This window comes from Leptolyngbya sp. UWPOB_LEPTO1 (assembly GCF_017302695.1).
Lineage (GTDB): Bacteria > Cyanobacteriota > Cyanobacteriia > Leptolyngbyales > Leptolyngbyaceae > Leptolyngbya > Leptolyngbya boryana.
In genome coordinates this window covers 115,343-173,013 of the sequence record NZ_JAFLCJ010000007.1, presented here as the reverse complement: position 1 = coordinate 173,013, position 57,671 = coordinate 115,343, and the positions used below count along the sequence as shown (strand labels likewise).

Annotated in this window: 53 protein-coding genes (1 of these 53 cut by a window edge); 28 read left to right on the top strand and 25 right to left on the bottom strand. The window is 47.0% G+C overall.

The features are described 5' to 3' along the window. Positions 1 to 117 precede the first annotated feature (117 nt). Together J0L70_RS13215 and J0L70_RS13210 are read left to right on the top strand one after the other, a co-directional pair. Complete coding sequence (locus J0L70_RS13215) at positions 118 to 1,440, top strand: hemolysin family protein (protein WP_017287328.1); 1,323 nt, start codon at positions 118 to 120, stop codon at positions 1,438 to 1,440. Positions 1,441 to 1,490: 50 nt separating this feature from the next. Continuing rightward, on the top strand, positions 1,491 to 1,709 hold the full coding sequence (locus tag J0L70_RS13210; protein ID WP_017287329.1) for an addiction module protein: 219 nt from the start codon (positions 1,491 to 1,493) through the stop codon (positions 1,707 to 1,709). Between the two features lie 87 nt (positions 1,710 to 1,796). Here J0L70_RS13210 and J0L70_RS13205 read toward each other — a convergent pair whose 3' ends face one another. Both J0L70_RS13205 and J0L70_RS13200 read right to left on the bottom strand, forming a co-directional pair. Continuing rightward, positions 1,797 to 3,053 (bottom strand): glutamate-5-semialdehyde dehydrogenase, encoded by a 1,257-nt coding sequence (locus J0L70_RS13205; protein ID WP_190651640.1) that lies wholly within the window; start codon positions 3,051 to 3,053, stop codon positions 1,797 to 1,799. Positions 3,054 to 3,058: 5 nt separating this feature from the next. After that, positions 3,059 to 3,466, bottom strand: a complete 408-nt coding sequence (locus J0L70_RS13200) for a hypothetical protein (RefSeq protein WP_026148526.1) — start codon at positions 3,464 to 3,466, stop codon at positions 3,059 to 3,061. Between the two features lie 201 nt (positions 3,467 to 3,667). On the opposite strand from J0L70_RS13200, the gene J0L70_RS13195 reads away from it, so the two are divergent. Next, entirely contained in the window at positions 3,668 to 4,030 is a 363-nt protein-coding gene (locus J0L70_RS13195; protein WP_287454922.1) for a translation initiation factor, read from the top strand. Position 4,031: 1 nt separating this feature from the next. On the opposite strand, the gene J0L70_RS13190 is transcribed toward J0L70_RS13195, so the two are convergent. Next, positions 4,032 to 4,391, bottom strand: coding sequence for a tetratricopeptide repeat protein (locus tag J0L70_RS13190; RefSeq protein ID WP_144056177.1), 360 nt, complete (start codon positions 4,389 to 4,391; stop codon positions 4,032 to 4,034). A 26-nt stretch (positions 4,392 to 4,417) separates the two neighbouring features. Here J0L70_RS13190 and J0L70_RS13185 point away from each other — a divergent pair, with 26 nt between their 5' ends. Next, entirely contained in the window at positions 4,418 to 5,143 is a 726-nt protein-coding gene (locus J0L70_RS13185) for a DUF4126 domain-containing protein (RefSeq protein WP_287454921.1), read from the top strand. 211 nt (positions 5,144 to 5,354) lie between these two features. Further along, positions 5,355 to 6,407 (top strand): hypothetical protein, encoded by a 1,053-nt coding sequence (locus tag J0L70_RS13180; RefSeq protein ID WP_287454920.1) that lies wholly within the window; start codon positions 5,355 to 5,357, stop codon positions 6,405 to 6,407. A 92-nt stretch (positions 6,408 to 6,499) separates the two neighbouring features. Here J0L70_RS13180 and J0L70_RS13175 read toward each other — a convergent pair whose 3' ends face one another. Next, the gene (locus tag J0L70_RS13175; protein ID WP_268242023.1) at positions 6,500 to 7,258 is read right to left on the bottom strand and encodes a lipase family protein; all 759 of its coding nucleotides are present in this window, start codon (positions 7,256 to 7,258) and stop codon (positions 6,500 to 6,502) included. 145 nt (positions 7,259 to 7,403) lie between these two features. Beyond that, complete coding sequence (locus J0L70_RS13170) at positions 7,404 to 8,729, bottom strand: aromatic ring-hydroxylating dioxygenase subunit alpha (RefSeq protein ID WP_287454919.1); 1,326 nt, start codon at positions 8,727 to 8,729, stop codon at positions 7,404 to 7,406. 274 nt (positions 8,730 to 9,003) lie between these two features. Here J0L70_RS13170 and J0L70_RS13165 point away from each other — a divergent pair, with 274 nt between their 5' ends. The 5 genes from J0L70_RS13165 (at position 9,004) to J0L70_RS13145 (ending at position 13,476) form a co-directional block, all read left to right on the top strand. Next, entirely contained in the window at positions 9,004 to 10,152 is a 1,149-nt protein-coding gene (locus J0L70_RS13165) for a hypothetical protein (protein ID WP_287454918.1), read from the top strand. A 214-nt stretch (positions 10,153 to 10,366) separates the two neighbouring features. Then, positions 10,367 to 10,741, top strand: coding sequence for a cupin domain-containing protein (locus J0L70_RS13160; RefSeq protein ID WP_287454917.1), 375 nt, complete (start codon positions 10,367 to 10,369; stop codon positions 10,739 to 10,741). Between the two features lie 22 nt (positions 10,742 to 10,763). After that, positions 10,764 to 11,960 (top strand): chromate efflux transporter, encoded by a 1,197-nt coding sequence (gene chrA / locus J0L70_RS13155; RefSeq protein ID WP_287454915.1) that lies wholly within the window; start codon positions 10,764 to 10,766, stop codon positions 11,958 to 11,960. 38 nt (positions 11,961 to 11,998) lie between these two features. Next, a complete protein-coding gene (gene msrA, locus J0L70_RS13150; RefSeq protein WP_287454913.1) occupies positions 11,999 to 12,472 on the top strand; it encodes a peptide-methionine (S)-S-oxide reductase MsrA in 474 nt (157 codons plus the stop codon). After that, positions 12,469 to 13,476, top strand: coding sequence for a VOC family protein (locus J0L70_RS13145; RefSeq protein ID WP_287454911.1), 1,008 nt, complete (start codon positions 12,469 to 12,471; stop codon positions 13,474 to 13,476). The genes msrA and J0L70_RS13145 overlap by 4 nt, the downstream gene beginning before the upstream one ends. Positions 13,477 to 13,604: 128 nt before the next feature. Here J0L70_RS13145 and J0L70_RS13140 read toward each other — a convergent pair whose 3' ends face one another. Further along, a complete protein-coding gene (locus J0L70_RS13140) occupies positions 13,605 to 14,408 on the bottom strand; it encodes a DUF1838 domain-containing protein (RefSeq protein ID WP_287454910.1) in 804 nt (267 codons plus the stop codon). Here J0L70_RS13140 and J0L70_RS13135 point away from each other — a divergent pair. The 7 genes from J0L70_RS13135 to J0L70_RS13105 all read left to right on the top strand — a co-directional run bounded on the left by J0L70_RS13135 (position 14,407) and on the right by J0L70_RS13105 (position 20,336). Beyond that, positions 14,407 to 14,544, top strand: a complete 138-nt coding sequence (locus J0L70_RS13135; protein WP_190651661.1) for a hypothetical protein — start codon at positions 14,407 to 14,409, stop codon at positions 14,542 to 14,544. The two genes, J0L70_RS13140 and J0L70_RS13135, sit on opposite strands and share 2 nt — an antisense overlap. Then, on the top strand, positions 14,534 to 15,571 hold the full coding sequence (locus tag J0L70_RS13130; protein ID WP_287454909.1) for a nitrilase-related carbon-nitrogen hydrolase: 1,038 nt from the start codon (positions 14,534 to 14,536) through the stop codon (positions 15,569 to 15,571). The genes J0L70_RS13135 and J0L70_RS13130 overlap by 11 nt, the downstream gene beginning before the upstream one ends. Before the next feature lie 3 nt (positions 15,572 to 15,574). After that, positions 15,575 to 16,975 (top strand): aldehyde dehydrogenase family protein, encoded by a 1,401-nt coding sequence (locus J0L70_RS13125; RefSeq protein ID WP_287454907.1) that lies wholly within the window; start codon positions 15,575 to 15,577, stop codon positions 16,973 to 16,975. Positions 16,976 to 16,988: 13 nt separating this feature from the next. Beyond that, entirely contained in the window at positions 16,989 to 17,444 is a 456-nt protein-coding gene (locus J0L70_RS13120) for a DUF3598 family protein (RefSeq protein ID WP_287454905.1), read from the top strand. Between the two features lie 16 nt (positions 17,445 to 17,460). Continuing rightward, positions 17,461 to 18,279, top strand: coding sequence for an alpha/beta fold hydrolase (locus tag J0L70_RS13115; protein WP_287454904.1), 819 nt, complete (start codon positions 17,461 to 17,463; stop codon positions 18,277 to 18,279). A 46-nt stretch (positions 18,280 to 18,325) separates the two neighbouring features. Then, entirely contained in the window at positions 18,326 to 19,249 is a 924-nt protein-coding gene (locus tag J0L70_RS13110) for a beta-keto acid cleavage family enzyme (protein ID WP_287454903.1), read from the top strand. A gap of 79 nt (positions 19,250 to 19,328) precedes the next feature. Beyond that, a complete protein-coding gene (locus tag J0L70_RS13105) occupies positions 19,329 to 20,336 on the top strand; it encodes a zinc-binding dehydrogenase (RefSeq protein ID WP_287454901.1) in 1,008 nt (335 codons plus the stop codon). Here J0L70_RS13105 and J0L70_RS13100 read toward each other — a convergent pair. Further along, entirely contained in the window at positions 20,333 to 20,767 is a 435-nt protein-coding gene (locus J0L70_RS13100) for a RidA family protein (protein ID WP_017287352.1), read from the bottom strand. The two genes, J0L70_RS13105 and J0L70_RS13100, sit on opposite strands and share 4 nt — an antisense overlap. A gap of 36 nt (positions 20,768 to 20,803) precedes the next feature. On the opposite strand from J0L70_RS13100, the gene J0L70_RS13095 reads away from it, so the two are divergent. Then, positions 20,804 to 21,199 carry a nuclear transport factor 2 family protein gene (locus tag J0L70_RS13095; RefSeq protein WP_017287353.1) on the top strand — a complete coding sequence of 132 codons (396 nt, stop codon included), beginning with the start codon at positions 20,804 to 20,806 and terminating at the stop codon, positions 21,197 to 21,199. On the opposite strand, the gene J0L70_RS13090 is transcribed toward J0L70_RS13095, so the two are convergent. Further along, positions 21,196 to 21,996, bottom strand: coding sequence for an aspartyl/asparaginyl beta-hydroxylase domain-containing protein (locus tag J0L70_RS13090; RefSeq protein ID WP_287454900.1), 801 nt, complete (start codon positions 21,994 to 21,996; stop codon positions 21,196 to 21,198). The two genes, J0L70_RS13095 and J0L70_RS13090, sit on opposite strands and share 4 nt — an antisense overlap. Positions 21,997 to 22,050: 54 nt before the next feature. On the opposite strand from J0L70_RS13090, the gene J0L70_RS13085 reads away from it, so the two are divergent. Next, entirely contained in the window at positions 22,051 to 23,514 is a 1,464-nt protein-coding gene (locus tag J0L70_RS13085; protein ID WP_287454899.1) for a dihydroorotase, read from the top strand. Positions 23,515 to 23,669: 155 nt separating this feature from the next. Then, positions 23,670 to 24,476 carry a class II glutamine amidotransferase gene (locus tag J0L70_RS13080; RefSeq protein ID WP_268242010.1) on the top strand — a complete coding sequence of 269 codons (807 nt, stop codon included), beginning with the start codon at positions 23,670 to 23,672 and terminating at the stop codon, positions 24,474 to 24,476. Here J0L70_RS13080 and J0L70_RS13075 read toward each other — a convergent pair. The 6 genes from J0L70_RS13075 to J0L70_RS13050 all read right to left on the bottom strand — a co-directional run bounded on the left by J0L70_RS13075 (position 24,459) and on the right by J0L70_RS13050 (position 29,884). Then, positions 24,459 to 25,088 (bottom strand): nitroreductase family protein, encoded by a 630-nt coding sequence (locus J0L70_RS13075; protein WP_017287357.1) that lies wholly within the window; start codon positions 25,086 to 25,088, stop codon positions 24,459 to 24,461. The genes J0L70_RS13080 and J0L70_RS13075 overlap by 18 nt on opposite strands. A 78-nt stretch (positions 25,089 to 25,166) precedes the next feature. Beyond that, positions 25,167 to 26,723 carry a bifunctional metallophosphatase/5'-nucleotidase gene (locus tag J0L70_RS13070; protein WP_287454896.1) on the bottom strand — a complete coding sequence of 519 codons (1,557 nt, stop codon included), beginning with the start codon at positions 26,721 to 26,723 and terminating at the stop codon, positions 25,167 to 25,169. A 322-nt stretch (positions 26,724 to 27,045) separates the two neighbouring features. Then, positions 27,046 to 27,468: a thiol-activated cytolysin C-terminal domain-containing protein gene (locus tag J0L70_RS13065; RefSeq protein ID WP_287454894.1), complete on the bottom strand. Its 423-nt coding sequence runs from the start codon at positions 27,466 to 27,468 to the stop codon at positions 27,046 to 27,048. 248 nt (positions 27,469 to 27,716) lie between these two features. Then, the gene (locus J0L70_RS13060; protein ID WP_017287250.1) at positions 27,717 to 28,172 is read right to left on the bottom strand and encodes a hypothetical protein; all 456 of its coding nucleotides are present in this window, start codon (positions 28,170 to 28,172) and stop codon (positions 27,717 to 27,719) included. Between the two features lie 117 nt (positions 28,173 to 28,289). Continuing rightward, positions 28,290 to 28,721: an EamA family transporter gene (locus tag J0L70_RS13055; protein ID WP_287454891.1), complete on the bottom strand. Its 432-nt coding sequence runs from the start codon at positions 28,719 to 28,721 to the stop codon at positions 28,290 to 28,292. Positions 28,722 to 28,768: 47 nt separating this feature from the next. After that, a complete protein-coding gene (locus J0L70_RS13050) occupies positions 28,769 to 29,884 on the bottom strand; it encodes an alpha/beta fold hydrolase (RefSeq protein ID WP_287454889.1) in 1,116 nt (371 codons plus the stop codon). A 365-nt stretch (positions 29,885 to 30,249) separates the two neighbouring features. Here J0L70_RS13050 and J0L70_RS13045 point away from each other — a divergent pair, with 365 nt between their 5' ends. Next, complete coding sequence (locus J0L70_RS13045) at positions 30,250 to 31,674, top strand: mechanosensitive ion channel domain-containing protein (protein ID WP_287454888.1); 1,425 nt, start codon at positions 30,250 to 30,252, stop codon at positions 31,672 to 31,674. 97 nt (positions 31,675 to 31,771) lie between these two features. Here the strand turns inward: J0L70_RS13045 and J0L70_RS13040 are convergent, their stop codons facing one another. Then, positions 31,772 to 33,832, bottom strand: a complete 2,061-nt coding sequence (locus J0L70_RS13040) for a sensor histidine kinase (protein WP_287454886.1) — start codon at positions 33,830 to 33,832, stop codon at positions 31,772 to 31,774. Positions 33,833 to 33,968: 136 nt separating this feature from the next. Continuing rightward, entirely contained in the window at positions 33,969 to 34,781 is an 813-nt protein-coding gene (locus J0L70_RS13035; RefSeq protein ID WP_287454884.1) for a YwiC-like family protein, read from the bottom strand. A 74-nt stretch (positions 34,782 to 34,855) separates the two neighbouring features. On the opposite strand from J0L70_RS13035, the gene J0L70_RS13030 reads away from it, so the two are divergent. Continuing rightward, a complete protein-coding gene (locus J0L70_RS13030; RefSeq protein WP_287454882.1) occupies positions 34,856 to 35,551 on the top strand; it encodes a Crp/Fnr family transcriptional regulator in 696 nt (231 codons plus the stop codon). On the opposite strand, the gene J0L70_RS13025 is transcribed toward J0L70_RS13030, so the two are convergent. The 4 genes from J0L70_RS13025 to J0L70_RS13010 form a co-directional block, all read right to left on the bottom strand. After that, positions 35,546 to 35,866, bottom strand: a complete 321-nt coding sequence (locus J0L70_RS13025) for a cupin domain-containing protein (RefSeq protein WP_017287243.1) — start codon at positions 35,864 to 35,866, stop codon at positions 35,546 to 35,548. The two genes, J0L70_RS13030 and J0L70_RS13025, sit on opposite strands and share 6 nt — an antisense overlap. Positions 35,867 to 36,068: 202 nt before the next feature. Then, positions 36,069 to 40,289, bottom strand: coding sequence for a PAS domain-containing protein (locus tag J0L70_RS13020; protein WP_287454879.1), 4,221 nt, complete (start codon positions 40,287 to 40,289; stop codon positions 36,069 to 36,071). Between the two features lie 529 nt (positions 40,290 to 40,818). Next, on the bottom strand, positions 40,819 to 41,529 hold the full coding sequence (locus tag J0L70_RS13015; protein WP_017287241.1) for a response regulator: 711 nt from the start codon (positions 41,527 to 41,529) through the stop codon (positions 40,819 to 40,821). Positions 41,530 to 41,967: 438 nt separating this feature from the next. After that, the gene (locus J0L70_RS13010; RefSeq protein WP_017287240.1) at positions 41,968 to 42,180 is read right to left on the bottom strand and encodes a hypothetical protein; all 213 of its coding nucleotides are present in this window, start codon (positions 42,178 to 42,180) and stop codon (positions 41,968 to 41,970) included. A 403-nt stretch (positions 42,181 to 42,583) separates the two neighbouring features. Here J0L70_RS13010 and J0L70_RS13005 point away from each other — a divergent pair, with 403 nt between their 5' ends. Then, positions 42,584 to 44,140 (top strand): iron uptake porin, encoded by a 1,557-nt coding sequence (locus tag J0L70_RS13005; RefSeq protein WP_287454877.1) that lies wholly within the window; start codon positions 42,584 to 42,586, stop codon positions 44,138 to 44,140. 182 nt (positions 44,141 to 44,322) lie between these two features. On the opposite strand, the gene J0L70_RS13000 is transcribed toward J0L70_RS13005, so the two are convergent. The 3 genes from J0L70_RS13000 to J0L70_RS12990 are packed head-to-tail and all read right to left on the bottom strand — an operon-like array spanning position 44,323 to position 48,869. After that, a complete protein-coding gene (locus J0L70_RS13000; RefSeq protein WP_190647754.1) occupies positions 44,323 to 45,591 on the bottom strand; it encodes a sensor histidine kinase in 1,269 nt (422 codons plus the stop codon). Positions 45,592 to 45,650: 59 nt separating this feature from the next. After that, a complete protein-coding gene (locus J0L70_RS12995) occupies positions 45,651 to 47,882 on the bottom strand; it encodes an ATP-binding protein (protein WP_287454876.1) in 2,232 nt (743 codons plus the stop codon). A gap of 3 nt (positions 47,883 to 47,885) precedes the next feature. Next, entirely contained in the window at positions 47,886 to 48,869 is a 984-nt protein-coding gene (locus J0L70_RS12990) for a phosphate/phosphite/phosphonate ABC transporter substrate-binding protein (RefSeq protein ID WP_287454874.1), read from the bottom strand. Positions 48,870 to 49,231: 362 nt separating this feature from the next. Between J0L70_RS12990 and J0L70_RS12985 the strand changes: the two genes are divergently transcribed. The 3 genes from J0L70_RS12985 (at position 49,232) to J0L70_RS12975 (ending at position 53,793) form a co-directional block, all read left to right on the top strand. Then, positions 49,232 to 50,437 (top strand): glycosyltransferase family 4 protein, encoded by a 1,206-nt coding sequence (locus tag J0L70_RS12985; protein WP_190647750.1) that lies wholly within the window; start codon positions 49,232 to 49,234, stop codon positions 50,435 to 50,437. A 151-nt stretch (positions 50,438 to 50,588) separates the two neighbouring features. Further along, a complete protein-coding gene (locus J0L70_RS12980; RefSeq protein ID WP_287454872.1) occupies positions 50,589 to 51,995 on the top strand; it encodes a hypothetical protein in 1,407 nt (468 codons plus the stop codon). Between the two features lie 154 nt (positions 51,996 to 52,149). Continuing rightward, a complete protein-coding gene (locus J0L70_RS12975) occupies positions 52,150 to 53,793 on the top strand; it encodes an iron uptake porin (RefSeq protein WP_287454871.1) in 1,644 nt (547 codons plus the stop codon). Positions 53,794 to 54,134: 341 nt separating this feature from the next. Here J0L70_RS12975 and J0L70_RS12970 read toward each other — a convergent pair whose 3' ends face one another. Next, positions 54,135 to 55,157: an NAD(P)/FAD-dependent oxidoreductase gene (locus tag J0L70_RS12970; RefSeq protein ID WP_287454870.1), complete on the bottom strand. Its 1,023-nt coding sequence runs from the start codon at positions 55,155 to 55,157 to the stop codon at positions 54,135 to 54,137. An 81-nt stretch (positions 55,158 to 55,238) separates the two neighbouring features. Between J0L70_RS12970 and J0L70_RS12965 the strand changes: the two genes are divergently transcribed. Continuing rightward, positions 55,239 to 56,081, top strand: a complete 843-nt coding sequence (locus J0L70_RS12965) for a YaaW family protein (protein WP_017287234.1) — start codon at positions 55,239 to 55,241, stop codon at positions 56,079 to 56,081. Next, positions 56,068 to 57,342 (top strand): O-antigen ligase family protein, encoded by a 1,275-nt coding sequence (locus J0L70_RS12960; RefSeq protein ID WP_287454868.1) that lies wholly within the window; start codon positions 56,068 to 56,070, stop codon positions 57,340 to 57,342. The genes J0L70_RS12965 and J0L70_RS12960 overlap by 14 nt, the downstream gene beginning before the upstream one ends. A 36-nt stretch (positions 57,343 to 57,378) precedes the next feature. Here J0L70_RS12960 and J0L70_RS12955 read toward each other — a convergent pair whose 3' ends face one another. Beyond that, positions 57,379 to 57,671, bottom strand: the 3' portion of a protein-coding gene (locus tag J0L70_RS12955) for an HmpF-related protein (protein WP_017287232.1). It continues 163 nt past the right edge of the window; 293 of the gene's 456 nt are visible here — the last part of the coding sequence; the start codon falls outside the window, past its right edge; its stop codon occupies positions 57,379 to 57,381.

Sequence of the window (57,671 nt, the reverse complement as noted above, 5' to 3'; positions counted from 1 at the left end):
TCTTTACATTGTATCGAATCCCGTTTCTGCTGGTTGGCAGAAGATCTCTCGCCTCAATGAACTCACCATTCAGGGATACACTAATACGGTCGGATTTAAGCTTTTTCAAATTCCCCGATGAATTCGTTCACTACAGATTTACTAATTATTTTGTTACTGACGCTAGCAAATGGGCTATTTGTCATGTCCGAGTTAGCGATCGTCTCGGCTCGCAAAATCCGACTTCAGCAAAACGCCAATCAAGGTGATACCCGAGCCAGAGCCGCACTCCGCTTAGCTGAAGAACCGAACAATTTTTTAGCGATCGTTCAAGTCGGGATCACGTTGATTGGGATTGCATCGGGTGCATTTGGGGAACAGGCATTAACAAAACAATTAGAACCGTTTTTCAGTTCAATTCCATTTTTACGTGGGTATAGTCAGCCGCTTTCTTTCGGGATTGCAATTCTGACTTTGACGTATTTAACGCTGATTGTCGGGGAATTAGTTCCCAAACGAGTCGCGCTGAATTCACCGGAGCAGATTGCATCCTGGGCAGCCGTCCCCATGAGTCTGATGGCAAAAGCTGCGGCTCCGATCGTCTACCTGCTCAGTGCTTCAACGAATGTCGCAGTTCGATTTTTGGGAATTCGCCCCTCGGATGATCCGCCCGTCACTGAGGAAGAAATCCGCGTCATGATCGAGCAGGGAACCGAAGCGGGGATGTTTGAGCAGGCGGAAGAGGACATCATGAAACGGGTATTTCGATTGGGCGATCGTCGAGTCAGTTCGCTGATGACTCCTCGTTTAGAAATCACCTGGATTGATTTAGAAGATTCCGAAGACGAAATTCGCCGCCAAATGATGGAAAGCGCTCATTCGAGATTTCCGGTCTGTCAAGGTGGACTCGACAATCTTCTCGGCATTGTCCAGACCTATGATCTGCTCGTTAAAACAATGTATGGTCAATCTCTGGATGTTCGCACTTCGCTGCAGCCTCCCGTGTTTGTGCCAGAAAGTACTCGCGCGCTGAAAGTGTTGGAATTATTTAAGCAAACCGGAACTCAAATCGCATTTGTAGTCGATGAGTATGGCGTGATTCAGGGCTTAGTGACGTTGACGGATGTCCTACAAGCGATCGTCGGTGACATTCCCACCGTTGAAGAGTTGGCAGAACCTCAAGCGATTCAGCGCGAGGATGGAACTTGGTTACTTGATGGCATGTTACCGATTTACCAATTCAAGGAAATTCTCCATATTGAAGATCAGGAATTGCCGGGAGAGCAACGGGGGAGCTATCAGACTTTAGGCGGGTTTGTGGTGATGTATTTAGGAAAAATTCCCACTGCTGCTGATCATTTTGAGTGGGAAACCCTGCGCTTTGAAGTCATGGATATGGATGGAAATCGAGTAGATAAGGTGCTCGTTGGGGAAGTACATCCAGGAACTACGACATCTTGAGGTTTCGCAAGTTTTGCAGTACAACAAAGATATTGAATCGAGCGATCCCCATGATTAATACTGAACATGCAGACTTGCTCAAACTCAGTCCTTCTGAACGTCTCTTGTTAGTGCAAGATCTGTGGGACAGCATAGAAGCAGAAGATATTCCTCTCACAGATTGGCAGAAAGACGAACTGGATCGTAGAAAAGCAGCTTATCAAGCCGATCCTTCTACAGGTCGTTCGTGGGAGGACGTGAAACGGCGCATTATTGAGAAACATGGCTAAAAGGATTACGCTCACTCCTGAAGCGGAGGACGATATCGACCAAGGATATTTTTGGTACGAAAGTAGAAAGATTGGATTAGGCTTACACTAGCTTCCAACGCCTTGCACAATATGTTTCACGGTCGTTAAGGTTTCTAGTCCAATCAATCCGCGTCGATGTCCTTTCTGATTGGACATGCCGAGAAAGATTGCATCGCCTCGCTTCGGATTGCGATAAAACCGAGGCGACGTATTGATATAAGTCGAAGCACTATTCACCCCGAGGGCAAACTGCCGACTCTCCTGATAAGATTCGCTGACTAAACAATCGGCATGACCACTACTGTAGTGATTGATCAAATCGATCGCGCTAGTCAAGCCATCTACCATTCTAAAGCTGACAATACGATCGAGATAAGCCTGTCCCCATTCGACATCTTCTGTTAGTCGCAAGCCTGGAAATTGTTCGACTAAATTCACATCACCTCGAATCTCAAATCCTTTCTCGCGCAAGCTATCCCACAGCATCACGAGAGACGAAAAATTTTGCTGTCGATGAATTAAAACTTTCTCGATCGCATTGACCGGATCAGGCTCACTCAAATGGCTATCGACGATCATCGATCGCGCCAGATCCAAACTGCCCGACGGCGACCAATATAAATAACAATTGCCCATTGCCGATCGTAAAACTGGAGCCGTTGCCTGTCTTACGACTTGTTGCACTAAGCTCGGTCTTCCGTAAGGAATGATCAGATTGAGATAGCGATCTTGACTAATCAAATCCCGAATCGGCGTACTTTCGCCGGGAAGCAGTTGCACACTCTCGATCGGGAGTCCTTCATCTTCTAAAGCCTGTGCCAGCGTTTCAGCAATTACACTATTCGAGTGGCTCGCCTCATTTCCACCTCGCAGCACCAGACAATTTGCTGTTTTGATACACAATCCAGCCGCGATCGCACTGAGTTCTGGAAACGCTTCATAAATCAGGGCGACGACTCCAAGCGGCATCAACTGCGAATAGGTCTGAGCGCGATCGACTTGAAAATTGGCAGGCATCACCCGTCCGATCGGATCTGGCAACTCACTCAGGCGATTGAGAATTTGCACTGTATTTTGAATCCGCTCCGGAGTTAATTTCAGCCATTCCAGCAGCAAGTCTGAAATCGCCATCTCTCGACTAATTTCGAGATCGAGCGTATTCGCCTCCAAAATATCCATTTGGCGACGACACAACGCTTGCGCCATTGCCTGCACTGCCCGACTCCGGTTCACACCACTTGTCGCCGCTAAAGCCAGCGAAGTTGTATGAGCCGATCGCAGCGTTGAAATCGGGTCAAATGCTCCCAGAGAATCCGTTGTCATTGGGCTTACCGCCGATAGGCTAACCAAACCATTAAGGCGGGCAGCACGGCTAACACCAGCGCTACGATCGCCCACAACATAATACTGGCTCCGGACGGCGAATGAAGCGCAACGGGTAGCCAAATACTCAACAGCACTAGGAGAATACCGAGTGCTAGGGGTAAATAACTGTCTCCAAGTCCAGGCTGGACAATATTCCACTGGTGACCTGTCCAACGCCACGATCGCTTGTAAGGATAGCTGGTCGCGAGCTGTTCGATCACGTAGCCGTTTTCTTCGAGGACGAAGATCTGCTGGCAGCGATCACAGCCAAATGCGTCAGTTAGCGCGATCGGGACAAGGCGACCGCGACGGCGGCACGGACAGGGATAATCCGTACTGAGTTCGATCTTTTGGTGCTTCTGGGTCTGCACGAGTAATAGAAGTTTTTTTAAATTCAAGTTGATCGGTATCTTTGCGGCGGGATAATTTCCACTGCACCCAGTCACATCCTAAACTTGAGCAGTATACTCAACTTCTGAAGGTGACGATGATCGAAATTCTATCATTTTCACTCTAGAGACACAGACTCTTTAAGATTGACATTACGATTGCTCTGTAACATTTATTCATTTATGGCGAAGAAACCCACCGATCGCAACGGTTCCGGCGCAGGCAAGCAGGATCGCATTGTTTACTCTGAGTTTGGCAATTCAGAGGAGGTGTTCGAGCGGGCGGTTCCCGATTTGCCTCCGAATCAGCAAAATCTTCGGGTGCAGGTGTCACGCAAAGGTCGTGGGGGGAAAACGGTGACGGTGATCTCTGGGTTCCAAAGCAAGCCGGAAACGCTGAGCGATTTGGTGAAGAAATTAAAAGCGCAGTGTGGAACTGGGGGGTCAGTGAAAGAGAACACGATCGAGATTCAAGGGGATCATGCTCAGAAGTTAGTACAACTCTTAACAGGACTCGGATATAAGGCAAAAATTAGCGGCGGTTAGTTTACGTAAAGATCAGTTGCTGCTTGATGCCGATCGAGGCTCGTGCGTGGAGATAAACCGGATCGGGTTTGTGCTGAATGGCGCGATCGTAAGACGCGATCGCGTTGCCATAGGCTGCCATTTCAGTTAGCATGGCTCCCCGATTGAACCAGGCTGCATGATAGTCAGGCTTTAGAAAGACCGCTTGATCGTAATCTCTCAATGCCTCGGCGTAGCGCTTTAATCCGGAGAGTGCATTCCCTCGATAGTTCCAAGCCGTCGCACAGGTTGGATCGGCTTGAATCGCTTGATCGAAATGGGCGATCGCTGTTAGAAATTCACCCTGCTGACAACATTCGCATCCTTGCTCTAGGCGGTTCATTTTTTTACTCCATAGGCTCACTTGAATTGTCGAAGCAAACTGCGTTGCTGTCCGGGTGGGATTTCTCACCAGAATTGAGCCGGATTTACGACTGCAATATTGACGAGTGCGATCTACATTTAAGAGTTAAAGCCCTTGAGGAAAATGCTGTGGATTTGACTCTTCATACGGTGATTGAATTGCTTCTGGGCATCAGTTTGAGTGCAGCGGCAGGATTTCGCGTCTTTGTGCCACTGCTAGCGCTGAGTGCGTTCTCGGTTTTGGGACACTACGATTTGCCGAGCAGTTTTGATTGGATTGAGAATCAGCAGGCATTGACGTTATTCGCGATCGCAACCGTTCTCGAAATTATTGGTTACTCAATTCCTTGGTTTGACCATGCACTTGATGTTTTAGCCACTCCAGCCGCAATGATTGTCGGGACAATTGTGGCAGCATCGGTTTCACCGGATATGAATCCGTTGATTCAATGGACGTTAGCGATCGTTGCTGGAGGCGGAACAGCCGGAATTACGAAGCTATTCACAAATCTGCTGCGCGGGACTTCGACAGCAGCTTCAGGAGGTTTGACGAATCCGATTTTTGCAGCGATTGAACTTGTGATTGCGACTGCATTGTCGGTTTTGGCTTTTACAGTTCCAGCGCTAGCAGGACTATTGGTGATTGGATTATTCGGATTTGGAATTTCTCGGATTATACAGCTTGTCATGCGCTGGCGGACTCGCGATCGAGGAGCAAGTCCAGCGAAATAGAGTCTCCCACTCCCCACTCCCCACCAAATTTCTAGTAGCCCAACCATTTACGGAACCTACTCTTTTGCTCGTGTGTCTTTACTTATGCAATCTCCATCAGTTTAGGAAAAATTGAGATTCCTGTTTTTAGAGGATGCCGTTTGTCAGTAAATGACCCTTGACAGTTCGACAACGCCATCTCGCTAAACTCTAACGCTACAGACACCCGAAAATGACAAACTTAAAATTGTTTTCTTTGGTTGGCACTGCTCTGACTTTAGTAAGTTGTGCCGTTATAAATTCTTCGCCGCGCGCAGTCTCTCAACCTTCGGCACAACCTGTGCAAGATAATCTCATTGGGCTTTTCATGCTCAAACGTAACAATCTCAATCAACAGTATCGAGGAGAAATTTATCCGATCGCACAATACAGGAACGGACGCTACACCGATGCTAGCCTCGACGTAACTCCAGAAGTTCGAGAAGATTCAAAAGAAGCAGAGATCGTTCAGCGCAATGCGGCAAACAGTGTGCTCAATACGAATCCGACTTTCACGATCGCGAATCCAGGTTATGCCTTGGGCAAATTCAGCGTCGATCGACTGGGAGTAGGTCAATTTGCTTGTTCTGCGGTTTTAGTTGGACGAGGAAAGCTTGCGGGACAGTCAGATCTCAACCTCGCATTTAATCAGCTTCCTCGCGCTAGCCAAAGAACCTCAAGTGGGGTCTTCAATGGTCAAGAATTTGATGAAACTTGGCGTTCCGCGATCGCTGCAAAAGTAACGACCCCGGCTACAACAGTTCGCCCAACTCGTGCCCAACTCGATCAATATCGCAAAGATTTAATCCGGATTGGGACAAACGAAATCGCCAAGAACCCACAGGCAAAATCAGTTCAAGGAACAGTCACACTCGTTGAACTCCGAGTGTTTGATCTCAATGGCGATGGTCAGCCAGAAGTGTTTGGAAAGTTAAGGAAAGCTCCGGCACGAGCGGTTCAACCCAACCGAGATCGACCAACTGTTAGCTCAATCTATGCCAATGTTTGGTTAGGCTATGGCGCGTCTCAACCGCAACTTCTTTCATCTCAGGCTGTTCCTTACTTTGTGCCTGCTATCGAGGCTGGACGAATCTATGAAATTGTCGGCACGATCGATGCAAATGGAGATGGTCAACAAGAAGTACTGATTCAGAACAATGGGTATGAAGCCATTACTTTCAGCCTTTACGAATTACAAGGAAACCAGTTGAAATCGGTGTTCACGGGCGCAGGCTATGGTTGCTAAACCCTGCTTTAAACTTGCATTTTAATCTCAACCTTCTTCATCGAACTGAATTGAAAAGCCAGCTTATCACTGGCTTTTGCTGTTTCATCTCTCTATTTCACCAACTGTTTGAGCACGTTGATGTAGCAGTCGATCGCGTGATCTTTGAACCGTTGGCTAATAAAGTTTAGACTGAAGCGTTTGCCAATCCGAATTTCCTTATCGACTGATTTATAACCTTGCCACCATCGCGGTAGCTCTGGTACGAGATCCATTCCATGAACAATTCGATAGGTATTCGGAACCCGCTCATTGTAGGAATCTCGAAATCCACCATTTCCCACTGCGGGTGAACCGTAAGTATAAGATTCGACCGTAATCTTTGCTGAAAAATTGTATTGCAGATCGACGGCACACAATGTTGCCAATGCTCCCCCTAAACTATGCCCAGTCGTAACCACATTCGTGACTTCACTCGTCCTAATGTAATCATGAATTTGATTGCGAACGGCAAAGTAAGCCGCTACAAACCCGCTATGCATCTGCGCGTTTGAACTATTCTTCGTTGCATAAGGATAGGTTTTCTCTTTAGGTTCGACAATTAACTCCTGAATCACATTTTGATCAAACTGGGCGCGCTCTAATCGTGTAGTAAAATCAGTTTCCCAATCCTGAGACGAATCACTACCTCGAAAGACGATCGTGGCAGATGTTCCTTCGGTGAGAATGGCGCACTGCGTATCTGTTTTCGCTTCGCTGATCAAGACTGGAGTGAGAGTGATGCCGTCAAAACGAACTGTATCAAAGTTTTCGTAGACTTTTTTACAGAAGAGGGCATACTTTGCGGCTTTTGAGTAGTCGATCGACATCATGACCCCTGGAATTATGGATATTATTGGTCAATACTGACTACCATAAGCACTCAGCAATTTCCAAACGATCGACGTAAATCTATACGTCTTAATCTTTGACAATCCTCGATCGCTGATTGGAACTCAAGCCCAAAATCTTGCAAGCTCATTTCTGTGCATGAATGTAATCTACAAAGTAAAACTTCGGACGAAGCCAAAACTTTAGTCCACCATAAATGCCTAGCCCCAAAACTGCGATCGCAATGCCGGGTAGACCGAGTTTCAATCGGAGCGCATCTGGCAAAAGTGCAACGATCGCAACCGTGAGCGCAAAGTAAATTAAGAGTGCTATCTGTAAGCGATCGATCGTTAAGAGTGCTTTACGACAGCTACTACAATGCTGTGTGTGTTGTTGATAGCGATCGAGAACCTGCTCACGATGATCATTCCAGCGCGGTTGTGCTTCGAGTCCAACTTCGCGCCACGGCAGATGTCCTTGGCAATATTGATCGAACCAGTTGCGAAACTCAATGACTAAACGATCTGCGCTCGTCGGTAACTTATAGGCAGTTTTCCAACTTTCGGCGCGCGTTTTTTGATGCAAAAAATACTCTTGCTGCTGAAGTAAAATCATATCTCCATCTAGCACCTGATTGCGCGTCTGGATATGTTCCCACCAGCGCGGCGTAAATCGATGCAGGGCTTGTGCAAAGTTGCGCGGGAACTGAGCGACAATTCTCGATTTTCCTGGAGCCACAGGAATGCAATAGGTCACGAGTCCCACTTGCTTGCCGCTATCCCCAAACTGAATGGCATACTCTAAACGGCAAGGAGGCTCAAACGTAATTGTTGCAGGAAATCGCCCTGAAGCAGTTGCTTCAATCCGTTCGGGTGTCGATTGCACAATTTTAATGGGCATTGGGGCGGCTTTATTGCGATCGCCTTGGACTCCGTGATGTGCAAAAGGCACATGACTCGGATCAGTGACATTTTCGACTAAGGTCTGCCAGTCGTATTCTAGATCGCGCACGAAAGAAGACCAGACAAAGCCTTTACTTGCATCGATCTGAGGCGATAAAGGCAACGGAGTTTGTGCAGCTTGCTCAGGAGATGCTGGATCGAGCCAAACCCAAAGTAACTCTTGCTGCTGTTGCACCGGAAACGCGATCGCGCATAAATTATCTTGATTTTTACTGACTAATTCTGGATTGTCCGCTTGGGGAATCTGAGTACAAACGCCTTGCGAGTCAAATTGCCAGCCGTGGTAGCTACACATCAAATTTCCCGTTTTTTCGTCAATTCGCCCTTCGCTGAGTGGAGCAAGACGGTGAGGACACTGATCTAAGAATACTTGAAACGTCTCAGCAGACTTCGGTTTCCAGATGACTAGCCGTAATCCTAGTACGGTGACTGCGGTAGGTTGATTGATCTCTAGATCTTCAATAGGAGTAAGCGGATACCAGTGCTGAAAGAAGTTAAATTGAGGTTTCATATATTTTGATCTGAATCGTTGAACTGAAAGAGCGATCGCTCATTGTGAGATCTCATTGTGAGACATCATCGCTTTTGGCAACTATCCTACCTCTAACTCTACCTCTGATGTTCTGTGTTGTGCTTTAATGGTGGCTTGAATTGGGTGCTGGATTGTGAAGGTAGTAGTTCCAGACAAACTTTTTTAGAAACGCTTGAGTTTTGAACAAGTGAGTTCATTCTCTTTGGTTCCAAGGGTGTGATCCAAGTCGGAATGTCATTGATTTTTAAGCAATATGAAAACATCCACGATTTTTTTAAGCTCGCGGCTGAGTATTGTGCTTGCCGCTGGACTTGTGCTTGGTTTATCTACAGTGGCTAGAGCGCAGAAACAGCCAGCGATCGACGAATCCTTTGCCCGTGCTGCTCTGATTGTGAAAGTGTTTGATCAGTTGTCTACTCAATGTGCAGCAGGGCGGAGTTTTAATGCTAGTGAATCCGCATCTATCGCTGCTTGGGAAAAGGGACAAAATGTGACTGCGCTTCGGACTCAAATTCAGGGGCTATCCGCGGATATGCAGCGCCAACTGGACAAAGGAGCTTCAATTTTGCTCACTGCTCTGACTCAGAAACAGCCCAATGCTGATCCCTGTAATCTTGCTGTATCGGTTACACGGCTTGCTTCACCCACAGTCGCAACCGCAGGTTCACCATCGACGAACAATACCAAGCCACAGCAGGTCACAAATTCTGGGTCTAGAACGACGAATCGTTCAAGCAATCCAACAGCGATGTCGTCTAAATCTGACTCTGATGTTTCCAAGGTAGTTGCGACGATCGACTCTTTTGGTTTCAATATGCGAACCATGATGGGCGTTGGTGGATTCTTGACGCAGGATATCTATCCGGTTGTGCTGTTTCGGAATGGCGAAGCGCTCACCGATGTGAAAGGTTTGATGTATGCGGGTGGCCTGGATGCCTATCGACGCGCCCATCCTGAAGACTGGACGCAGTGGCAGCGCAGCGGCGGACGGGTGCAATTAAAAACTGCTAAGGGATGGAAGGCACTCCCTTTTCCCACAACTTATCAATCTTTACCGAGTCAGTTTCGCTTAAATGGAACCTATCGATCTCTTTCCGGGACGGGCAACGTCGCGATCGGCGGGAGTGCTTCTGTAGCGGCGTGGCGTGCTTACACGTTTTTTCCAGATGGTCGAATCGTACGAGGTAATGGTGCGGGTTCATCCGCATCAAGTGGGGGCAGTAGTGTGGTCACATCCTCGGTCGCACCGAACCAACGGGGACGGTACCAAATCGATGGGTTAGTCTTGCGGATTAACTATGACGATGGGACGACAGAAAACCGCATCATTATTACCGATCCCAAAGACCCCAAGAGTGCGATTTGGCTGAATGGCACGGGTTATGTTAGACGCGGTAAATAAGTCGTTCTCGTTTGCATCTCGCCCCGCATTGAAAATACGGGTCTAACTGTGCGAAGTAGGTTGAAACCCACTGAATTCGGGGCGAGATAGAACGGAGCGAGAGAACTTGCCGAACTGGTGTTGAATTATGCTCATCTACTTGGAGTGTCGATCGCGCAATCCACGTTTAGTTTAGATTAAGAAAACTAACGCTTGATTGAGAGGTGGGCAGATCATGTTGATCCGAAAATTGGATGAGTGTGAAGAATTTTTTGCAGGAGATCAAACGATCCTACGTGAGCTTTTACACCCCGATAAGCAACCGATCAATCTGCGCTATAGTCTCGCTCATGCAATTTTGCCTGTTGGTGCAACTTCACTTCCGCATTCACTCACGACTTCTGAGGTTTACTACATTCTGAGCGGCACAGGAGAAATGTCGATCGATAACGAATTGCAAATGATTGAGCCTGGAGATGCGGTCTATATTCCGCCGAATGCGGTTCAATTCCTTCGCAATACTGGAACCGAAGCGATCGTATTTATCTGTATCGTTGATCCCGCTTGGAGAAAAGAAGATGAAACTGTGTATGCAGAGACTATATCCTGAGTCTTATTACAGAATTTAGGCTATGTCTTCTTCATCACATCCTGCTCGACTGATCGAACTCGCGCACCTGTTTCTGAAACTTGGCACGATTGGCTTTGGCGGTCCAAATGCGCACATTGCCATGATGGAAGAAGAAGTCGTTGTGAAGCGACAATGGCTCAAGCGAGAAGAGTTCCTCGATCTGATTGGGGCGACTAACTTGATTCCAGGGCCTAATTCGACTGAGATAGCTATTCACATCGGGTATCTCTATGCAGGGTGGTTAGGGCTGATCGTAGCAGGGGTGTGTTTTATTCTGCCTGCGGTGCTGATTACGCTCGGATTTGCCTGGGCTTATGTTGCGTTTGGCACGCTGCCACAGCTCGCTTTTTTGCTCTATGGCATTAAGCCTGCGGTACTTGCGATCGTCGTTGATGCTCTGTGGCGATTGGGCAAGAAAGCAGTCAAGAATCGCATATTATTCGCGATCGCGCTGATCGTGATTTTGCTCGTCTGGTTCGCTCGTGTGAGTGAAATTGTCGCTTTGTTGCTCGGTGGCTTTCTGGGAATGCTCTGGCTGAAAACACCGCACGATCGATCAAACGAGCAGGCGAATTTATTGATCACAGGGTTGACGCTTACCTCGGCTCTGAAAGCAACAGCAGCAGTCGGGCTGACTACCGTTCCATTCTCACTCTGGCAATTAGGCTGGACATTTCTGAAGATTGGAAGTGTGTTGTTTGGGGGTGGATATGTCTTAATTGCCTTTATTCAAGGATCGTTTGTTGACAATTTGGGTTGGTTAACTCAACAGCAATTGTTCGATGCGATCGCAATTGGTCAATTTACACCAGGCCCAATTCTTTCGACAGCAACATTCATTGGCTATGTAATCGGGGGAATTCCTGGGGCGATTGTTTCGACGATCGGAATTTTCTTACCGTCGTTTGTGTTCGTCGTGGTGCTGAATCCTGTGATTCCGCTCTTACGTCGTTCTGAATGGGCTTCGGCATTCTTAGATGCAGTGAATGTCAGTGCGGTCGGATTAATGGTTGTCGTAACGGTGCAACTCGCGATCGCAACGCTTGGAAAATCGTCAGCTCCATTTATCGATGTTTTAGCAACTATGATCGCACTCATGAGTGCCTTGCTTGCGATTCGATTTCGAGTCAGTGCCGTCTGGTTGGTACTTGGTGGAGCCGCGATCGCTTGGGCTGCTTCTTGGTTAGGCTATCTATAGAATTCGAGTCTAGATGTAGAGCGTTTCAGAGAGATGATATGGAAAAATCAACGTTTGGAGCAGGATGTTTTTGGGGAGTAGAAGCCGCATTTCGTAAGATTTCGGGCGTGAAATCTACTTCTGTTGGGTATATGGGTGGACATTTCGAGAATCCTTGCTATCTGGATGTGCTCTCGCGAATTACTGGACATGCGGAAGTCTGCCAGGTTGAATATGATCCGGCACAGGTCAGTTATGAGGCTTTACTGGATGTGTTTTGGCGAATTCATGATCCAACGAGCTTAAATCGACAAGGTGCAGATCGAGGCGATCAGTATCGTTCTGTGATTTTTTATCACACCTCAGAACAAGCCGCGATCGCGCGCCAATCTAAGCTTGCTTTAGATCGTTCAAACCGCTATGACAAGCCAATTGTGACTGAAATTCAACCTGCTGCTGATTATTGGTTAGCGACAGAGGATCATCAACAGTATTTTGAGAAACAAGCCGCACAGAGAGAAGTAGCAACATGATTACAGGCATTTACGATGTGTGCATTGGAGTCTCTGATATCGATAGCGCGATCGCGTATTGGCAGCAGTTTGGCTACAGTGTGGATCAAACAGGTAGCCTTTCAGCCGAGAGCGCTCAACGGTTATATCAATCAAATTCTGCTTTGCATTCAGTGCGACTGACGCATCAAACGGCGGATCATGGTTTGATCCGACTCATGCAGTGGGAGCATCCCCGAAATGAAGGCTTAGGGCTAGCTTCAATGCGAGTCAGAGGTAATCGTTGGGCAACGACGATGACAGCAGATGTGCTAACGATTCTCAATCAGGCAGAAGAAGCCGATCGCGCAGGATTTCCAATTCGTTACACAATGCCGTATTGGGAGATCATTTACAACAAAGATCGCAAGATGCGCCCGTTTCTAGACGATACGATCGGGGTTCGTGAAGCCCTACTATTGCAGCCTTTGACGCGACAGGTTTTATTTCAACGCTTTGGGTATAGTGTGCCGAACTATGGGCAGATCAATGAACAATCTGCATTCAAAGCCAGCCAAGTCACTCACATGGGCATGATTGTTCAGGATGATAGCAAGGAAACCATCCAGTTTTACGAAGATGTTTTAGGCTTGTTGCGAGTGCGGGACGATGTAGAAACGTTCTATGAGTTTTCAGAGGCGGGGCGCGTGTTTTTTGATTTGCAACCCGGCGAGAAGTTTATTGTGACTGCATTTGATGATCCGCGATCGTCTGTGACAGATTGGCAAGCCGCGCGGTCTGGACGATTGTACATTGTGAGATTTCCAGAAGCATATGTAGTACCAGAGCAATTTGAAAAGGCTCAGCCTGGATGTTTAGGAATGTCTTTGTATACCTATCGAGTTGGGGAAGTTGAGGAATATCGCGATCGCATTCAGGCAAGTTCTGCGCGGAATGTGACTGAAATTTGTGTAGATGAATTTGGCGATCGTAGCTTTTCTTTTACTGCTCCTGATGGTTACTTCTGGACATTAATCGAGAGTTAAGAGGATGTTTGAAACGTATCGTTCATCGCCTTCACCCGCCCCCGGAATAGAACGGAGCGAGGAAATTCTTGATACGTTTCAAACACCCTCATGAAGACAAGAAAAGAACCCCTACTTCCCACTCCCCGCTAAGTCGCCGGAATCGGAAAAGTCTCCCCCGCCAGATAAGCATCAAAATGCTTCTCAAAGTAAAGCCAAGAAGTCATATCTTCCGTATCTAGCTGATCTGCTGGAGCATCTCGATACAGTGGCATTCGCGTATTAATCTCATCTTGAAGCAACTGAGGCAACTGCTCAAAGCCATCGACTTTCTTACCCGTAGCACTGTAGATTAAATATCCAGCGCGATCGCCCATTTTCATCCAAGGTAGCCAAGGCCCAATGCGATCCCAACTCAGCCAGAGCTTAGAAATTGAGAAGACTTGGTCATCAAATAGCTCATCTGTCGGAATCATAAACTTAAACAACTCCGCAGCTTGGTAATCGGGATTGGGGAAGTACTCAGCAAACTTTGGATCAGCAAGGGGACTGGGATAAGCCGGAAAGATATCAAACGATAGAGTTGTCGTTTCATCATCGACTTGGGCAGGAAACTGTCCTTTGAAAAGTCCTTGAATCGGATTGTTTGCAACATGCATGACGGGCAGAACTTCCTCAGTCCAGGGATTTTTCCAAGTTTCGAGCTTCTCACCTGTCTGTGGGTCTAAGTAGTACGTTAATTCTCTAGAGGTGAACTTCCAACTATTCTCCTCAGTGGGAAGACAACGACTCACGCTCATTCCGACCATTTTGAACAAGCGCTGTCGCTTTTCACCAGGGATAAACGAGTGAATCGAACCTGTCCAGATTAAGAAATTCGATTGCGTCGGGTCGAGCGACGATCGCACTTTTACCCAATGTTTGGCATCGAGAAGCTGAGTTGAAACTGACATGTCAGGATTCCCCCATGTTGCACTGCCTGAATTATATTGGCGTTTCTCTCAAGTTTTACAACGCAAGTCGGTGGGAATCGTTGTATCGATGCTAGAATTCACGCGCAATCCTCAGCAGCAGCACTATGATGATTGACCATGAGCTTGCTTATCAAGCATTAGCACTTCAGGTAACCTGTCATGCGATTAATCAAAGCCGCGATCGACAAGAAGCCCGATCGCGTATGCAAAGTGCGATCGCACGGTTAGAACCTCAAATTGCTGCAAGTCTTGCATTTATTGGGTCGAGATGTCGCTTAATTGTTTTGCCAGAATATTTTCTCACTGGTTTTCCACTGGGCGAATCTCTGGAAGATTGGGCAGACAAAGCTTGTTTGGAAATGGCAGGCGCAGAGTACGAAGCTTTAGGCAAAATCGCTCAAACTCATCGAATTTTCTTAGCCGGAAATGCTTACGAAGTCGATCCACATTTCCCAGGCTTATATTTTCAAACTTGCTTTGTGTTAGACCCTACTGGCTCGATCGTGCTGCGCTATCGTCGCTTGAATTCACTGTTTGCGCCTACTCCTCACGATGTTTGGGATCGTTATCTTGATCAGTATGGATTAGAGGGTGTGTTTCCCGTCGCTCAAACCGAAATTGGCAATCTTGCAGCAGTCGCATCAGATGAGATTTTGTTTCCAGAAGTGTCGCGCTGCTTGGCAATGCGTGGGGCGGAAGTGTTGCTCCATCCGACTTCTGAAATTTATGGTCAAGCCCGTGCGCCGAAAGAAGCAGCAAAGATTAGCCGCGCTGTAGAAAATATGATGTATGTAATTTCAGCAAATACTGCCGGAATTGCAGATAGTCCGATTCCCATCTCATCTGTCGATGGTGGTTCTAAAGTTGTCGATTATCGGGGCTTAGTACTCGCAGAAACCGGAGCAGGTGAGAGTATGGCAGCTTTTGCAGAAGTCGATTTAACGGCTTTGCGGCGCTACCGTCGGCAGCCTGGACTGGGAAATTTACTATCGCGTCAACGGTTTGATGCTTATGTAGAGAGCTATCAGAATGCAGAGTTCTATCCTAAGAATACAATGGCAAATGGCGCGATCGAGCGTAAGCATTTTATTCAAACTCAGTTAGCAACGATCGAACGTTTAGCGAAGCGGGGAGTGATTTGAACTATGTCAAGCATTCCGGTTCGTAATCCTCGCACAGGAGAGATCGATTACTGGATTACTCCTCCAAAGCTCTCTGAAGAGTGCGATCGCTTACGAATGGCTCAACCTGTTTGGGCTGAAAGCTTAGAACAGCGAATCAGCGCACTCCAGCAGTGGCAACAAGCGATTCAAACTCATCGCGAAGCTTTACTAACCGCATTAGTTGCAGATACAGGTCGATTCGGTGTTTCAGTGTTAGAGATCGATTCTGTACTATCGAGTCTCGATCGCTGGTGTAAGCTAGCTCCAGAACTGTTACAAGAAATCGAGAAACCTACTGCAATTCCATTCATTCATCTCAAACAAGATTCTGTTCCTTATCCACTGGTCGGTGTGATCAGTCCGTGGAATTTTCCATTTTTACTAGCAATGATTGATACGATTCCAGCCTTACTTGCTGGATGTGCTGTGATTGTAAAACCGAGTGAGATTGCACCTCGATTCATTCAACCCTTGTTAAAAACGTTGGATGAAGTTCCGAAACTGCGCGAGATATTTACTGTTATTGAAGGAGCGGGAGAAACGGGAGCGGCTTTAATCGAGCAGGTTGATTTAGTGTGCTTTACAGGGAGTGTGAAAACTGGGCGAATCGTTGCGGAGGCGGCAGCAAAGCAATTTATTCCTGCTTTTTTAGAATTGGGCGGAAAAGACCCTGCGATCATTCTAAAATCCGCAGATTTAGATCTCGCAACTTCTGCAATTTTATGGGGTTCAGTGGTTAATACAGGACAGTCTTGTTTGTCGATCGAGCGAATTTATGTGGATCAATCGATCGCTGAACCTTTTACAGAACAACTCGTTTCTAAAGCAAAACAACTCAAACTTGCCTATCCAACTGTGAATAGTGGCGAAATCGGGCCAATGATTGCCGAGCGCCAAGCCGAAATTATTTCAGATCAATTGCAAGATGCGATCGACAAAGGTGCGATCGTTCAATGTGGTGGAAAAGTTGAAAATCTAGCAGGCGGATGGTGGTGCTATCCAACAGTGCTCACGAATGTGAATCACAGCATGAAAATCATGACTGAAGAAACATTCGGAGCAATCATGCCGATTATGCCTTTTACAACTGTAGAGGAAGCGGTGCAATTGGCAAACGATACTATCTATGGGCTAAGTGCAGCCGTATTTGCAGGGTCAGAAACAGAAGCATTATCTGTAGGCGATCGCATTCAAGCAGGTGCAATTAGCATTAACGACGCAGCCTTGACCGCTTTGATTCACGAAGGAGAGAAGAATGCGTTTAACTATTCTGGTATGGGCGGATCGCGCATGGGTTCTGCTGCTTTGAAGCGATTTATGCGCAAGAAAGCGTATTTGATTAAAACAAACCCTGTCGTCGATCCGTGGTGGTTCAAATCATAACTAGGAGGCAACAATGGCAAATATTCGCGAAGAAATGCCTGTTTTAGCTCGACATGAAGGGGATTGGGTGGGAACCTATTCTTTGATTGACTGTGATGGGAAGGTGCTAGATCGTCATCGATCGCATTTGACTTGTTCATTTCCAACCGACGATCCAACGAAGTACTATCAAATCAATCGCTACACTTGGGACAATGGTAAGCAAGAAGAACATCAGTTTCCCGGAGCTTACTGTGATAAAAAACTCTGGTTTGATACAGAACGCATTAAAGGTCATGCCTGGGAAGTAGACGATTCAACTGTGATTCTGTGGTTTGCTTACAAATCGGTTCCAGATTTCTACCTCTATGAAATGATTCAGATTAGTCCCTGTAACAATCATCGTGCGCGAACTTGGCATTGGTTTAAGCAGGACAAAATCTATCAACGTACTTTGATTCAAGAAGAACGGCTTAACTCAACTATTTAGCGACTGTATCAGAATTATGGTTTCTCGAATTAAACGTGCTTTTCTCGATACTGAAGATGGTCAAATTCATTACCGCGTTGGTGGTGAAGGAAAGCCGCTGTTACTCCTCCACATGAATCCTCGTAGTAGCGATGAATACCGCGAATTAATGCCGATATTCGTTCAACAGGGAAGACAAGTCATCGCAATGGATTTGATGGGATTTGGTGATTCAGATAAGCCATCTCGGTTATATTCCGTTGCGGACTATGCAAAAACTGCGATCGCACTGCTTGACGAACTTGGCATCGAGAAAACGGATGTTTTAGGCAATCACACAGGCGCATTTGTTTCTGGTGAAATTGCAGTGGCATATCCCGATCGCGTGAACAAACTAATTTTGGGCAATGTTGCAGGTTTTGGTGAAGCTGGAAAAGCAGAGCTAATGCGGCGATTTGACGAAGGATTTGTGATCAAAGACGACGGTTCTCATCTCATGGAACGTTGGCTTGCTCGCAGTCGCTATGTGGGTTCAGCCCAGTTAAATCACCGTTGGGTCTTAGATGATCTCAAGTGCTTCGGCTATCCGTTGTATGCAGTTTGGGCAGTGGGTAACTATTGCATTGATGCAGCAGAACGATTTCGATCGATTCAGTGCCCAACGATGATTTTGTGGGGCATTGATGATGTGCAAGAATTCGAGCATTTAGGATTGGCACTCGCAAAGGATCGTTACTTCGTATCTCAAGCGATTCCCCACGGCAAAGTCGTTGAGATTCAAGGCGGCACAATTTGCATGATGAATCAGATGCCAGAAGAAATTTCTAAGGTTGTAGTCGAGTTTCTAAATGAATAGCAATCTCAAACGATAGCGATTGTCTTGAAAAATCAGGAGGAAGACCATGAGCAGCAAACTACCGCTTATCATCGAGTGTCGCAGCAACGATACGGACTACCGTAAGGATAATCCCAACTGCCCACACAGCCCACAGGAAATCGTTCGGGAAGCTGTTCGTGCTTGGGAAGCGGGAGCCTCAGTCTTTCATTGGCACGGGCGAGATCCAGTCAGTGGTACGTGGATTAGTGATGTTGACATTTATCTTGAAGCGATTCAGGGAATTCGAGAAAAGACTGATCTGATTATCAATCCCACGTTGAACTACGTTACCAAACAAAGTCATGTCAGCGATCGCGTCAAGCACATCCTAGCAGCAAAAAACAATCCAGCGTTGGGAATTGATATGGTTCCTTTAGAGTTTGGCTCCCTGAATATAGACTTCTGGAACCCACAGACAAAGCAATTTCAAACATACGATCAAGTACATATTAGTTCTCGTGCTTACATGCAAGAAGTTCTAAAAATACTAAAAGAAAACGATATCTTTGTGAGTACAGTCTGTTGGGATGTAGGACAAATTCGTACAGCACTCTGCTTTCGAGAAATGGAACTGCTTCCAGAGAATACATTTTGGGAATTTGTATTCACAGGGGAAATCATGCCAAGTGGCATTCTGCCAACACTCTCTAATTTACAAGCGGTAGTCGATTCGATTCCCGCAGGTGAGCCTTGGCTAGTGATGTGTTGGAATGGGGACGTGATGCATTTGGCAGCCTGGGCAATCACACTGGGAGGTCACGTTGGCATTGGATTAGGCGATCATCCTTACACCCGCTTTGGAACACCGCACAACGGCGAGTTAGTCGAGAAGGTTGCACAGATGGCAAATATCCTAGGTCGGGAAGTTGCAACACCCACACAGGCTCGTGAGATTCTAAAAATGCCACCGCGTAATGCTGCAAGCTCTCCAGAGAAACGCTCCTACTAGAGGATGAGAGGTAGCGGATGATCAAATCGGCAGTGAAGGTGAGGCTCTACTTTTACTGCCCATGAACTCTACAGTAGCGATGATGTCAAAAACTTACAAAAAACTGATTGCAACCCGGTTGAGTGATAACTTTAGAAGCGCGATCGACATTCAAGAACTTCCCATTCCTACTCCAAATCTTGGCGAAATCCTGATTCGCAACAAATTTGCGGGCATCAATGCTGGATTTGATACTTTACTATGCAAAGGTAATGTTCCTTACGTGAATCTTACTCCTCCATTTGATCTTGGTGTCGAAGCAGTTGGTGAAGTTGTAGAAATCGGGCAAAACGTTCACACCTTAAAAGTTGGTGATGCGGTTGCAACAACCATTCGCGGCGGAGGCTATCGCGAATACCAAGTGATTTCTGCAAACCAAGCGATCAAAATCCGTGAAGCTATTCCTGAAGTTCTCACACTGATGCCCACTGGAATGTCAGCACTCGTTGCTTTGGAAAAAGTGGGAGAGATGACAAGCGGAGAAGTTGTGTTAGTCACTCCAGCAGCAGGAGGAGTCGGACATATTGCGGTGCAACTTGCTAAGTTGGCTGGAAATCATGTGATTGGAGTTTGTGGTTCTGAGCAAAAGGTGAAATTGTTGGAGAATTTGGGATGCGATCGCATCATCAACTACCGCAACGAAACATTAGATACTGTTCTCCAACAAGAATATCCCAACGGAGTTAATTTAGCTTTTGATTGCGTTGGAAAACAAACTTTCGATACCTGTGTGAAGCATTTAGCAGTTCGAGGGCGATTGGTTGTAGTAGGTTTTATTTCTGAGTATGCGAATGATTTAGAATCTGTGACTCAACCGCGAATTTATCAGAAGTTATTTTGGAAATCTGCTTCAGTGAGAGGTTTTTTGATGCCGCACTTTTCTGAATATGCAGAGGAAGCCCGAGATCGCTTACTCGATCTGTTTTACACAGGTAAGCTCAAGGTCGCGGTTGATCCTAGAGAATTTCATGGCATTGAGGCGATACCGGATGCCGTCGAGTATCTCCTCAGTGGTCAGAACTGCGGCAAGGTCGTCGTAAAATTCTAGGGCATCAGAACGGCTGTACATTTAATTTCTACAATTAACCCAGGAGTCGAAAGCGTTGTCACTCCAACTCCTGTCCAAGTGGGATAGGGATTCGTAAAATAGCGATCTTTCACCTGCATGAACAACGCGAGATAAGGAATTGTAAAAGGTTGTTGCTCTGATGCAGCATACAATTCTGGACTCGTCACATGGTAAGTTACCATTTCAACAACATGATCAAACGTTGCACCCGCAGCATCTAAGACTCTTCTGACATTTTCAAAAGTTTGAACAAATTGTGCTTCCGGTTCCGTTACGACTTGCATATTTTCATCTCGACCAACTTGTCCAGCGATATACAAAGTGTTACCAATTTTAATACCAGGGCAATAATGATAGCGTTCGTATAACATTTCCATCCCTTTTGGGACAATGACTTCACGAGTTGCCATGATCAACCTCTAGAACAACGTTAGAGCCATTTTAGTATGACCTCAGAATCTGCCAATACATTAGCTGTTGCTCAGCAAGCATTCACGCATTTTGAGCATGGACTTGCGACCGGAGACTGGCAAGCTTTTTTCGATATGCTGACCGATGATTTTTCGTTCTGGTTTCCGCTTGGGAAATTTTTGGGATTAAATGTCGGGAAGGAACGCGCGATCGAGTTTTTTAACTATGTGTCTGAAGTTTACGAGCAGGGCTTAACATTGACCCTCGATCGTGTCACTAGCAACGAAACGACAGTCGTATTCGAGTTCCGCGATCAAGGACTGATGCGGGGAACGCCTTACAAAAATCGCGTTGCAGTTTCATTCGATGTACGCGGAGACAAAATTTGTGGCTATCGAGAGTATCTCGGCAGTGATGGCAAATCGAATTAAGCTCCCAATCCTTTATCCCATTCCAACTGATGACTTAGCCCATATAGAACAAAGTCTTCAGGCTTGGCTTTGTCATTCTTGCCAAAAACACCCAAGCTATAAGGATCTTCCGCCATCCGCTGCTTGACTAACTCTTGCTCAAATCGGGCAACGTCTTCTCTCGGCTGATCCGTTTTGAAGAAATCGACGACTAGCACCGTTCTTTCATAGTCTGTATAGTTATGCGGGCAGTGCGGATAGCTATGATCGAGCACCATAAACTCGCCCTCATGCCAGTACAGCTTGTCATGACAGATTTTCATCGCAATATCGCCTTCTGGCACAATCAAACCGAGATAGCCCCGATTCATATGGGGATTGTAGTTCACATGCAGCTTGACATCTAACCCCGGCAGAAACGTTCCAAAATAGACGTTTCTTAAAACATCCTCATGCAAGGCGTTGGTTTGCGCGATCGCGGTTGCTAGCTTCGGGAAATAGTGATTTCTTAACTCAAGTACTTTTTCCGAGACATTCTGTAACTCATACTGCGGATATGTAAGGTGATGTGCCTGAATATATTGTTCAATAAACATTCCTTGAAATAGCACACCAAACGCACTATATTTCGACTTACCTTTTGTTTTAATTGTTTTACTTTTTGGCCCCATCACATTGAAGGCAAGCTCTATTTCTTCGGGAGAAGCATTCTGCCTGAATGAAATAAATTCATCTCGAATCGCTTGCCAATTTTCCTGAAGAAGATTTAGGAAAGAAAACTGTTTGGGATCTAAATGATACTCGTTAAACTGTGCCATAGGTTTTGCTCCCAACCTAGAATCTCACTTCATTCTAAGAGCTTTGGAGGCGTTGTGAATCTGCTGGATAAACTGATCAAAAATGTGCGGGTTGTCCGCCCCAACCAATCTGAAGTTGAGTGCCTCGATTTGGGCATCAAAGACGGGAAATTCGTTCAAATTTCACCCGAAATCAGCGCTGACCAAGCCAAAGAAGTCCTCGATGCTCAAAATCTGCTTGGCTTTCCGGGTGTAGTCGATGCTCACATGCATATTGGAATTTATCGACCCCTTGAACAAGATGCGATCGCAGAAAGTAAAGCTGCTGCAATGGGAGGCGTAACGACGAGCCTCAATTACATGCGCACCGGACAGTATTACCTGAACAAAGGCGGCTCGTACAAAGATTTTTTTCCAGAGGTGCTTTCTCTATCAGAAGGTAACTTTTTTGTTGACTATAGCTATCACATTGCACCGATCAGTGCTCAACATATTGATGAAATGCAATGGCTATTTGAGCAGCATGGCGTTGCTTCGTTCAAAATCTTCATGTTCTATGGAGGCTATGGCTTGCATGGTTTGTCTGATCAGCAAAATCTCTTCTTAATGATCAACAAAGAAGAGCGCTATGATTTTGCTCATTTTGAATTTATTATGCGAGGCTTGTCTAAACTCCGAGAGCGCTATCCCAATGAGGCAATTAGCCTCAGTCTCCATTGTGAAGCCGCTGATATTCTGAATGCTTACACCAAGATAGTTCAGCAAGATTCAAGTCTTACAGGACTCAGTGCCTACAGTGCTGCTCGTCCGCCGCATTCCGAAGGGTTAGCAATCTGTATTGCATCTTATCTCGCTCATGAAACGAACTGTGTCAATATTAATCTGCTGCATCTGAGTTCTCGTAAAGCGATCGAGGCAGCACTGATGATGCAAACGATCTTTCCTCATATCAATTTCAAGCGAGAAGTTACAGTAGGTCATCTTCTCTTAGATGTCGAAACGCCGACAGGCAAATGGGCAAAAGTCAATCCTCCGATTCGACCACGATCGGATGTTGAAGCGCTGTGGAATGCGGTAATTCAAGGTCAAATCGATTGGATTGTCAGCGATCATGCTTGCTGTTCTGCGGAGAAGAAAGCCAGCCTTCAAGATCCAGAGAACATTTGGCTTGCGAAAGCAGGTTTTGGCGGAACAGAATACTTACTGTCTGGAGTGGTCAGTGAAGGGAGCAAGCGGGGGCTGTCTTACAATCAAATCGCAAAGTTACTGTGCTGGAATCCGGCTCAACGATTTGGATTATCACAAAAGGGAGATATTGCGATCGATTATGATGCTGACCTAGTGCTCGTCGATCCAAATGAAACCTTTGTAGTTCGTGCTGCTGAATCTCTGTCACAACAAGGATATACACCGTTTGAAGGGATGGAGCTAACCGGACGAGTCAAGCAGACCTTCTTGCGAGGGAACCTAATTTACGATCGAGGACAAATCTTAGGAAACCCGCAAGGGCGTTATTTACCGCGATCGCGCAACTTGTAGAAGAAACAGAACAAAAGAAGCGATTCCCTTGATCAATCATACAAAGTGGCAACAAAAACTCGCCCTAAAATCAGTCTCCCCCAAGCCAAAATGGTATAACTCGGGAACAAGCGATCGCACACTCAAATGTAAGTGTGTGAGTTTAGGGAGTCATCATGTGTCAGTTATTGGGGATGAACTGTAATGTGCCCACCGATATTTGCTTCTCGTTTGAAGGATTTTGTGCGCGGGGTGGGAAAACAGACGATCATAAAGACGGTTGGGGGATCGCCTTTTTTGAAGGTTTAGGATGTCGGATCTTTCTCGATGACAATCCCTCAAGTTCTTCTCCGATCGCTGCCTTTATTCGCCAATATCCGATCAAATCGATGAATGTGATCGCGCATATTCGCAAAGCAACAATTGGGGCAGTTGGGTTAGAAAATAGCCATCCTTTTCGCCGAGAATTGTGGGGACGCTATTGGGTATTCGCTCATAATGGCGATTTACCATCGCTGCAATACGATCACAAAGGGTTTTATCGTCCGGTCGGACAAACCGACAGCGAGCAGGCATTTTGTCTGATGCTCAACTACATTCGGCAACAATTTCCTGATGGAAAACCTGCGATCGCAGAACTCTATGCTGCCTTGCAATCGATTACACAGAAGATTGCTCAACATGGCATCTTTAACTACTTACTATCCGACGGTGAACACTTCTTTGCTCATTGCTCAACCAAACTTTGCTACATTGTCCGACAAGCTCCGTTTGCCGCAGCACACCTGATTGATGAAGATGTTACCGTTGATTTTCAAGAGCTAACGACATCGAGCGATCGGGTTGCAGTCATTGCCACGACTTCATTGACAGATAATGAAACCTGGACAGTGATACAACCCGGGGAATTGCTCGTCTTTCAAGATGGTCAACCCCTCATCTTTCAAGATGGTCAACCAATCGAGCTATCTCAGCAGATTTGAAGATTGTTGCCAACGTCCTGTAAACACAAATGATTCTAGAGGTTTGCGCGATCGCGGAGCCGATAATCTTTGCTGCAATTTATCCGACAGGCTGTAAGGATCGCCGAGATAGCCTAATGCGACTGCATCGACAGGCTCATAACCTTGAGGAATACCATATAGTTCTCTTGCCTTTTCAACATCAAAGCCTGCCATTTGGTGAACATGCAGTCCTAGCGCAGTCGCTTGAATCGCTAAATTTGCCTCGGCTGCTCCAACATCATGAAAGGCGTGACGGTTCTGAGTTCCATTCTTCTCAAAATTGAGCTTAGCAACCGAAATCATCAGCACAGGAGCACTCTGCGCCCATTCTTGATTGCCTTCTGCTAAACAGCTTAAGAGCCGATCGAATTCTGCTGGATTGTCTTTTGTCGCAACAATGAAATTCCACGGCTGCTCGTTGTAAGAAGAAGCTGCCCAGCGTGCGGCTTCTAGCACACTTCTCAGTTTTTCTGGCTCGACGAGACGATCCGAAAACGCAAGCGGACTCCAGCGATTTTGGATCACAGCTTCGATCGGATACTGCGTTTCGACAACTTTATCAACTAACGGATCAGAGACAGTTTGGCTCATAAAAAACTCCTAACGGGGCGATCGTTCAATCGTGGTCTAATTTACTTTTTGCAACCTCACTCTCTAGAGGGTTGCCTGTTACTTCATGGCTTGCATTTCCTGAATCACAGCAAATCGAATATCTCGTTTTTCTGCGATCCGCTTCACTCCGGGCGCTTGCAGCGACAAAAATCCAAGATTTTGTTCGTTGCCACTCATCAGAAACTCACTGATTGCAATTCTATAACTTCGGTTCGTCTGAAGCGATCGCTCTTGAATCAACCATCCTAACTTTTCGTCATATCGCACATTCGCCATTTGCAAATATCCACCTGCACCTCGGTTTGCGCGACCTTGATCTAACACTCGTTTCAGCAATTCTCCGGGGATTTCCACCGAGAGTACTTTCCCACCAAATGGCAAAATCCGAATCACATCATACTGGGTAATTTTTCCGGGTGGAATGCGATCGTCAATCCGAATGCTCCCACTGTTAAAAATTGCAAGTTCTGCATCTCCAACTTCTCGAAGCATTGATTTTGCAATCAAATCAGTCAAATTCGTCGATCGATTGCGAACGCTTTCTTCTAGTCCATCTAAATATTCAGAGGTCGTCGCAATGGTTTGAGCCGGATCAAATCCACTATCGCGAAAGCCTTGGAACCCTTTCTGCTGCCACTCTTGCACAACCTTAGCTGTCGTCGGATCATCAGGAATCGCATCGGTAATCAGTTGCAGTCGAGAGTCGATCGTCAGACAGCGGCTCGTCGTGTCGTATCTGAGCGTATGAATATAAGCGGTTCGAGCATTGGCATCTGCTTTGAAAATCGGAGTTCCTCGGTCAAAGCAACGAGCCGATCGAGTTGGGCGCTGAACAAATCTCCATTGCTGAATGTTCTCGTGTTCGTGTCCACCCAGAATCAGATCAATTTCGGGAACAGCAACCGCAAGCTGCTGATCTTCTGCAAGACTGAGATGCGTCAGAGCCACAATTACATCTACTTTTCCACGCATTGCAGCAACTTGAGCTTTTGCAGTTTCAATCGGGTCACGATAGCGGACATATTGAGCGGGATTACTATCAATCGTTAGTCCAATTAATCCAATGCGAACTGTGTTACCGAGATCGCCTTGAGTAATGATGATCGGAGCGCGTTCTACATTCGGAAAAGGCTGCCCAAACTCATTATCGACATTGCTCGAAAACCATTTAAATTTTGATTCACTCAGACGTTGTAAAAATTCTTCTTCCGTAATGTCAAATTCATGATTTCCCAGAGTCGCGTAGTCGAAGCCAACTGCATTCATAGCAGCAACCATTTGCTGACCTGCGAGACGTTTACCATTAATTTTTGCAGTGCCTAACGCGGATGGACTCAGTGCATCACCTGCAAGCATAGTAAACGTTCGGGGATTCTTAGCAAGAAGCCGTTTTCGCAATGTTGCGATCCGTGCCATTCCGCCTCGTTTACCTCCTTCAATCGGGGTGATTTCATAAATATCATTGAGATGTAAAAGTGTAATATTCACAACTTCTGCAACCGAAGTGTGAGCAATGCTGAGCACAGCGCCAAAGCTGAGCATGAGACTTTTTGCAGTCAAAGAGATGCGTTGTTGTATTGAGCGTTTCGCGGCTCGCCGTTTCGAGAATTGCATACTAGGATGAACGATGTAAACTGAGTCGCCTAGAATACATCGGAATTCGAGTAAGTAGCGCGAGGTGTTTGGATTTCTTAAGAGTGGTCAGACTTCAACAGGTGCTAAATTCTGGTGACAAACTAGACAAGTGCATAGGGCACTTGCCTAGGACTTCTTTTGATCAATGCCAGCGTGAATAGAGCAGCGAGCAGGGTTGAACATGCTGCCATCATGAAGAAATACCTTAGGGTAACTTACCCAATTGGGTTTCTCCTTTCATTTGAGTCGCATCTAGTGCAGGCTCAGAGATTCACGGCGGATTATGGCACACTTGCTACGCTTACAAGCGGCAGTCTTGGTTTTGCTGAGGATGCAATGTTGTCCCAAAAGTAGTAAAACATGTGTTCTGAGGGACTGTAGGGAAGCGGTGAAAAAAGACTCGTCTGGTCTCATTAAATAAGCCCGTGAAGAGAATGCCTTCAGTCCGAATATCGGTCGCATTGAAAGGCACTTTAAAGCTGGCCGATCGGTTGATCACAACATCCCCTGTCTTATGAGTGAAGGATCTACCGTTAACCTTATAGCTCAATTCATAGCGAGCGACGTAGAGACCTTTATTGATGAACTGAAATAATCTGGGTGGGATCGTTTGGGCACTGCTGGGAGCGGGATTGATGGTCATGCTAGTCGCTGTCATGGTTGCAGTCGTCATTGCCATTAAACCGAGTGCTTGAATTGTTTTGAGAGAGGGACGAAAGTTCATGGTGCAATATCTCCTAATGGATGTAAGTGTTTTGTGGTTGTGATGAAATCCACGTTAGGAGTTTGCAGTTTATGCAGGCAGACCTGACAAATTAGGAGTGTCTTGGATCAGATTATTTAGAAAAGGCAAGCAGAGCGAGAAACTGAACGGCTGACAACTGACAATTTTCGGCACAAAGTTGCGTTGTCGTTGTGGACAACGTTCTAAATGACTGAAATGTGATGTTCTCAGTTTTTGGAGAACGACACTTACGCGGCTCGATTTTCCCAAGGCTGGCTGTGATTTTGCTCTTTCATCCATTGAAACGATACTAAATTGATCAACAATCCCAGCACAAATAAAATCAGCATGAGGAAGATCTGATACCAGAGAATTGGCGACACCAGTAAATCTGCGAGTAAATGCAAGAAATTCGATACCGTGTAGAGAATGGTGAAGCCAAAATGGAGTTTCCGATAGCGTTTTGAATCCAGAAACAGAGTCGCAACGATCGCGAACATGGGCAAGACAAAAAAGCCTAACATTGCCCAAAAAATTGGTGTAACCTCTGCGATATCTTTCGCCTGAGATTCAGCAACACTCAGGTCATGGAAAAGTGGCATCAATCCAAGATCAGTATGAAAGAGCAGCCCGAGCAAGAAAACAAGCCAGAGAATGATGATTTTCACCGGATGCGGAATTGCTGTCCTTGTTTGCGTGATCATAAGATTTAAATTGTTTTATTTTTTTCAAGGTGTAGCGACAGAGCGTGCTAGAGCAATGCGACCTGTTGTCCTAACATCAAGAGAGTCTTTGAACCAGTAGGAATCAAAGATGATTTACTACAAGACTACAACTAATGTGCCGACGATAATCAGCAGCACTCCTAGAAATATTTTGAGCGTCAGGGGTTCTCCGAGAAAAAAATGTGCGAAGAGAATCACCCAAACCAAACTGGATTTGTCGATCGCCACAACCGATCCAGTCGTGCCAAGCTGAAGCGCCCGAAAGTAGAAAATCCAGGATAATCCGGTTGCGATACCCGAACCCACTAAGAAAATTAAGGCTTTCTGAGGAATATGCAAGGCTTGTTGCAAGTTGCCTTCACGGATGACAATGCCCCAAGCGATCGCGAGAATAATCACCGTCCGAATTGCTGTTGCCAGATTTGAGTTGACTTCAGCTACGCCAAGCTTCGAGAAGATCGCAGTTAATGCCGCGAACAGGGCTGATAGAAGCGCCGGAATCAACCAGGCGAGTTCATGATTGAGCATGGCTGAATAGTCTCTGACACGAGCGGAGAATGATTTAACTTATTAACTTATGTAGTTAATCTTAAGCAAGATGCGCTAAATGCCCAAATCAGGTCTGAAAATTGTAAGTTGCGCTCCATGAGTACCATATGTCCTCCGGGAGACAGTACGCTGAGTTGTGCTTGAGGAATGGCTGTACTCATACGCTCACTGGCAAAAGGGCGTGTCGCAATATCAGATTTACCAACGACAACGAGCGTCGGTACTGCGATCGTCGATAAAGTGTTAGTCTCATCAAATCTCAGCATCGCAAGCACTCCTCGCGCCAATACACCCGGAGATGCTTTGATTCCGATCAAACTAGAAAAATTAAGCTGTCCCCGTGTTTCTCTGCCTGTAAATCCAGAAAGTTCAGTTGTGAGTAGCGTTGTTCCGTTCAAATAGCTTAACCAACTCATCACCCAGAGAACTGGAGATAGTGCGATCGTAAGGTAAAGCAAAGGTTCTAGTAAAGGCTTTTGCAGTGCTACTAATAGCCGATTCAATAAAGCTGTTTTGAGAGGATTTGTATAAGTGCCATCGACTAGAATTAAGCCTGCGACTCGCTGCTCTAGCTGCTCAGGGAACAGGCGGCAGAACGTTAGCAGAATCATTGCCCCCATACTATGCCCGAGTAAGATAGCAGGCTGATCCCCAACTAACGTTAATACTGCTTCCAAGTCACGCGCATACTTTTCTAACGAGTAGTCTCGATTCTGGGGCTTCTTAGATTTGCCTAGCCCTGGCAGATCCCAGACGATAACTCGAAATTGCTCAGCAAGTTGCTTTTTCGCGTAATACCAAACAGTGCTATCGGGACCCCAACCATGTGTCAAAATCAGTGGAGGCGCATGTTCAGACCCATAAAACTCAACATTGATTTCACTGCCATCGGGTCGTTGTAACCGTTGAACTCGCTCACTTCGGAGTGGACTAGGCTCATCTCGTCCAGGACGGCGAAGAAGTAAAATGGGCAGCAAGCCGAGAAATGACCAGGCGAATAGCCCAATACTCAGATACAACCAGCGATCGCTAATCAATTCACCCTGATACCATTCGTAAAAAATATAAGCGCCACTTCCCAGAATTGCGACTGTCACCAAATTAGACAAAAAACGTAGTAAAAAGTCGAGGGGCATAAACATAATAAGATTCAGCTATTTAAAGTAGTAGATTCAGATAGTGCTGAGCTTAAAGAACAATTGAAATGGACGTAACCCTCTGAAGTTAGAACACAATTTTTCCGAATAACATAATGATGCAATCCTGACTGTAAATAACCTCAGTTCGGGTTAACGTTTGGGTGGCTAGCGAATAGAATTCGCATCGGCACAGGGGCGAAATCTCTTATCCCGAATTCACGTTAAATACTTTCAGAAAGATGAGCCGACCACAATTCATCCCCAAGACGGTAACATTTCATTTGCAGAGATGATTTATTCTCTTTGAAGTATAGTACTATAGCCCTCTAATCTCTATGGAATTTCAGGAACTTCTCAACAGAATCGTCATGCAAGGCTTGCCTGAGGAGTTTTCTAGCTTTTTCTCAACTCATTTATTTACTTTTGGGGGAAAGCAGTTCTCGATGGGATCAGTTATCGAATTGCTTGTCCAAGTGATTCTGGTGCTGGTCATTTCTAATTTAATTAAACAGCTTCTAAAACAGCGAGTCTTTCCGGGATTTGGCTTAAATATTGGAACCCGAGAATCGCTGTCTACGATCGTCAGTTATGTGATCACGATTATTGGGTTTTTTATTGTTATTGAAACTACAGGCATTAATCTGAGTTCGCTGACGGTGTTTGCAGGTGCGATCGGGGTTGGGTTCGGACTCGGCTTGCAAAATCTAACAAGTAACTTTGTCAGTGGCATTACCCTTCTGCTTGAGCAACCTGTTAAAGTTGGCGACTACATTGAAGTCGATCACTCAGCTGGCATTGTCGAAGAAATTTCGATTCGCAGCACCACGATTCGGACAATTAATGGGGTATATGTGATTGTGCCGAATAGCCGATTTTTGGATAATAACGTCGTGAACTGGAGCTATCGCAGCTCAGAATGTCGCATTGTTCTGCCCGTGTCTGTTGTGGATGAAAGCGATTCTTTAGCAGTTATGGAAGCTCTACTTGCAGCATCGCGTCAAGAATCGCGCGTTTTAAGCTCGCCTCTACCCGAAGTGTACTTTAAGGGGTTAGATGCTGAGAATTCGATGTTACGGTTTGAACTGCTCGTTTGGATCGAGCGACCGATTGAGATGGACTCAGTTCAGAGCGCACTGCGATTTTTAATTGAAGCTGAGTTTCGCGATCGCGGAATTGACACGAAAGCAGCGCCAACTGATATCGTGTTCAACCATTTGCCAATTTTGGTGCAACTCCTCAATCAAACGCATCAAAATGGCTCAGTTCCAGAAATTACAACGTCTGACCAACCGATTGGCGGGTGGCTTTTGCGAGATTTGCTCAAAAAAGTGAGCTATTTTCAGAACTGTTCAGACGTAGAACTTCGCCAGGTGATTGAAAAAGGGTATCGTCAGAAGCTAGCAGCAGGTCAGGTCATTGCGCGCGAATCTGATCCAGGCGATGCATTTTATCTCATTCTGTCCGGTGCAGTTGAAGTGGTCGTCGAATCGATCGATCAGCAAGTTGCTGTCCGCCGAGCAGGTGAATTTATTGGAGAGATGTCTTTATTGCTCGGCACGCCGCGGACTGCTACACTCCGCACGATCGAAGATACGATTCTATTTGTTGTCGATCATGATAATCTACACAGCTTATTGAGACAGCATCGCACGTTAGCCGACCAAATTGCTGAAGCGCTGTCTCAGCGACAAGAATCGCTCAGAAGTTTAGGAGTCGCGGTCGTAGAAGAAACGAAAGAAGAAACAACGTTTGAACAGATTCGCAAACGGATTCGATCAATTTTTGATCTTTGAAGCATTGCTCCTGAGACCGAATCAATTGGTCAATGCTACAAATCAATTTGGGATGACACAGTTCATATCACAGCCCCAACTTGCAAGATCTGACACATCAACCCTCATCTCGATCGCAATCTCCCTGATTCATGCCGTCTCTAAAAGGCAATTTCACCGTGAATGTTGCCCCTTGATTGACTCCTAGACTTGCTGCTTCAACTGTTCCTCCATGCAGTTCAACGAGATAGCGAACTAATGCTAACCCCAATCCCAAACCGCCATAACTGCGCGTGAGTGTACTATCTTCCTGCCGAAATCGATCAAAAACATACGGCAGAAACTCAGGATGAATGCCTTGACCCGTATCGCTGACTTGAATTTGAATACCGTCATCCACTCGGGTTAAGGTCACGTTTACCCTCCCTTCAGCAGGCGTGAATTTCACGGCATTCGAGATCAGATTCCATACAATCTGCCGCATTCGATTTGGGTCGCAGAGGACTTGATCGATTTGGGGATCAAAATCCGTGTGAATGTGAATTCGTTTCGCTTGGGCTGCCGGGCGAATCGTGCGAATTACTGTTTCAATCACGCTTGCTAACCGAGTTGGAGAAAGCTGTAACTGGAGCCGACCTTGCGCCAGTCGCGCCATATCCAGTAGATCTTCAAGGATTTGGGCTTGGGCTTCGGCATTCCGTTCGAGGGCATCAATGCCTTGCGCAACCGTATCAGGCTTGAGCGATCGCGATCGCAATAAGTGAATCCAGCCGAGTACAGAATTGAGCGGTGTGCGAATTTCGTGTGACAAAATCGCGAGAAATTCATCTTTCATGCGATTGGCAGATTCTGCGCGGACACGGGCAGTTTGTTCTAAGCGAAATAAGCGATCTCGCTCCTCTTGCAGTTGCCGATGTTCTGTAATCTCAAAACTCACGCCACTGATGCGGACGGATCGCCCTTTTGCCGTGTAGAAACAGCGTCCCTTAGACGCAATCCAATGCACACTTTGATCGCCCCAGACGACTCGAAACTCGTCGTAGTAGTCTTGTTGCGTCTCGATCGCATCATTCAGATGGTGCTGCACCAAAGCTCGATCGTCGGGATGAATACAGCGTAGAAATGCTTCATAAGTTTCCTCAAAGCTCTCAGAGGCAAGGCCAAATAGCTGCTTTTGATACTCACACCATTGCAGTTGATTCTGTGCAATATCCCAATTCCATCGTCCCAAGTGAGCCGCTTCCTGTGCAAGCTCTACCCAGGTTTCATGGTCTTCAACCACGGCTTCCGCTTGCTGATAATCTTGACGAATACGAGTGAGGAGTGAAACGCTCCAACCAACGAGCAGCGTAAAGATTAAGGCAGTTTTAATCGTCAGAAATGACAAATGAAACAGGGTATCTCCTGGCGCTTGAGGTTGTCCCCACAAAGTCACGAATGCTTCGAGTACCGAGAGCGCGATCGCGGCGAGCAGCAGTTGGCACACCATGCCTTCACTCGACCCATCACTAATCTGCATCACCCGCATTACTGCTTCATCTAAGTGCAACGCCTGAATTCCTGCACTCAACACTAAAAACGTAAATGCGGTTGCCAGTGCCATCGTCGAAACAGGATGAGCAGGCGGCAACCCAATCGGATGCACATTGTTGAGTAACGCATTGACAGCAATGAGAGCGGTGATCAGCGTGAGCGCTTGAGCTAAGCGATGAAATCCTCGCTCAGGTCGGCTAGATAACAAAAGAGCATTTCCAATCAAGACAAAGTTCAGCCCAGTACTCAGCGCGATCGGATAAGGTGCACTCCATGCCTGAAGATGAAAAAAGAACGCCATATGATCAAGCTGCCAGGTCAATCCAGCTTCACTGAAGCTCAAAAAACCAAGCAGAATCACAGCGATCGCCAGTACTGGCGAGATCCAACGGGCAGGCGAAGCTTTAGAACGCCAGTGCAAGCATCCGAGAGATATCGCCGCTGCAATAAATGCGATCGCGCTTTTGATACTCATAGGGGCAAGATCATTTGCAAAGCTTCCTGTCAACAAAGGGCAATGCAGTTGCCAACCGAGTAAGACAAGCACAGCGATGAGGAGCACGATCGCACTACTCAGCCCAGAAGCCCGCTGAAAGAGCTTCGTCAAATTAAGATGAGCAGTGTGATGCAGCGGGGAAAATATCATAAGTTCTCTAGCAGCGCGAGGACCTCATTTTGAGGGAATATGCTTACTAGATTAAGGCGCGTCTCAGCATCCTCAATCCATCGGGAAAAGGAGCTTTGATGCAAATAGCGTCTCTCTTACGGAACGATTGCGCCGACTATCCCAAGTGAGCAGGGAGTAGCGAGAGGGAGGTCATCAGCAAAAATAGAAGAGATGTGATGGTTTCAAGTGTAGCAATAGATTGAATTCGAGCAGTGCGATACCAATCTTGCTGAGCCAGCACGATCGCAAATTTGCATAAAGCAATCACAAATGCCGCAGCCGTCAACGGAGCAAGCCAACCTAACCCCCACAGCCCAAGCACGATTCCAGTCGCGATCGCATAATACAAACTACTTGGAACAATTGTCGGTGTTTTCGACTTGCGAAACTTAACCGTAAAAATTGTGCCAGCGAAGAACAGGGTATTCAGGAGCCATAATCCTACGCCTGTCATCGAAAGAGTCCCAGTCGTAGCAATTAGGGCAAACGGAGCCGATAAACACACTGCCGCAAAGGTGATCACTTCGTTGAAGATTGATTTTTGTTCTCGCTGCCAGACTGAAATTGCATCAATGAAAAATGCAGCGATCGCACCCAGATAAATCCAGAGCAGCATCGAATAATTGAGCAAAAGTAAAACCGCGATCGTCATTGCAGCGATCGTGTAAATACTTCCCCAGAGACAGAAGCGCAATTTCAAACTCTTGCGCTGTCTAATTTGCATCGCCCAAGGATGCTCTGCTTGAAATCCACAAAAAGCACAGACGAGAGCCAAAGTTGTTTCGTTTGTCCAAGCTTGTGCGGCGGCTGCGCCCGTCAGAAAAGAAACGAACAAGACAACATAGATTCCATGCTCTGGAGAAAAAGTCGGGCGATACCATTGTTGCGAAGACGATCGAGGCGAAGTTAAGTTAGATGACAGTGACACTGGATCATCTCCTATATGAAACGGTTGCGCTATGCTCATTCTGACAAACTGCTGCAAGCTCTGAATATTCGCCGATGAAAGCCACGATCGAGCAACTTGCCAAGGTTGCGATATTTGCACATCTCAACCCAGAACAAGCTGCTCAATTGCTACCGGATGCAAACGTGCAGCATTATCAAGCTGGTGAAATGATTATGCAGGAGAACGATCGTCTCTCTGCTACCCTGTATGCGCTGATAGAAGGCAAATTGCGAGTTGTAAAGACAGCAACGACCGGGAAAGAAACTCTACTGCGGATTTTGAGTGCTGGAGAGTTTTTTGCGGCTCCTGCCCTGTTCGGTAACGCTATTGCACCTGCAACGGTGATTGCAGAAAGCTCAGTGCAAGTGCTAACCGTGAAACAAGAAACCTTACTCAAGGCGATTCAGGTGACTCCAGAGATTGCCCTCAGTATGATGGCAGTCTTTAATCAACGTCTACAACAACTCCACGAAACGGTGCATGGTTTAGTGTCTGAACGAGCGATCGTGCGGCTAGCTCGATTGATTCAAGACGCTGCCACCGAGCAGCAGATGAATCTTACACAGGAAACTGAGGTTAATTTGCAATCTCACTATCACATGGCTCGAAGAATTGGCATTACCTACGAAGAATGCGTTCGGTTATTTAAGCAGATGCAGGGGATTGTCTCCTACCGGCGAGGCGGAAAAATTACCATTCTCAATCAGCAAGCCTTGCACAGTCTTGCTCATGGCGAAGTTGAGCTATAGGTGCAAAAATGCCAGATTTTCTTCGGCTCGCACTGCATGACGGGTATTCGGCAACATGTGAATCAATACCCCAGGCTCCATGACGATTTCGCGTCCTTCTAGGGTAAATGTGCCCCGTCCTTCAATCACCACCAGCGAAACCGTGCGCGGAGCCGTATGCTCGGCAAGCTCAGTTCCTGCTGTCAAACACAAGAGCGCGATCGCGGGTTGGGTATCTTTGACAATCGTTTTTCGAGTCACACCGGGTTTGCTGTAATCAATCCACTCTTTGAGTTGAGTGCTAAAGGATGGAGAATGGGTTGAAGTTGTCACCATGATCTATGTTCCTCTACTCGTTCATTACAATCAATCTGATAGGGAAGTGGAGAAGTAGTGAAATACGGAGCAATCCGAGTCTAGGCTCCCCCCATTCCTCTATGTCCCACTCCGCAACATGAATGCGGTTGACTATTACTATGCCGCAGGCTGAGAAAAGTTTCTATGAGCTAGCTCATTCTGAGCAATATTTTCAAGAGAGTTAAGGCTTGAGCAAGCGGATCAGCTTTGAGAGTAATTCCAGCGGATCAATTGGCTTCGTAATGAACCCCTGGAAACCGGATGAAATCGCTTGCGCCTCGTCTTCTATCTGAGCATATGCCGTGAGTGCTAGGGCGGGAATTTCTCTGGCTTGTGGCAGCGATCGCACGCGGCGAATAAATTCAAAACCATCCACTTGAGGCATCCCAATATCACTGATAATCAGGTCGGGTTGTTTTTGGCAGAGGAAGTCGAGCGCATCGATCGCTGAAAGTTGAGCAGTCACGATCGCACCATATTCTTCCAGCAAAAAGCGCAATAGTTCTAGATTGTCTTGATCGTCATCCACGACCAGAATATGCAGTCCCTTTAAAGTGATTGTGAGATTAGCACTCGGTTGAACTTCTGAAGCGAGGACTTCGGCTGGCGCTGAAATAACAGGCGCGAGCGCTGGAGATGCGTTAAGAGGCATCGGGGCAAGATCTGCTAGATCATTCGGTGCGCTGCGCTGCAAACAGTTCGTGTGGTATGGAAATCGCACCATAAAAGTTGTGCCTTGTCCGATTCCAGGGCTTTCGACACTGACTGTACCACCGTGCAGTTCCACCAAATGCCGGACGATCGACAGCCCCAATCCTAACCCACCAAATCGGCGGGATGAACTACTATCTGCTTGTCGAAAATGGTCAAACACATGCGGCAAAAACTCAGGCGCGATCCCAATTCCCGTATCAATGACGCGAACTTGAACAGAACGAATCCCATTTCGATGAATGAAAATCGATGACTCGACTTTGATGCGTCCGTCTTCGGGCGTGAACTTCAGAGCGTTGTTGAGCAGATTCCAGAAGACTTGCTGTAAGCGATCGCCGTCTCCAAGCACAGGCAACGCCGCAGTATTATCCACTTCAATTTCGATGCGTTTGGCTTGAGCGGTAAACTGCACCGTCTCGATCGCATGAGCCACGACATTTGCTAAATCTAATGGCTGTAATTTCAGATGCAGTTTGCCTTGAATCACACTAGAGACATCGAGGAGATCATCGACTAAAGCAATTTGCTGTTTGACGCTACGTTGAATAATGTCGAGTGCTTCAGCCGTTTTCGCAGGGTTGAGCTTGTGATCTTGCATCAGCCGCGTCCATCCCAAAATTGGAGTCAGTGGCGTTCTGAGTTCGTGAGACAGCGCAGCCAGGAATTCATCTTTGAGCCGATTGGTGTGCATGAGTTCTTCAGTTTGCGCCGCTAAAACATCTTCGAGCTGTTTACGATCGGTGATGTCTGTATTGGTACCAAACCAACGCAAGATATTGCCTTGCTCATCTCGAATCGGAATGGCTCTAGAGAGAAACCATCGGTATTGTCCATCCTGACCCCGCAACGGAAACGTATCTTCCCAGACTTCACCCGTTTTAATTGCGTGGCGAAATCGCTGAGTCACCCGCTCGATGTGATCGGGATGTTGCACAACCTGTCGCCCCCCGTCCTGCATTTCTTCGAGCGTAATCCCGGTGTACTCAAACCAGCGCTGGTTGTACCAAAAAACTGAACCACTCGCGTCTGCAATCCAGGCGAGTTGAGCAATGTTATCTGCCAAGGTGCGAAATCGAGCTTCGCTTTCTCGCAGAGCTTGCATGGCTTGCGTTTGCCGAATCAACGCCCAAAAACGTGCTCCCACAGATTGCAAGAGTCTGACCTCATCCGATCGCCACTCTCGAATCGCGCGGGAATGCACCATCAGCGATGCGACCCAACGCCCAGACTCAATACAGGGAACTCCAATCAAAGCCCGAATCTGCCGCTCCAGCAAATGATGAGCAATGGGCACCGTGCTGCTGTGCGTTTCCACATTGTCAACGACAAGGGACTGACCCGCTTGATAGCACTGGATAATCTCTGGCGGAATGTACTCCGACAGTGAATAAACGCCTGCGATACTTTCGAGATCTGCTTGCCGCCAATCTTGCCGAATCGTCGTGATTCCCGCTTCTAAATCAACGCTATGTAACAGGCAGCGATCGACGTTGAGATAATGACCTAAACGACTCACAATTTCCCACATCATCGCTTCTGGCTCAGAGCACTGCCGCAACTGAGCATCGAGATGATTGAGGAAGGTATCGTTGAGTTCAGCCAGTTTGCGATCGTGGATATCGGTCGAAGTGCCATACCATCGCTGCAGTTGGTGACGATCATCGAAAACGGGCACTGCCCGCATTAAAAACCAGCGATACATGCCTTCTGCCGATCGTAATCGTCCTTCAAACTCAAAGAGTTGCTGTGTTGCTAGCGCTGTTTCCCATTGAGCGGAGGCAGAGGCTTGGTCGTCTGGATGATAATGGCTAACAATGAGAGTCTGATCATGACTTTGTTCTTGGCTCAATCCTGAATAGTCGCACCATTGCTGATTCACATATTCAAGTTCTCCGTGAGCACCGCATATCCAGACAAACTGCGGCATTGAGTTGCTGAGTTGCTCTAACTGCTGCTCTTTGTCACGCAGCGCAATCTCTGCTTGCTTGCGCTGCGTGATTTCTTGAACTACCACATTGATGCCGATCGGTCGTCCTGCTGCATCTCGGAGTGGATACAAATCTTCGAGCCAGGTTCGCTGAACGCCAGGTTGAGCAGCCGTTTCACCCATAATCTCTAGATTCAGCAATGGTTCGCCCGTCTCTAGCACCCGGCAGAGTAATGGTTCTGCGTCATCTGCAAGATCGGGGACAATCTCTCGAACTGTCCGACCGAGATGATCTGCGATCGACAATCCATTGATTTCGGCTAAGCGTTGATTGATCCGAGTAAAGCGCAAATCCCGATCAAAAAGACCTAGCCCAACCGGAGCCGTATCGTAGATCGCCTCAATTTCGGCGAGTTGTCGGCAAATCGTTTCCTGAGTTTGGGCGCGTTCTAGCTGCTCCTGTTTACGATCGGTGATATCCAACGAAATGCCGCGCAGCAGTGCAGGATTATCAGAAGCGGCTCTGGCTCGGCTAAACATCCAGCGCAGTCCTCGTTCTGGATGGTGATAGCGATACTCAAGTTCAACGGCATTCAGTGTCGTTCGCTGCTGCACAACGGCTTGGATAGTCGGCAGATCCTCGGCATGAACTTTTGACATAAACGCTGTCAGCAAATCTGCCTCCGTCGATGCAACGCCAAAGAGAGGATAGCAAGGGTGTGACCAAACGATTTTTCCCGTCTGAACATTCCACTCCCAAGTGCCCGTTTCCGTCACCATTTGTGCAAGCTGCAGCCGTTCTTCACTCGAACGTAACTGATCGAACGATCGTCTGCGATCGCGATCCATTCGGTTGAGGGTATCAGCATTTCGCCCCACCAGTCCCAACGATGCAGCAATGAGCGTCATCACCATCAGCGACACCGCAAAATTTGAGTCATACCATCCTGCCTTTTGCCCCTGCAAAATTAGCCAGCCTAGGATGACCAGAATCACAATTGCAGTCGGAATAAACCGTCGTGCGACAACGCCCCCGACGAGCGGACTGGTGAGCGATCGCATCACTCCTTGTTCGCTTTTGAGTGCCAGCATTCCGATAGTTAAAATGCCAAAGGTAAGTGCAGTATGCAGCGCCATTCCGGTCGTCAACCTTGGGGATTGATAAAAGACTTGCACCTGATAGGCATACCCAATCACAGCTTGTAGAGACATCAAACCGACGGCGATCGCAAGGAGTTGAGCAACAATCAAGCGATTTATTTTGCCGCGCTCCTCAGTCATCTGGGCAGGCTGACTCAATAGCCAAAGTGCGATTCCGATCAGAGCGAGATCGATCGCTGTATTCACCCCCATCCGACCCGGATATAACGTTTCAGCAGCATCGGGTCGTGCGTGAAAGAGCAGTTGATCAATACCAAGATCCCACCCGAAGCTATACTGACAGAGGGTCAGTATAGCAATGATGGTAGCGACGATCGCACAGCCTTGCGCGGCTCGAATCGTTCGCAAATTGTACCGTTGTCGAGTTTGGAGTCCGAGGGATAATCCAGCCAAGAGCAGCCCGATCGCGGTATTTGCCTTCATCGTGCTCATACCGGGAAAGAATTCTTTCAAAACCGGAATATCAAAGCTCCAGCCTAGGAGGACGAGACAGGCAACTGACATCGTGATATGACTAGCAGCCCGTGCTACCCGTTGATGGAAGTGGTGGCTGGAGAAAAACCAGCGTCTTAAGGCTCCTAGCAAGCGCGATCTCCGCATCCTCGTTTACCTTCTCAACCTAATTAAATCCATTATCGTAGCGACCAAAAGTTTTGGTTCTACAGGTTTGTCAGGTGGCTTTGAAATCCAGCTTACAGCGGGTGCTCTAGAGTTGCACTTTGTGCTCAATGTTCTTCATAATTTGTGTTAAGCGGGGAGATTAAAAGTGATCACTGATACACATTCATCCGCTCCACTTTGAAATCTACTTTCAAACCCTTGAAAGCCCTCAGCAAAATCGCTCAGGGCTTTCAAGGGTTTAGTTTCATATAGATCCAAAAGACAATGAGTATCCGTTGGATTGGTTAGGCATATCGCTAAAAGAGAATGGTTAAGTTCGCTTCCGCGTTTTCTTTAAGATGAGGTCAATTTAGCATTGTCTGATGGGGGAGCAGATCTATCCTTTGGGGGAAGAGTAAATCTCAGAGAGAAATAGAATCAGCGATCGTATCTTGTCCCTAAGCGTGATGCGATTTGCTCAGTCTCCATTGCACTGCTCCAATCTCAGAGCTTCAATCGACTCCTATAATTACTGAACTAATCCTGCACGTAATGCTCGCACCGCAATCTGAGTTCGATCGCTCACACACAGCTTGTTGAGAATATTGCGAACATGAGTCTTGACGGTTCCAACGGTAATGTAGAGCCGCTCTGCGATTTCTGCATTACTGCGCCCATCTACAATCAAAGTCAAAACATCAAGTTCGCGAGCTGTGATGGGATAAGTCGAGATGCTTTGGCTTTCTTCTTCAGACAATCGATTGATCGTCACGGTTGAAGCCGGGGCTGAAGTTGGGCTGTTTGTCTGGACTTGTTTCAGCACAATCTTCGCGATCGCTGGATCAATCCATCCATGTCCCTCTGCCGTTAATGCCACCGCTTCGCTTAAACGATCACCACTAATATCCTTCATGCAGTAAGAATCCGCACCTGCTGCGAATGCTGCTAATACAACTTCTTGATCATCTTGCATCGTCATGATCAAAACTTTTGTTGGAGAAACACCTGCTTCAGCTTGCATCGCTCTCAACTGCTGCGTCAGTTCGACTCCATTCATATCCGGCAGACCGATATCGACGATCGCGACATCCGGATGAGTCTCTTGAATTACTTTTAACCCCGATTTTGCATCTCGCGCTTCTCCAACCAGTTCAATGTTGCCATGCTCGCGCAGCATTGCCCGGACTCCAAACCGAGTCAGATCATGATCTTCTACTAAAACAACACGGATTGATGGCATCGCTTGATCTCCAAAAAATTCAACAAACAGGGGTAGACCTCAGAAAATAAGTTATTTCAAAATGCTGATCGATCTATCTGATGTAAAGCAGTTTAGAGGAAGAATATCCGAATCTCTGTCTGCCTGGAGAATGACTTTAAGATAAGAACTTCGAGAAGTTTCCGCCCCCTAAAGGTATAACCTAGATTTATTCCTCTCGATAGATTCTAACGAAATGAGGCAATTTTTGAATTCTTGCCTGTAGAACGTTACAAATTCAAATGCTGTCCTACTAGAAGTAGAAGTAAGGATCGACACTGATAGGTGAACTACAGATAACCTAGCTCTCATAGTGGCTACATCTGCCCAATCTAGCCTGGATTAATCATTTCAATCTTGCGAACCGTAAACCATTAAAACTCCTGACTTTGTGTCGAAACGTTTCACGGTTTTACTCAGTCAAGCGATCAGAACAGAAACTTTAGGACAGAAAGGAAAAGGAGCAGTTGCGAAGGGAGTAGAGTTTGAGATGGCTTCGATGAAGGCTTGTTTGCGATCGAGAATAAATTCACTGTAGTCAGCTAAGTCATCAATTCCAACACAGGTCAGCGCAACTTCTGAGACTGCCCAAATTGCAACTTGTACAAAGAGTGTTTTCCATCGCAGTTTCATTGTCTTGCCTCCATGAGTTGATCACGTTAGGTCTGGCATCCACTCTCTTTTACGCTTTGCTCGATCGAGTTATGCAGCCCACTTGATCACAAATCCATCACTTTTCCTAAGCTTCTGTCATCTATGGCTTTTGAAGTATGAGACTAAAAATCAGAAGTAATTTCATAATCATGCATCTCTAATCAAACAAGCTTAGCCAGGTTATTACGATCGTTCTGCTGTGTGTTTTCCCTGGAACGATGGTCGTTTGGCCCTAAAGTGATCGATGAGAAGCATAGGGGTACACTTCGCTTATCAACCTAAATCAGAACAAGACATAGACTCAATTATCTAAATTCCGATTGATCAATCTACGTATTTTACTTAAGCATTTTACGGAAGCAAAACTGTGAGGAGAGTGACCATGTTGAGCCGCGTTACATTATTGAGTTCCTTCGCTCTTACTGCGATCAGTCTAATTGCTGTACCACCAGCAAAAGCAACTCCGATCTCTGAGATATCACAAGTAACTTCAGTATCACAGCTTTCTGATGTGCAGCCCACGGATTGGGCATTTCAGGCATTACAGTCTCTCGTAGAGCGCTATGGCTGTATTGCAGGCTATCCCGATCGTACCTTTCGAGGCAATCGGGCGCTGACTCGTTACGAATTTGCTGCCGGGTTAAATGCTTGTCTCGATCGCGTCAATGAGCTGATTTCGGCTGCAACGGCTGATTTGGTCAAAAAAGAAGATCTCGCCATGCTGCAAAAGCTCCAAGAGCAATTTGGTGCAGAGTTAGACAGCTTACGAGGTCGAGTTGATGCATTGGAAGCTCGAACTAGCCAGCTTGAGAAACAGCAATTTTCGACAACAACTAAGCTAACTGGTGAATCGATCATTGCACTGACGAATGTGTTCGGTGGGTCGGATCTCAACGGTCAAACAGTTGATCGCAACCCCACTCTCTCGCATCGCACGCGATTGAACTTTGACACAAGCTTCACGGGGAAAGACTTGCTCAGAGTTCGCTTACAAGCTTCTAATGTAAGTGCCATCTCGAATTTGACAGGAACACCCGAAGGAGAGCTTTCTTTTGCACCTGGATTTCAAGAGCAAGAGGGTAGCGAGATCGAACTCAATGCACTGTCTTACCAGTTTCCTGTGAGCGATCGCACAACGGTATTCGTTTCTGCCAATGATGGAGAATCAGAAGAATTTGCAGAATCGATCAATCCCTTCTTTGATGGGGATGGTGGTCGTGGTTCGATCTCTCAGTTTGGCACTCGCAACCCGATCTATTATTTGCTAGAAGGAACCGGAGCCGGAATCACTCACAAACTCAATGATACGCTCGAATTGAGCGTTGGTTATTTGGCGAGTGACGCAGATACGCCTACGGGGGGAAATGGATTGTTTGATGGGGCTTATGGAGCGATCGCACAATTGACGATCGAACCTTCTGAAGCTTGGGCATTTGGGATAACTTACATTCATGCCTACAATACCGACTACACCACAGAAGGCAGCGCTGGCAGTTTGAACGCAAATCTTTTCACTGCAACCGGAAGACCGACTGTGACGAATTCGTTTGGACTTCAAGCTTCTTTTAGACCTAGTACAAGCTTTATTGTGAATGGATGGGTTGGGTATACAGGTGCGAGAGTCCTAGAGCTAGGCGATGCAAATATTTGGAACTGGGCAGTTACGCTAGGGTTTCCAGATTTGGGCAAGAAAGGCAATTTTGCAGGTTTGGTCATTGGCATGGAGCCGAAGCTGACCCGGATTGATTCTGCAATTACAGCCGCAACTGGAGTCGAACGAGATCGTAATACTTCTCTGCATCTTGAAGCCTTCTATCAGCATCAAATCACTGACCATTTAGCAATTACACCCGGTCTGATTTGGCTAACGGCACCCAATCACGATCAGCGCAATCAAGATTTGATCATCGGCACCATTCGGACAACTTTCACGTTTTAGCCTTTTGCGTTCGGCACGAGAAGAGGCACAACGAGGTTAGAGTCAGCCCCTGAAACTATTTAAATTCTAGGGCTGGCTACCGCCAAACGCCCGGACGTAGAGCAAGATAGAAACGTAGACCCAATTATCAGCGTTGTCAAGTTAGATAAAGGGGCAGTTTTTACCCTCTTCCTTTCGGTTTATTAACTGATGGGCTGGCGTACTGGAAGCTGAATCACAAATTCAGTGCCTTGTCCCAGAGTCGAGTGGCAATCCAGTTTACCGTGATGCTTTTCAGCCACAATTTGATGGCTGATCGAGAGTCCGAGTCCTGTGCCTTTGCCGATCGCTTTTGTCGTGAAGAAAGGCTCAAAAAGCTTCGCGCGAATGTCTTCGGGGATGCCACTGCCGTTATCCGAGATCGTAATGTTGGCTTGCCCTTCATAGACAGAGGTACGAATCGTGATGACTGGAGCCGAGTGAGCGCTTGCTTCTAGCGCGTCGATCGCGTTACCGAGTAAGTTCATAAACACCTGATTCAGTTGGCTCGGATAGCATTCTACTAGACAGGGCTGCTGATAGTCTCTAACAATCTGAATGGCAGGAAGGTGAGAGCCTGCTTTCAGGCGATGCTGCAAAATTACAAGCGTACTCTCAATGCCTTCATGGATATCCACTGTGGTGAGCGCGGTTGTATCTAAACGAGAGAAGTTTCTGAGCGATAGAGCGAGATCGTGAATGCGATCGCTTCCCAGTTTCATCGAAGCAATGAGTTTGAGCAAATCCTCTTTTACATAAGCGACATCTATCTCTTCTATCCATGCTTGAATTCTAGGATCAGGCTCTGGATAGCATTCTTGGTACAGATCAATGAGTGCGGTTAGGTCTCGCACATAGGCTTGAGCAGGCTCTAGATTCGCGGCAATGAAGTTGATTGGATTGTTCAGCTCGTGAGCAACTCCAGCCACAAGTTGACCCAAGGTAGACATCTTTTCGCTCTGTACCAACTGAAGCTGAGCTTGTTGCAGGTTTTCTAATGTTTGAGAAAGTTCGCGCGTTTGTCGTGCTAGGTTCTTTTGGGCGTTGCTCAGTTGTAGATGAACTTGAATGCGAGCCAAAACTTCTTCATGTTGAATCGGTTTCGTCAGGTAATCTACTGCGCCTAAACGCAGTCCTCTCACTTTATCCACTGTGTCAGAAAGAGCCGTCATGAAAATCACAGGAATATCGAGAGTTGCAGAATTTGCTTTGAGACGCTGGCAGGTTTCAAAGCCATCTATTCCTGGCATCATCACATCGAGCAGAATCAGATCAGGACGAAAAGACTGGAGCCGTTGCAATGCCGCATCTCCGCTTTTGGCAATCGCAACTCGGTAGCCAATCTCGCTGAGCACATCGAACAAAACTTGAATATTCGTCGGATTATCATCTACGACTAAGATGGTTCCGATTGGACTCGTTTCAACAGGCATCAGACAACTCCTAACATCGAGCAATAAAAGGTACACATCATCGAATCGCGAGAATTTCGTTAGAGATAAGGATCAAGCAGATTTAGAATTGCCTCATCATCAAAAGCTTGGCTCAGATCTAAGAGTTTGTTTGCAAAGAGCGTATATTGCGGATCGAGTTGTTTGAGACGGGCTGCTTCTTTCTGAATGTCTGCCATAAAACCATCTTGGGCAGCCTGATAAAGACGCTGCAGTTCCGATGCAGGAGGAACAACCCAGCTAGGCGGATCTACAACTGTAACTGAAGTTGCCTCTTTCTCTTCAGGGGTTTCATAGATCCATTGCACAGATAGATATCGTTCTAATTCACCCAGCAATCCAGTAAATTCGATCGGTTTTGGGAAAAATCCATTACAGCCTGCCTCGCTTGCGGCTTGGACATCAACTTCAGATAAGCTAGCAGGTGAGGCAATGATCGGAGTATCTGCAAAATCAGGGAGTTGACGGAGGCGACGAGTCATCTCTATCCCAGTCATTTCTGCCATGATCATATCGGTAATGATCAGGTCGGGGCGAATCTTTAAGGCAAGATTGAGTCCAATTTGACCATTCTCCGCTTCTATAACGTTGAAGCCCAAAGGTGTTAGCATTTCTGCAATGATGGTGCGATTTTCCGCCCGATCTTCAACGACTAGAATTTTACGACGCTCTCCTTGGTAACCAATCACATTTCGCTGCGTTGGAGATTCAGCCAGCCAGTCATTTGCCGCAGGAATATGAACTTCAAACCAAAAGCTACTTCCTTTGCCGAGAGTACTTCGGACTTGAATTGTACTTCCCATCATTTCAACAATTTGCTGACTGATTGCGAGTCCTAAACCTGTTCCTTCATGATTGCGATCGCGCTTTCCTGCTTGCTCAAACGGCAGAAAAATTGATTTCAGTTTCTCGGGCGCAATGCCGAGACCAGAGTCTGTAATCTGGAAACGGATGCGGTGGATTTTAGCAGTGGATTGATAGTTAGGGGGTTGAGAAGTGACAGGCAAGACACTCACGGTAAAGCTGACCTTGCCAAAGTCCGTAAATTTGACAGCATTGCTGAGTAAATTGAGCAAGACTTGGCGCAGGCGTTTGTCATCTGCATGGAGCGCTACAGGCAAATTTTCATCGGGCTGGTAGTCGAAAATTACTCCTTTTTGCTCGGCTTTGATCCGGCAGATATCGACTGTTGTACTCAAGAAGTTCGCAAAATGAAAGTCTTGAGGGTAGAGATCCATCTTTTGAGCTTCTAGTTTGGACAGATCGAGAATGTCATTGATCAAAGTCAGCAAATGAGAGCCGCACTGATGAATGACACCTAAGCCTTTGTGCTGCTTTTCTGTTGTCGCAGGATCGCGCTGGAGAATTTGAGCGTAGCCCAGAATCCCATTGAGCGGAGTTCGCAATTCGTGATTCATATTTGCGAGAAATTCGCTCTTGATGCGGTTTGCAGCTTCAGCAGATTCTTTCGCCTCTTGGAGATCAGTGAGATTCTGCTGTAAGGTGGCTTGAGCTTGACTGAGATTATCGACCATTTGATTAAAAGCTTGGGCGACTTGCTCAATTTCATCATTGCTGCGAATGGTGAGTTGATGAGCTAAGTTGCCTGCTCCAATTTCTGCGGCTCCTTGCTGAAGGTGTTTGAGCGATCGAATCATCGGGCGCAGAATCCGCCAGAATATGCCGAAAACCATCAAGATCAGCAGTAAAATCGTGACGTAAGAGAAGAGTGTACTGATCCGTCGGACTTGCTCTAACTCTTGTTGAGCTTGCTCGGCTTGCTGCTCGGCTTGCTGCTCCAGTCTTTCTAAGAAGAAGTTAATATCGCGCCCGAAGCCATTGATCGCTCGAAAATCATGCTGAAGATCAGTGATAGTAGCTTGAGAAGCTTGAGCCGATTCTTGCCGAATCGATTCAATTAAGTTTTCTTCGAGTTCTTCAAAAATTTCTGATCGCTGGTAAATTGCTTGAACTTCCGGTGTGGGGGATAAAGATTTTAGCTCTTCTAGTAGGACATCTAGATCGACATCTTCTTCGCTTTCTTTGTCGAGATCGAGATTGCGAAATAAGACATGGTCTTTAATCATCAGGATCTCGCCAGCAAGCTGATTTTGTACTAGCGTTGTCAGTCTGATCCGCCGCTTTGCTTGCGTGTATTGTTCTAGCGTGGCGGATTCCATGTAGTTGCGCCAGAGCGTACTTCCCCCAGAAATCAGTGCGATCGCACCAATTAATGCCGCCGAGATCCCTACAAATTTTGTCGAAATTTTCATCGGTTATGGCTCCTTTGTCAGATTGAGTTTCTGTCGCAGGTCTTGAACAGCTTCATAGTCTTCCGCTTCGACTAGGGTATAGCCGATTGTTTCAGCTCCCATCAGGTCTTGAATGCCTTGGGGAGTTGTAAGAAATGCCTCTTTCAGCTTCTCGACTAGCTCAGGGGGAAGAGTTTCAGAAATCAAGACCGGCGAATGAGGAACTGGCTCAGACTGCCAAATGATTCTGACTGGTTGTGCGGATAGTTTACCCTGCTGCTTCCATCGCGTGTAAGTTGCTAAGTTTGTCGCGATCGCATCTGCTTTTTCACCTAACATGGCTGCCATCCGATCGTGCGTGTCTCCAAAAATCACGGCTGCAAAATCGCGTTCTGGTTGAATGCCTTGTTCTCTCAATGCCGCTAGAGGCTTGAGATATCCTGATGTCGAGGAGGGATTCACAAACGCAACTCGTTTGTTCTTCAAGTCAGCGAGAGTTTTGATTGGGCTTTTTGCGGGAACTAAGATACAAGCGCGATACCAAGGGCGGATGGTATATCGATCAATCGGTGCAACCAGTGGCTTAACTTTTGCCCCTCGCTCCAGTGCCTCAAAGTAGGATACTCCCCCCATATAAGCTGCATTCGCTTGCCCTGCCACGAGTACATTGACGCTATCTTCATAGTCTTTGGCAACCACAAAATCAACAGGCTGACCCAGCACTTTTTCTAGATGAGCCTTGAGGGGAGCGATCATACGCTCTTGCTCAGACCTATTTTGAGTCGGCTGCACAACGATTTTTAGAGCGACTGGCTCTGAGGATTGAGTTGAGGTTGCTCGTGAATTAGATGGCGTGATTTTGCTACAGCTCATTGAGGTCAACGCGATCGCGATCCAGAAAAATCTGCGGATTTGACAGCCAGATATTTGTAAAAAGCCATGCTCTAAGGGGCTGGAGTTCGCGCAAGATGCAGATAAGGTCTGCGTGAGACAGGGTTTAAAGTTCATTGCCGGAGCCTAGAGGGACACTTCAAAGCGCAACTTGTCCAAAACGATTCGGCAAAACTGCGCGTTATGCAACATGCTTCTCAAGAAAGAAATTAGGGCAATACAACCAATTTCTTGAAGAACACAATCCCTAGCATTCCCAAGCAGAAAGGATTTGCGATTGGTGAGCGAAAATTTCTACAGCTAGAATCTTTTTTGAACAAAGCGCGCACAAAATCATGTGCTGCAAGCGTCTCCTCAGATAAAAATACAAAACATCGCGATCGTGTGATCCAATCAACTGCATTCTTCGCAAATCCACCTAGAAGCCCGATCGCAACTTTTGGGCATACCGAGAAAGTCGCGATTGTTTCATTTGCCCCATGAACATCCTCATGCTCTCGACCACGTTCCCCTATCCCCCCACCAAAGGCGGAACTCAGGTACGAACTTTCCATTTACTGAGATATCTCCATCACTTTCATTCCGTTACCGTTCTCACTCAACGAAGTGCTGATGTGAGCGATGCGGACATTGCTGCACTGCGAGAACATGTCAGTGAATTAGTCGTTTTTGACAAACCTACCGATCGCTCAAATAAACTGCAACGATTCGCGAATTTTCTCATGGAAGGCACGCCGCCTAGTGTGAGATCGAACTATTCCCCTGCGATGCAAGCCTGGATTGATCAACACATTGATAAGTTTGATGTCATCACCTGCGAACACAGCGTCAACGAAGCTTACATCCGTCCTGAATTTCGCCATAAAGCAGTCGTCAATGTGCACAGTTCAGTCTATGGTTCTTGTCGCAATCAATTGCAAACCGGGACTTCTGAGCATGAACTGCGCGATCGCATCAATCTACCCTTGCTCAAACGCTATGAGAAACGCTTTTGCAGCAAATTCTCACACATTGTCGTTACGACCGAAGACGATCGCACCCAGCTTCAAAGTTTTCATCCAAACGCTGCAATCCGTGTCATTCCGAATGGCGTTGATTTTACCGAATTTCCTTATCGCACAGCCGATCCAGGCGGACATCACCTGATCTTTATTGGTGCGATGGATAACTTAGCCAATATTGATGCAGCAAAATATCTCACGTTGGAAATCCTGCCGCAAGTACAAGCAAAATATCCAGATACCACCTTATCTCTAGTTGGCGCACGACCAACTTCAGAAGTTTTGCAACTGCAAGATCGAGCATTTGTCACTGGACGGGTCGAATCGATCGCTGAACATTTACACTGTGCAACAGTCTGTGTGATTCCGATGCGAACCGGATACGGAATCAAAAATAAAACATTAGAAGCAATGGCAGCCGGAACACCGATCGTATCAAGTGATCGAGGGCTAGAAGGATTGCAGTTTAGCCATCCAATGCGCGCATTACACGCCAATACGACCCCTGAATATGTCACCGCAATTTCCCGGTTATTTGACGATGCAGCGTTACGATCGCAACTTTCAGAAAATGCACGATCGCTCATTGAAACCGAGTACACCTGGGAACGCGCCGGACATCAATATTTACAAGTCTTAGAGGAGATTCTAAACAGATCAAAAGATTCTGGGCTTACGGGGTGATTTTGACCCAAAATTCTATTTCAGGGCAGATCAGACCTAAGGCAAGAATCTTTAGAGCATCCTCTTAGAAAGGAAATCGCGCGCAAACTCAGAGACGCATATACCATTCAAAGAAGGGCAGTTTTTTACAACGCATCAGTTTTAAGAAGCTATGAAAAAAATCGGGGCAGTTCCTTGGAAATCGGTCGGCTCATTTTTAGCGATCGCCAGCGCAGCAGGATGCGTTGTCACCAGCATTTGGCTGAGTACAGAATTCATCATGGATCCAAAATCGGTTGCATGGATGAATCGCTATTTGCCCGATGATGCGCAAATCCCCATCAGCGCGTGGGACGATCCAAAATCTCTAAAAGAAGTTCAAGCCGATCTGCGAAAAGCAGGATTATATGCAGGCGAGGTCGTTCGAGTCGAAACTGTCAAGCAAGGCAAACCAAAACAAATCGATATACTCATGCCTGTTTTTCGACCACAAGCGGATCAAGACGATCGCTTAGTCGAACTTCGGGCTTACCGCCTTGTCAAAAATTCCACTGCCCGCAAGCCAGAAGCACTACAATTCGTCAATCAAATCGAAGTGCGCGAGATGCGAGAAGATTTTGTCACCGAGCCACTGGTGCGCGCACGGGCGATGAATCCTAGTTCCGATCGCGAATTGCCGTTTACCAACGTGCAGCGCCTTGAGGATCGTGCCCCCCAGAACGGCATTTGGCTAAATGTCAATGGCAAACTTCAACAGGGAGATAGCTCGATCGCATATGGTCAAGTTATCTACTACAACCCGATAACCACGGCAATGAGCGCGATGCTGTCTTGGACAAGCCCGGATGGCGAACTCCCCACTTGGCAAGCTGTCCCGAAGGGGCGACCCGCCGAATTTGTGGTGAATCAAACGGTAGGATTGGAACCCGATTTTCAGGTGTATCAACTGAGATCAGTCAAACGTAAAAATATCCCCTTTCAACTCCAGCCAATTTCGCTCAGCCAACCTGCGATCGCCAATGGAGCGTTCACCGATGCACTCTTTCTCGCACGCAGCGGATTGTGGTCAAATGCCTCGGAATACTTGAAATCGGTCAAACGTCGAGTCGGGTCAGCCTGGACTCCTGCGGCTCAAGCTCAGATGGATTTGATCGATCGACATGCGAAAGTTACCAAAACTCAAGCCGATCAACCTTGGGCAAATGTCAGCCAGCAAATCCTAGCAAACTTGCTAGATGGACGCTGGGAAAGAGCCGCTCAGGTGATGGAAAAATCCTCGATCGATCATCCTGAAGTGCTAGATGTGCTCAAATACGATCCCGGACGCGTTCAAAAGCGAATTAATGCAGCGCTTCAATTTAATCCGTCGCGATCCGAAGTACAGATGTGGGGCGCACTGAGAATGGCAACTCAGCAGGGCAAACCCAATGCGATCGCGTGGCTGAAAAATCAACCCCTCGATTCGAGCGCCCGCCGTGCCCAAACCCTCAAGATGATCAACCAACTGGACGCGATGACGTTCGGCAACCTCATGCCCGCCGATGAACCAGCTAAAACTTCTCAAAACAAGAAAATATAGATGAGAATATTCTCAAGTTTTAGTAGCATCTGATAAGTTTTACAAGCTGTCATCGTCCTAAATAAAAGCTTAAATTTAATCACATCGATCGTAATCTTGTTGACAATGAGATTTATTATCAGAAAGTTACTGATGTGGTGTGAGATTTAGCTCCATGACAAAATCTTTATTCGTTCATTCCCTGGTGGTTGCGGCAAGCTTAGGCATTGCAACGAGTGCAACGGCTGCTGAAGTGGCAGAATTGACTGCTCAAGAACCTTTCAATCAAGTCACTTCGGTTTCCCAACTTTCCGACGTGCGCCCGACAGATTGGGCATTCCAAGCTTTGCAATCCTTAGTCGAACGCTACGGCTGTATTGCAGGCTATCCCGATCGTACCTATCGCGGCAATCGGGCTTTAACGCGGTATGAATTTGCAGCGGGACTGAATGCTTGTCTCGATCGTGTGAACGAACTGATCGCAGCAGCAACCGCTGATCTCGTGAAAAAAGAAGATTTAGCCACGTTACAAAAGCTGCAAGAAGAATTTGCAGCAGAACTGGCAACCTTACGCGGACGCGTTGATTCGCTCGAAGCTCGAACTTCCACGCTGGAGAAACAGCAATTCTCAACGACTACGAAACTCAATGCAGAAATCGTGCTTGGCGTTACTGGAGTCGCAGCAGGGCGCGATTTTATTCGCAGAGAATTCGATCCAGTCACAGGAACAAGTAATGAAGTTGTCGATCGCGTGTCTCGCAATACGATCGTCGGCAATCGGGTTCGTCTCAACTTCGATACCAGCTTTACTGGGCGCGACATCTTGAGAACTCGCCTCCAAGCTGCGAATCTTTCTGCTCTGCCCGCAGGCATCAACGGCAACACCCTGACCAATGAAGGCGCACTGCGCTTTGCAGGTGGAGAAAACAACGAACTGGGAGTCGATGCTCTGAACTATACGTTTCCCCTCGGTGAAAAGACCACCGTTGTCATCGAAGCGAATGCAGGTGCGATCGATGACTTTACCGATACGCTCAATCCGTATCTGGATGGAGATGGGGGATCAGGCGCACTCAGCCACTTTGGGACTCGGAACTCGATCTACTATCTAGGGAATGGAGCGGCTGGAACTGGGGTTGGAGTCCGCCACAAATTTAGTGATGCTCTAGAACTAAGCTTGGGCTATCTTGCGGGTGAACCTAGCTCTCCTGCGCCTGGAAATGGTCTATTTAATGGCTCTTATGGCGCGCTAGCACAATTGACCTTCCGCCCCAGTGAGCGATTAGGAATTGGACTCACTTACATTCATGCTTACAATGTCGATTTTTCTGGCAATGGCGCAGTCGGCAGTACCCGCGCAAACTTCCGATCGCTCGCTGAGAATGGTTTCCTTGCCGATGAAGTTCCAACATCTGCGAATGCGTACGGAATTTCAGCTTCTTTCCAAATTACGCCGCAGGTTGTTTTCAATGGGTCTGTCGGCTATACGAATGCTCAATCGTTGCAGCCTGGAAATCGAGGCGATTTGGACATTTGGAACTGGTCAGCCGGGCTTGCATTCCCAGATTTTCTCAAGAAGGGAAGCTTGGCTGGCATCATCGTAGGTATGGAGCCGAGAGTGTCGAGTAGCAGCGGCACATTTGGACAAGCAATCGGACGCGATCGCAATACCTCTCTGCACATCGAAGGCTTCTATCAGTATCAACTCACTGACAACATTGCGATCACGCCTGGGATCATCTGGTTAACAGCTCCAAACCATGACAATCGCAATGATGACATTGTGATTGGAACGATTAGAACGACTTTCACGTTCTAAGGCGAGACTGCTCTCTCTGATAGGGAGATGGGGAGATAGGGAGCAATCTGAATCTAGGTTCTCCCCACTCCCCACTCCGCAAAATGACAACTAAGTAGGGAGATGCAATTAATTGAAAGATCGTCGCTCTCGTTTGCGTCTCGCCCTGAACTGGAAGTTCGGGCTAACCGTGCGAACTGGGTTGAAACCCACTGAAGAAGGCGTTTTCATGGGCTGTTAGTCCCAGAGCGGACTTCGCGCCGTTAGCCCCGAATTCATTCCGGGGCGGGTGAACAACGAAACGAGAAAACTTGCCGAACTGATTATTAATTACGCCCATCTACTTAGGTTCTACGCCAAGCCTATATTTGCCACCAAAATCGCTCTCCCAACGATCGATTTTCCAACCTCCGATTCAATTCACGCGCCGTCGCCATTCCCGCCTGAAAAGCATTCTCAACCCGATTTCCCCCACACCAATCTCCCGTAAACATTAACGGTTGCTCGGTATCTGCAACCAGAAACGACTCCGGCAACGGTTGGATCGGAAAAGCATACCGCCACCGATGCACCTGCAACACTTCAGGACTCGTTAACCAAGGCAATCCGACCTCAGACGCTCGTTCTAGTAACCTTTCCCCAACTTTCTGAAGATCTAGATCTTCTAAGTACCGAGTTGCAAATGCTGCATTACTCTGAACTACAACTGCCGGCTGCACCGGATGTATCTGCTTCGTACTATCTAATCCAATCCATCCCAACTCCGAGTCAGCACAAATCAATGCTTTCCACGGCAATTGCTCAACTTCACTCTGTCGCTCTGCTGGATAAACCGCGATCGCACTAATACAGGGCGAATACTCAACCTGATTTAACTTGTCCCATTCATACAAGTGTGCCGCCTGTGGAGCCGGGATCGCGATCACCACGACCTGAGCCGAAATTGTTTCGCCTGATTCGCAGTGCAATTGCCAACCTGGTTTGATCTCGGTCACGCGATGATTCAGCTTTAACGTTAAACCAGCCGAGAGAAACTTCGCGATCGCCGAAATTCCCGTTGGCGAAACATAACAAGCTGCTTGAGATTCAGGAGCGCGGATCTGCCCGTCTACCCATTCGTGAATTCGATCTGTCCAGACTCGGCTAACTTGACGATCAACTAGCTGATCCAATAAATTCTGAAACTCATCCGACTTCGGCTTGAGATAACACACGCCATGATCGGCATGAGTTCCGTGGAGACGGCGCGTTGCCATGCGTCCGCCCAAACCCCGCGATTTATCCAGCACGACAACCTTATACCCGGCTTGGTGCAGCATTTGGGCACAAGTGAGACCGGACATGCCTGCACCGACGATCGCAATTTCAAATTGAGAATCTAACATATTGATGAAACCGTAAATTCCGAAGTACCGTCTTGCTTAGGTAGAATGAATCTTGACGCTGCATCGGGAGGAAAGTAACCAGTGGATGAGTTTAGAGCCGCATTGGAATTAGCAACAGATGATGAACTGCGCGAACTGACTGAAATCTTGTTTCGTCCCAAATTCAATCCTCTCGATTATGTCAATGCTCCTGATCCGATCGATTTGCAAAGCCTGTGTCGAGAAGACTGGCTTGATGCGATCGACGATCGTTTCCGCTTTCTCGCTGCCGATGGCATCACGGTCTTGCGCCGCAAAACTGGGCAAGTGAGCTATCGCCAAGTACTCATCCAGGTCTGCCGATATTTGAAATTGCCTTATTCAGCCTCAATGTCTACGACAGACTTAGAAGCAGAAGTTTTTCTCAGTTTATTAAACCGAGCTTGGAAGCAATTGCCTGCATCAGAACAAACGGCTTTAACGAACCGTATTCAGAATACTTTATCGAAAACTGATTTTGTTGCAGATTTGCCGCTGTCTCTACAAAAGAATCCGATGTCACTCGTGGTTAAAGGTGGCAGCGCTTTAGCGGTGAATACTGTTCTTCAGCCGCTCCTACTGCAACATATCGCCCGCCAGTTTGCGCTGCATTTTGCCCGCTATCAAGTGGCACAACAAGCGATCACCCAAGGCGGAATTGCTGCGGCAACTCAGATTCAAACTCAGGTTTCGATGCAGCTAGCTCGACGCGGAATGACGATGGCATCAGCGCGATATACAGCATCTCGTGCAGCATTTGCCTTTGTCGGATCAGCGCTTTGGGCTTGGTTTTTAGCGGATTTGGGATGGAGAGCGATCGCGACGAATTACGGACGAGTCATCCCAACAATTTTTGCGCTGGCTCAGATTCGCTTAACGCGATCGGAATGTTTTGAACCGATTTAGTTTAGAGATGAAAGCACTTCAGCCTCACCCCGATCCGAATTTCCAACGCCATTGGAATGTCGTGCAAATCGGATTATTTCTGCTGCCCTTTAGTGCTTTTTTGGGCGGCACTTCGATTTTGATGGTTGCGATCGCAATCTGGGTGAGAAAATTTTCGAGCTTAAGTCGTGAACCTGTCAATCGAGGCTTTGCGATTCTAGGACTGGTGATGATTGCAGCCGCTTGGTTTGCAGACGATCGCGCAAATGCTTTTCTTGGATTGTTCAATTTTTTGCCGTTCTTTTTCACGTTTGCAGCACTAGCTGATCTGATTCGATCGCCAAAACAACTCACGCAAATTGCTTGGATTTGGGTAATCACTTCTATCCCTGTCACTGTGATCGGGATTTTGCAACTGCTCAATTTCGGTAGTATGCCTTCGCTGCTGTGGGGGTTAATTTCTTGGAAAGTTTTCGCCGGGGGTAATCCTGTTGGGCGAATGGCATCGGTGTTTGAATATGCGACGATTTTGGCAAATTACTATGCGATCGTCTTCATTCTCAGTTTGGGATTATGGCTAAAAGAGCGCAGAAAACTCCTAATCGGAATTGTTTTACTCAACGCAATCGGACTCATTCTCACCAATTCTCGTAATGTTTGGGCGATCGCAGTTTTAGCCTGTCTAGCCTTTGCCCTGTATCAAGGCTGGAAAACTATCGTTGCCGCTGTGGGAGCGATCACAGGAATTATCCTAGGAGCCGCGTTTGCTCCAGACTCGATCGCACTGCCCTTACGCAAAGTTGTGCCAAGATTTTTCTGGGCAAGACTCAACGATCAAATGTACAGCGATCGACCTGTGAATCAACTGCGATCGACACAGTGGAAATTTGCCTGGAACATGACCGAACAGCGACCGCTAACAGGTTGGGGCTTGAGAAGCTTTGCTCGTCTCTACACTGAACAGATGCAGCTTTGGATAGGACATCCGCATAACTTATTTCTCATGCTCTCTTCTGAATCCGGTTTACTTGCTGCTGTAATGTTGTATGGACTCGTCGGTTGGATCATGGCACAGGGCATTTGGATTTGGAAAGCACTCTCCCCGACAAACCGCCCGATCTATTTCACGTTCTGGATTGCCTTTTTAGCCTGCACCTTGTTCAGTTTCTTAGATATCGCCCTGTTCGATGCGCGGATTAATTTGATGGGATGGGTGTTGCTTGCGGCGATTTGGAAGATGGAAGAGAGTGGAGAGTGGGGAGTAAGATTGCGAGGGTCTTAAACCTGCCTACTCCCTACCCCCTACTCCCCACTTTTTCTACTCCTGCTGCGCCCTCACCTGTGACATCAACATCTCCAACTGTTTCTTCTCGTTCTTCAGTTCTTCTTCCAACTCCTGAATCTGCTCGCGTCTCGCCTCAAGCTCGATCGCTCGTCTCGCCAACTCTTGGCTTTCCAGCGTCAAAGACTGCCGCCACTGTTCCGCCCGCTCTGTCTCCTGCTGCAAAAATGCAGGCGTAATTCCATACGTTAGATAGCGCTGAACCAACTCCAGCACCCAATCTTTCGCTTCGCGAATATCTAAAATCTGATTGCTACTCGAAATCTCAA

Excerpts from the sequence above, each read along its gene's own strand:
- J0L70_RS13215 (WP_017287328.1), top strand. The coding sequence starts at position 118 with ATGAATTCGTTCACTACAGATTTACTAATTATTTTGTTACTGACGCTA.
- J0L70_RS13210 (WP_017287329.1), top strand. The coding sequence starts at position 1,491 with ATGATTAATACTGAACATGCAGACTTGCTCAAACTCAGTCCTTCTGAA.
- J0L70_RS13205 (WP_190651640.1), bottom strand. The coding sequence starts at position 3,053 with ATGACAACGGATTCTCTGGGAGCATTTGACCCGATTTCAACGCTGCGA.
- J0L70_RS13195 (WP_287454922.1), top strand. The coding sequence starts at position 3,668 with ATGGCGAAGAAACCCACCGATCGCAACGGTTCCGGCGCAGGCAAGCAG.
- J0L70_RS13190 (WP_144056177.1), bottom strand. The coding sequence starts at position 4,391 with ATGAACCGCCTAGAGCAAGGATGCGAATGTTGTCAGCAGGGTGAATTT.
- J0L70_RS13180 (WP_287454920.1), top strand. The coding sequence starts at position 5,355 with ATGACAAACTTAAAATTGTTTTCTTTGGTTGGCACTGCTCTGACTTTA.
- J0L70_RS13175 (WP_268242023.1), bottom strand. The coding sequence starts at position 7,258 with ATGATGTCGATCGACTACTCAAAAGCCGCAAAGTATGCCCTCTTCTGT.
- J0L70_RS13170 (WP_287454919.1), bottom strand. The coding sequence starts at position 8,729 with ATGAAACCTCAATTTAACTTCTTTCAGCACTGGTATCCGCTTACTCCT.
- J0L70_RS13165 (WP_287454918.1), top strand. The coding sequence starts at position 9,004 with ATGAAAACATCCACGATTTTTTTAAGCTCGCGGCTGAGTATTGTGCTT.
- J0L70_RS13160 (WP_287454917.1), top strand. The coding sequence starts at position 10,367 with ATGTTGATCCGAAAATTGGATGAGTGTGAAGAATTTTTTGCAGGAGAT.
- chrA (WP_287454915.1), top strand. The coding sequence starts at position 10,764 with ATGTCTTCTTCATCACATCCTGCTCGACTGATCGAACTCGCGCACCTG.
- msrA (WP_287454913.1), top strand. The coding sequence starts at position 11,999 with ATGGAAAAATCAACGTTTGGAGCAGGATGTTTTTGGGGAGTAGAAGCC.
- J0L70_RS13145 (WP_287454911.1), top strand. The coding sequence starts at position 12,469 with ATGATTACAGGCATTTACGATGTGTGCATTGGAGTCTCTGATATCGAT.
- J0L70_RS13135 (WP_190651661.1), top strand. The coding sequence starts at position 14,407 with ATGTCAGGATTCCCCCATGTTGCACTGCCTGAATTATATTGGCGTTTC.
- J0L70_RS13140 (WP_287454910.1), bottom strand. The coding sequence starts at position 14,408 with ATGTCAGTTTCAACTCAGCTTCTCGATGCCAAACATTGGGTAAAAGTG.
- J0L70_RS13130 (WP_287454909.1), top strand. The coding sequence starts at position 14,534 with ATGATGATTGACCATGAGCTTGCTTATCAAGCATTAGCACTTCAGGTA.
- J0L70_RS13125 (WP_287454907.1), top strand. The coding sequence starts at position 15,575 with ATGTCAAGCATTCCGGTTCGTAATCCTCGCACAGGAGAGATCGATTAC.
- J0L70_RS13120 (WP_287454905.1), top strand. The coding sequence starts at position 16,989 with ATGGCAAATATTCGCGAAGAAATGCCTGTTTTAGCTCGACATGAAGGG.
- J0L70_RS13115 (WP_287454904.1), top strand. The coding sequence starts at position 17,461 with ATGGTTTCTCGAATTAAACGTGCTTTTCTCGATACTGAAGATGGTCAA.
- J0L70_RS13110 (WP_287454903.1), top strand. The coding sequence starts at position 18,326 with ATGAGCAGCAAACTACCGCTTATCATCGAGTGTCGCAGCAACGATACG.
- J0L70_RS13105 (WP_287454901.1), top strand. The coding sequence starts at position 19,329 with ATGATGTCAAAAACTTACAAAAAACTGATTGCAACCCGGTTGAGTGAT.
- J0L70_RS13100 (WP_017287352.1), bottom strand. The coding sequence starts at position 20,767 with ATGGCAACTCGTGAAGTCATTGTCCCAAAAGGGATGGAAATGTTATAC.
- J0L70_RS13095 (WP_017287353.1), top strand. The coding sequence starts at position 20,804 with ATGACCTCAGAATCTGCCAATACATTAGCTGTTGCTCAGCAAGCATTC.
- J0L70_RS13090 (WP_287454900.1), bottom strand. The coding sequence starts at position 21,996 with ATGGCACAGTTTAACGAGTATCATTTAGATCCCAAACAGTTTTCTTTC.
- J0L70_RS13080 (WP_268242010.1), top strand. The coding sequence starts at position 23,670 with ATGTGTCAGTTATTGGGGATGAACTGTAATGTGCCCACCGATATTTGC.
- J0L70_RS13075 (WP_017287357.1), bottom strand. The coding sequence starts at position 25,088 with ATGAGCCAAACTGTCTCTGATCCGTTAGTTGATAAAGTTGTCGAAACG.
- J0L70_RS13070 (WP_287454896.1), bottom strand. The coding sequence starts at position 26,723 with ATGCAATTCTCGAAACGGCGAGCCGCGAAACGCTCAATACAACAACGC.
- J0L70_RS13065 (WP_287454894.1), bottom strand. The coding sequence starts at position 27,468 with ATGAACTTTCGTCCCTCTCTCAAAACAATTCAAGCACTCGGTTTAATG.
- J0L70_RS13060 (WP_017287250.1), bottom strand. The coding sequence starts at position 28,172 with ATGATCACGCAAACAAGGACAGCAATTCCGCATCCGGTGAAAATCATC.
- J0L70_RS13055 (WP_287454891.1), bottom strand. The coding sequence starts at position 28,721 with ATGCTCAATCATGAACTCGCCTGGTTGATTCCGGCGCTTCTATCAGCC.
- J0L70_RS13050 (WP_287454889.1), bottom strand. The coding sequence starts at position 29,884 with ATGTTTATGCCCCTCGACTTTTTACTACGTTTTTTGTCTAATTTGGTG.
- J0L70_RS13045 (WP_287454888.1), top strand. The coding sequence starts at position 30,250 with ATGCAAGGCTTGCCTGAGGAGTTTTCTAGCTTTTTCTCAACTCATTTA.
- J0L70_RS13040 (WP_287454886.1), bottom strand. The coding sequence starts at position 33,832 with ATGATATTTTCCCCGCTGCATCACACTGCTCATCTTAATTTGACGAAG.
- J0L70_RS13030 (WP_287454882.1), top strand. The coding sequence starts at position 34,856 with ATGAAAGCCACGATCGAGCAACTTGCCAAGGTTGCGATATTTGCACAT.
- J0L70_RS13025 (WP_017287243.1), bottom strand. The coding sequence starts at position 35,866 with ATGGTGACAACTTCAACCCATTCTCCATCCTTTAGCACTCAACTCAAA.
- J0L70_RS13020 (WP_287454879.1), bottom strand. The coding sequence starts at position 40,289 with ATGCGGAGATCGCGCTTGCTAGGAGCCTTAAGACGCTGGTTTTTCTCC.
- J0L70_RS13015 (WP_017287241.1), bottom strand. The coding sequence starts at position 41,529 with ATGCCATCAATCCGTGTTGTTTTAGTAGAAGATCATGATCTGACTCGG.
- J0L70_RS13010 (WP_017287240.1), bottom strand. The coding sequence starts at position 42,180 with ATGAAACTGCGATGGAAAACACTCTTTGTACAAGTTGCAATTTGGGCA.
- J0L70_RS13005 (WP_287454877.1), top strand. The coding sequence starts at position 42,584 with ATGTTGAGCCGCGTTACATTATTGAGTTCCTTCGCTCTTACTGCGATC.
- J0L70_RS13000 (WP_190647754.1), bottom strand. The coding sequence starts at position 45,591 with ATGCCTGTTGAAACGAGTCCAATCGGAACCATCTTAGTCGTAGATGAT.
- J0L70_RS12995 (WP_287454876.1), bottom strand. The coding sequence starts at position 47,882 with ATGAAAATTTCGACAAAATTTGTAGGGATCTCGGCGGCATTAATTGGT.
- J0L70_RS12990 (WP_287454874.1), bottom strand. The coding sequence starts at position 48,869 with ATGAACTTTAAACCCTGTCTCACGCAGACCTTATCTGCATCTTGCGCG.
- J0L70_RS12985 (WP_190647750.1), top strand. The coding sequence starts at position 49,232 with ATGAACATCCTCATGCTCTCGACCACGTTCCCCTATCCCCCCACCAAA.
- J0L70_RS12980 (WP_287454872.1), top strand. The coding sequence starts at position 50,589 with ATGAAAAAAATCGGGGCAGTTCCTTGGAAATCGGTCGGCTCATTTTTA.
- J0L70_RS12975 (WP_287454871.1), top strand. The coding sequence starts at position 52,150 with ATGACAAAATCTTTATTCGTTCATTCCCTGGTGGTTGCGGCAAGCTTA.
- J0L70_RS12970 (WP_287454870.1), bottom strand. The coding sequence starts at position 55,157 with ATGTTAGATTCTCAATTTGAAATTGCGATCGTCGGTGCAGGCATGTCC.